Source organism: Helicobacter mastomyrinus, assembly GCF_039555295.1.
Lineage (GTDB): Bacteria > Campylobacterota > Campylobacteria > Campylobacterales > Helicobacteraceae > Helicobacter_C > Helicobacter_C mastomyrinus.
The window spans coordinates 517,449-575,119 of record NZ_CP145316.1 but is presented as its reverse complement, the minus strand read 5'-3'; the positions used below and the strand labels follow the sequence as shown (position 1 = coordinate 575,119).

The window sequence follows — 57,671 nt, the reverse complement described above, 5'->3', positions numbered from 1 at the left end:
ACCGCTCCCAGCGTTGGTGAGATTATTTAATGTCCCGCCTTGATTGTTATTGAGCGTAGTAATAGTCCCCTCATTTCTAAAGTCATTGGTTACTTCATCATTATTGTTAAATGTGCCAATAGTAGCACCCTGATTATTAGTGAGCTCTGTAATCGTAGCATTATTTTCTATCTCTGTAATCGTGCCAGAGTTGCGAATATTGCTTATATTTTGATTATTTTCAATTTTGCCAATATTCCCTTGGGATTCATTGGTAATCCCTCCAGTGATACTCCCATCATTTGTAATCGTAGTGATACTCCCGCCATCCTTATTGGTGATACCATTTTGGAAGTCTCCGGTGTTATTTATTGTGCTTACATTTCCTTGATTTTCAAAGGCATTAGTTATATTCCCGGCATTGGCTATCTCTGTGATAGTTGCACCATTTTCATTGTTAAGCGTTGTAATCGTATTGTTGGCGGTGTTATCGATTTTTGTAATTGTGCCGCCATTTTGGTTATTAATCGTAGTAATAGTGGCATTATTTTCAATAGTGCCTATATTACCGGTATTTTCAATTTGTGAGAGGTCATTATTACTGATGATAGTGGTAATTGTGCCGCCATTTTCGTTGGTGATACCCCCACCTATGATTTCCCCATCATTTTTAATCGTAGTAATCTCTCCGCCATTTTGATTAATGATATTGCCATTAATGCGCCCATCGGTATTGTTATTAAAAGCCTCTACCTTCCCGGCATTGCTAAAGGTATTATCAATCAATCCATCATTATTAAAGGTCGTAATAGTTGCCCCGGCGTTGTTATTAAGGTTAGTAATCGTAGCGTTATTGTTATTGGTAAATTGGTCGATAGTCCCGCCATTTTGGTTATCCAGCGTCGTAATCGTGCCGCGATTTTGTCCATTTTCGATAGTGCCCGTATTTCCTATTGTATCGATTTGCCCTTGGAGTTCATTATTGAGATTCCTTAGCGTCCCGGCGTTACTAAGATTATTTACACTACCTTGAGCAGCGTTAGTAAAGTCAGCTATCGTGCCTGCGGCTGCATTGGTAAGATTCTGCACTTCACCACCATTGTTATTAAAGCTATTGATTTGAGAGCTGTTTGTGAAGTTCTCCACAACGCCATTACTAGTATTACCAAATGTGGTAATAGTCCCTTGGTTATTCCCACCTTTAATCGTGCCATCATTGCTAATAGTCCCCATTGTAGCGTTTGCAGCAATGTTATTCAAATTTTCTATTGTCCCGCCTTGCTTATTCTCAATATCAGTGATATTTGCGCTATTATCTACCTTTGTAATGTCCCCGCTATTATCTATCTTATCTATATCTTGGTTATTATTAATCGTGCCAATAGTCCCGCCACTCTCATTTGTGATTCCCACATTTATAGTGCCATCATTAGTAAGCTCTGTGATAGTCGCACCATTTTGATTGGTAATGCCTTGATTAAATGTTCCGTTATTATTGTGGAGAGTATTCACTTGCCCTTGATTTTCAAAGGCATTGGTTACATCGCCTTCATTATCGATTTTATCAATCGTGGCGTTTTGGTTATTGGTAATGGTGGTTATCGTGCTTCCTGTGGTATTGGTAAGAGTGCCAATGTTACCATCGGTGTTGTTTGTAATGTCTGTAATCGTGGCATTATTATCATTGCTGATAGAGCCTATCTCGCCGCTATTCTCAATCCCTGCGAGATTATTTTTATTAATGATATTATCGATTGTCCCGCCATTTTGGGTATTAGGGTCTTTGGCTTCATTGGTAATCTTACCTGTGAGGTTTCCCTCGTTAGTGAGAGTCCCTATATGCCCAGTCCCAGAGTTGGTAAGATTATTTAAAGTCCCGCCATTTAGGTTATTAAGATTGGTTATCTCTCCATTATTTGTAAAGTCATTTTGCACGATTCCAGCATTATCAAATGTAGTAATGCTAGCATCTGCTTGATTTTCTACTTCTTGTATGCTCCCACCAGCTTGGTTATCTATCGTAGTAATGCTTGCATTGCTTTCGTTGGTGATTTTATTATTAATGCTCCCTCTGTTTGTAATCGTATCAAGTGTGGCTTTATTAATAATATCATCGATTTGTGCGTTAGTTTCGTTTGTAATCCCGCCATTAAGTGTGCCCTCATTGGTTAGAGTGCCAATACTTGCATTGGTAGCATTGGTAAGATTATTCATACTTCCTGTGGCATTGTTATTTAAGGTTATGATTTCTCCATTATTAGTAAAGTCATTGGTTACTTCCCCGCTATTTTCAAAGAGAGTAATACTCGCATTAGCTTTATTGTCAATATTGGTAATCACCCCGCCATTTTGGTTGGTAATAGTCGTAATATTCGCGCTATTATCGATATTGGTGATTGTGCCGGTATTATCTATACCATCTATATCGCTGTTATTGGTGATTGTCCCAATGTTCCCACCAGATTCATTTGTAAGTGTCCCTGCGAGATTCCCTTCATTAGTAATATTATCAATGCTTCCGGTGCTGGAGTTGGTTAAGCCATTCATCGTTCCACTAGTATTATTGTTAAGATTGGTTATCTCTCCTTTATTAGTAAAAGGATTGGTGATTGTCCCAGAGTTATCTAATGTGGCTATCTTTGCGCCATCTTCATTGGTTAAATCCGTAATTGTGGCATTTTGTTGATTCTCTATCTGCCCTATCTCTCCGGCATTATTATTAATATTAGTGATAGTGGAGGTATTAGTGATAGAATTGATATTACCCTCATTTGTGATACTTGAGAGGTTATTGTTATTGGCAATAGTAGTAATGCTCCCGCCAGATTCGTTAGTGATACCATTGGTAATAGTGCCATCATTAGTAAGTGTGCCTATATTCCCACCATTTTGGTTGGTAATCCCTGCATCAAAGCTCGCTCCAGTATTATTATTAAGCGTATCTACCCTCCCGGCATTTTCAAAGGCATTAGTGATACTCCCGCTATTTTCTAGCGTAGTAATTGTGCCTTGCGCGGTATTATTAATGCTCTCTATCGTGTTACCGGTAGTGTTATCAATAGTGCCTATTGTGCCAGAATTTGTAATATCAGTAATAGTATCATTATTATTTACACTTGTAATCTCCCCAGAGTTATTGATAGACGAGAGAGCGGAGTTATTCTCAATCGTAGTAATTTGTGCATTTTGTTCATTAGTAATGCCATTAGTAATCGTGCCATCATTATTTATCGTGGTGATTTCCCCACCGCTCTTATTATTTATCTCATTAAAGGTTCCGGTATTTTCAATAGTGGTTACTTGCCCTTGGTTATCAAAGGCATTGGTTACATTACCTTTATTATCGATAGTATTAATTGTGCCATTATTTGCGTTAGTGATAGTATCGATTGTCCCTTGGGCTTCATTATTAAGATTCGTTACATTCCCGTTTGCTTGGTTATTAAAAGTATTAATTTGGGAGTTATTAGTTACATTCTCCATCGTAGCGGAGTTATTGACATTGTCAATCGTGGCATTATTGGTGAGCGTTTCAAAGGTCGCGCCATTGCTATTATTGATAGCAGCGATATTTCCTCCGGCATTGTTATTAAAGGTCTCCACTCTTGCAGTATTTCCGGTGTTGGTTAAATTTGTTATTGTGCCTTCATTGCTCCCTGTGGTAATTGTGCCGGTATTAGTGATTGTCTCCATTGTAGCGGTGTTTTGATTATTAAGATTAGTAAGACTCCCAGCATTATTAAGATTCTCTACTCTCCCTTGTGTGGCATTGGTAAAGTCAGTTATCGTGCCACCTGTTGCGTTAGTGATAGTTTGCACTTCGCCGCCATTGTTGTTAAAGTTATTGATTTGATTGTTATTCGTGTAGTTTTCTACGACACCATCAATTTCATTATTAAAATCTGTGATTGTCCCCTCATTATTCCCGCCTCTAATCGTGCCTGTATTATCAACAGAATTTATTGTAGCTGCCGCAGTTGTGTTATTAAGATTTGCTATCTCTCCACCATTTTTATTCTCCACTCGCTGTATTTGAGCGGCATTATTCACATCGTTAATATTCCCGCTATTATCGATAAAGTCAATATTTTGGCGATTATTGATTGTTCCTATCGTGCCTTTATCTGCGCCATTTGCTTCATTGGTAATCCCTCCGGTGAGATTCCCATCATTATTAAGCGTAACAATGCTCCCTGTGGCATTATTATGGAGATTATTAATGGTGCCGTTATTTTCATTATTAAGCGTAACAATGCTCCCGGTATTTTGGAAGTCATTAGTGATATTGCCAGAGTTATCCAGTGTGGTGATAAGGGCATTTTGCCTATTGAATAGTTCCGTAATAGTGCTATTATTATCCAACGTTGTAATCTCTCCGCTATTATCGACTTTAGGAAGTTGCTGATTATTGGTTAATGTACCGATCTCCCCACCGCTCTCATTAGTGATTCCATTAGTAATCGTGCCATCATTGGTAAGATTAGTGATCTCCCCACCGCTCTTATTGGTGATACCATCTTGGAAAGAGCCGCCATTTTGGTTATTAAGGCTAGTTACATTTCCCTCATTTTCAAAGGCGTTTGTTACACTTCCGGAGTTATTGAGCGTTGTGATATTCGCTCCGGCATTATTGGTTAAAGTGCTAATCGTGCTATTAGCATTATTGCTGATAGTGTCTATTGTCGCGCCTTGATTGTTGGTAAGAGAAGTAATCGTTTGATTATTATCAATAGTCGTTACGTTCCCGCTATTGTTGATATTGCTAATGGTATTGTTATTCGTAATAGTATCAATAGTTGCATTTGCATTATTGGTAATAGTCGTAGTCGTCGTGGTGTTTTCTATCTCTGTTATCGTGCCACTATTGGTGATAGAATCAAGAGCTGTGGTGCTTTGTTGAATGATTTTAGTGATACTCCCGCCATTTTGATTAGTAATCCCGCCTGTGAGTGTGCCATCATTCGTCAAAGTCCCTATATTTCCCGTGCCAGAATTTGTGAGGTTAAGTAACGTCCCTGCGTTTTGGTTATTAAGAGTGGTAATCGTGCCATTGTTTGTAAAGTCATTGGTTACGCTTCCGCTATTATCAAGGGTCGTTATAGTCGCCCCATTTTGATTTTGCAAGTCATCTATCGTGTTTTGATTATCTATCCTCGTGATTGTCCCGGCTTGGTTATCAAGGGAGTCAATCTTATTAGTATTTGTAATTGTTCCCATTGTGCCGGTATTTGTGGCATTTTGCACTAAGGCATTATTGGTAAGCGTTTGGAAGTTACCCCCGCTGTTATTAAGATTTGCTATATCCCCGCCATTATTATTCGTAAAGTCAGCTATAGTCCCTCCCGTGTCGTTGGTAAGGTTAGTTATGCTACCGCTATTTTGTCCATTAGTCATCGTGCCAGTATTGGTGATACTATCGATTGTGCTATTAGTTTGATTATCGAAGTTGGTTAAAGTCCCAGCATTATCCAGCGTAGTGATATTACCCTGTGTATTGTTATCAAAGTTAGTTATACTCCCGCCATTGGCGTTGGTAAAGGTATCGACACTCCCGCCATTATTGTTAAAGTCCTGTATCTGCCCTCCATTTTGGTTAGTGAAGTCATTTATACTTCCGGTAGATTCGTTATTAAAGGTAGTGATCTGTCCGGAGTTAGAGCCTTGTGTGAGTGTGCCCAAATTATCTAGGTTTGTAATGACAGAGTTTGCCCCTGTATTTGTGAGGCTTGTTATCTCTGCATTATTTTGATTGGTAATGCTGCTAATGCTCCCAGCATTTTGATTGGTAAGATTTGTAATGAGATTGCTATTATCTATCGTGTTAATAGTTTGGCTATTTGTAAGCGTATCTATCGTGCCATCATTATCGAGGGTATCATTGATAGTCCCTTGATTCTCTAGGGTGGTAATGTTTCCTGTTGCTTGGTTATTCAGCCCATTCATCACACCGGTGTTAGTATTTTGCAGATTATCGATAGAGCCACTATTTTCTAAAGCATTTGTCATAGTCCCTGCATTTTGAAGGGTATCAATCTGCGCATTCACATTATTAGTAAGCGTGGTTATCGTGCTTCCTGTGGTATTATTCAAGTTAGTGATACTTGCATTGGCATTGTTGGTTAGGTTTGTTATCGTTGCCCCATTCTCATTGGTCGCGCTCCCTATAGTCCCACTATTAGTAAGGGAGCTTAGGGCGTTTCTATTGGTAAGAGTATTGATAGTCCCACCCATTTGATTGGTGATACCATTAGTCATATTGCCTTCATTAGTGAGCGTCGTAATCCTGCCTGTCCCAGAGTTTGTGAAGTTTGTAAAATTCCCGTTTGTTTGGTTATTTAATATGTTTATCACACCATTATTGGTAAAGCTATTAGTAACGCTGCCATTATTATTCAATGTCCCAATATTGGCATTGATACTATTGTTAAGAGTCGTTATGGTTTGGTTGTTGGTTAATGTAGTGATATTGGCATTAGAATTATTGCTTAAAGTAGTGATTGTCCCAGTATTCTCAAGGTTGGTGATGAGTGAGCGCTGCCCTTCATTTGTGATAGTGTTTATCGTGCCAGTATTAGTAAGTGTTCCTATAGTGTTTGTCCTATTTGCAATATTTTCATTTGTGATAGTGTTTATCGTCCCTGCATTAGTGATAGTCCCAGTATTCCCAGAGCTACCAGAGGAGCCGCCATTAGCATAACTCGTGATAGTCCCTCCCACTTGGTTATTCAAAGTAGTTATGGTATTAAAATTTCTAACTCCACCAGTTATCCTCCCACTATTGGTAAGAGTGCCAATAGTCCCTGTTCGACCATTTTGTATTTGCGGAGTAATAGTGCCTGTATTAGTAAGTTGAGTGATTGTGCCTCCACCAGTCCCATTAGCATTAGAATTATTAAACGCCGTGCTGATAGTCCCTGCATTTGTGAAATTATCTATCGTCCCAAGGGTATTCAACACATTTTGAATAGTCCCTCCAGTATTATTATTAATCGTGTCTATACGAGCATTAGCATTAGCTTGTGTGATGCGATCTATGTTGCCGCCATTTTGATTTGTAAGAGTGCCTATATTTGCAGCATTAGTAATACCTCGACTTATTGTGCCACTATTATTAATCGTATCTATCCTATTACCATTACCAGCATTCACATTAATACCCTGAATAGTCCCTCCAGTATTATTAGTCAAAGTTCCTATTTGTGCATTTGTGCTACGTGCTTCAAGGAGTATAGCCGCAGTATTTGCATTAGCCGTATTAATAATATTACCACTATTAATAAGATTATCAATCCTTGCATTACTATTAAGATCAATAGCTCCAAATCTCCCACTTGTAGCATTTGAATTAATGGTGGCATTAGCATTATTCGTAAGGGTAGTAATAGTAGCATTCTGCATCCATACACCACTCGAGCCAGTAATCGTTCCATTATTGGTAAAGTTTGTTATCGAAGATAAAGTATTCCCCCTTACATTAACAGCTTGCCCAACGTTGGTCGATGTGAGTGTTCCAGCATTAGTAAAGGTTGTTAAGGTAGAGTTATGAAGCCATACAAGATTTCTATTGGTTTTATTAATATTTCTATTGACATTAATTGTGCCTAGACTCGCCCCATTTAACCCTATACTTGCTCCTGAATCTGAATGAATATCAGTCCCACCCGGAGTAGTATTGATATTAATGGTTTTAGCAGCTTCATTACCAACAATTTGCACTCGTTGATTAGTGATGTTTGTGCAGATATTCCCATTACAATTTGCCCCATTAATTGCTCCCTGTGCTTCTACACTAAGAAGTAAGGGAGCTAGGGCTAAGGATACAAGAGCGAGCTTATTCCCCCTTTCCATCACCTCTTTCCTTTGCACCTATTATTAATCGTGTCTATACGAGCATTAGCATTAGCTTGTGTGATGCGATCTATGTTGCCGCCATTTTGATTTGTAAGAGTGCCTATATTTGCAGCATTAGTAATACCTCGACTTATTGTGCCACTATTATTAATCGTATCTATCCTATTACCATTACCAGCATTCACATTAATACCCTGAATAGTCCCTCCAGTATTATTAGTCAAAGTTCCTATTTGTGCATTTGTGCTACGTGCTTCAAGGAGTATAGCCGCAGTATTTGCATTAGCCGTATTAATAATATTACCACTATTAATAAGATTATCAATCCTTGCATTACTATTAAGATCAATAGCTCCAAATCTCCCACTTGTAGCATTTGAATTAATGGTGGCATTAGCATTATTCGTAAGAGTAGTAATAGTAGCATTCTGCATCCATACACCACTCGAGCCAGTAATCGTTCCATTATTGGTATTGGTAAGGGTAGTAGTCATAAAGTGGCATTGCCAGATAGCACTTTGATATAAGAAGCAAAGATTCCTAAAAATAGTATTCACGTATAACCTTTCAGCTTTTGCTAACCTCTTGGTGTGCATAGAGAGAAATGCAAATATTATTCCAAATATAGGGCAGGTGGGTAATACTGCTATTGTGGCAATATGCTGTTATTCTATAGGCTTTGCCAATGTGCTGCAGACTTCTATCATTCGTATTATTAGCAATTATCCTCATTGTTCCACCTTGGGCATTGATAAGACTTGTGATACTCCAAATTAGGGAGCATAGCTTTGAGATCTGGGGGTAATAGAGTAAATAAGAGATAATTACTCACTTCTTTAGCCCTTCTCACCCTTGCTTTAAGCTTATTGTAAGTATTGAACGCGGCGAGAGAGATATGTTTAAAGTTACTCACTAAAGCATTATGAGTATTGCAAATATGCTTACCTCGCTTGTGTAAGCGATGATAGGAGAAAGCATTTTGTGATTGTAGGTTTAGAGAGCGTCCTCTATTCATTTCAACCCCTTGTATATGAAATATGAGCTGTATTATTTGCAGCTAAAGACTAAAGATATGAAAAATTAATGCACTTTCTCTTAAGAAAATTTTTCTTAAGAGAATCAAAGAAAATAAATAGAGTAGAATACACAATAAGAGCTTACGTATTCTTTAAGTAAAAAGCTACTTAAAGTAATTTTAAAACAATCTTAAAAAATGCCTTAAGGTCTCTCTTTTTTATGCTTTTGGATTGAGAAGTAAAGCTTAGAATCTCTGTGTATGTTGTGTATTGTGGGGGAAGGGGGATATATGCGGCTATACTCCTTGAAGCACGTAGCACAAATGCACAAATAGGAACTTTGACTAATAATACTGGAGGGACTATTCAGGGTATTAATGTGAATGCTGGTAATGGTAATAGGATAGATACGATTAATAATAGTGGCACAATAAGTCGAGGTATTACTAATGCTGCAAATATAGGCACTCTTACAAATCAAAATGGCGGCAACATAGATCGCATCACACAAGCTAATGCTAATGCTCGTATAGACACGATTAATAATAGGTGCAAAGGAAAGAGGTGATGGAAAGGGGGAATAAGCTCGCTCTTGTATCCTTAGCCCTAGCTCCCTTACTTCTTAGTGTAGAAGCACAGGGAGCAATTAATGGGGCAAATTGTAATGGGAATATCTGCACAAACATCACTAATCGACAAGTGCAGGTTACTGGTAATGAAGCTGCTAAAACCATCAATATCACTAATCCTCCGGGTGGACTTGACATTCATTCGGTGTTAGGAGCAAGTATAGGGTTAAATGGGGCGAGTCTAGGCACAATTAATGTCAATAGAAATATTAATAAAACCAATAGAAATATATTGTGGCTACAATCCTCTACCTTAACAACCTTTACTAATGCTGGAACACTCACATCGACCAACGTTGGGCAAGCTGTTAATGTAAGGGGGAATACTTTATCTTCGATAACAAACTTTACCAATAATGGAACGATTACTGGCTCGAGTGGTGTATGGATGCAGAATGCTACTATTACTACCCTTACGAATAATGCTAATGCCACCATTAATTCAAATGCTACAAGTGGGACATTTGGAGCTATTGATCTTAATAGTAATGCAAGGATTGATAATCTTATTAATAGTGGTAATATTATTAATACGGCTAATGCAAATACTGCGGCTATACTCCTTGAAGCACGTAGCACAAATGCACAAATAGGAACTTTGACTAATAATACTGGAGGGACTATTCAGGGTATTAATGTGAATGCTGGTAATGGTAATAGGATAGATACGATTAATAATAGTGGCACAATAAGTCGAGGTATTACTAATGCTGCAAATATAGGCACTCTTACAAATCAAAATGGCGGCAACATAGATCGCATCACACAAGCTAATGCTAATGCTCGTATAGACACGATTAATAATAATACTGGAGGGACTATTCAAAATGTGTTGAATACCCTTGGGACGATAGATAATTTCACAAATGCAGGGACTATCAGCACGGCGTTTAATAATTCTAATGCTAATGGGACTGGTGGAGGCACAATCACTCAACTTACTAATACAGGCACTATTACTCCGCAAATACAAAATGGTCGAACAGGGACTATTGGCACTCTTACCAATAGTGGGAGGATAACTGGTGGAGTTAGAAATTTTAATACCATAACTACTTTGAATAACCAAGTGGGAGGGACTATCACGAGTTATGCTAATGGCGGCTCCTCTGGTAGCTCTGGGAATACTGGGACTATCACTAATGCAGGGACGATAAACACTATCACAAATGAAAATATTGCAAATAGGACAAACACTATAGGAACACTTACTAATACTGGCACGATAAACACTATCACAAATGAAGGGCAGCGCTCACTCATCACCAACCTTGAGAATACTGGGACAATCACTACTTTAAGCAATAATTCTAATGCCAATATCACTACATTAACCAACAACCAAACCATAACGACTCTTAACAATAGTATCAATGCCAATATTGGGACATTGAATAATAATGGCAGCGTTACTAATAGCTTTACCAATAATGGTGTGATAAACATATTAAATAACCAAACAAACGGGAATTTTACAAACTTCACAAACTCTGGGACAGGCAGGATTACGACGCTCACTAATGAAGGCAATATGACTAATGGTATCACCAATCAAATGGGTGGGACTATCAATACTCTTACCAATAGAAACGCCCTAAGCTCCCTTACTAATAGTGGGACTATAGGGAGCGCGACCAATGAGAATGGGGCAACGATAACAAACCTAACTTCTTAGTGTAGAAGCACAGGGAGCAATTAATGGGGCAAATTGTAATGGGAATATCTGCACAAACATCACTAATCAACGAGTGCAAATTGTTGGTAATGAAGCTGCTAAAACCATCAATATCACTAATCCTCCGGGTGGACTTGACATTCATTCGGTGTTAGGAGCAAGTATAGGGTTAAATGGGGCGAGTCTAGGCACAATTAATGTCAATAGAAATATTAATAAAACCAATAGAAATATATTGTGGCTACAATCCTCTACCCTAACAACCCTCACAAACGCTGGAACATTAACTTCCACTACTCAAGGACAAGCTATTAATGTAAATAGATAATTTAATAGAGATAGAGATAATTTATGAATATTTACCATAACATAAGAAATATTAAACGATAGGCTGCATTTATATTGATAGATTATGAAAAGAGGTATGAGTGCAAAAGCCTTAGAAGAAATAGAAGTGCTTTAGGTTGCCTCTGATTTAGTAAATTCTCTCACACAGCGCAGTAATGAAATCACAAGCGTGATTTCTCTTATTTATGAATCCCTCTTTGCTTTGATATATTTCTTTCTGCTCCTTACTCTATTTGACATTATTTCTCTACTGCTCCATTTCCCTTTCCACTCCTTACTTCTTCTCTATTGCTCTCCACTCCTTACTTTTTCAGTATTTCTCTCTTTCTCTTTGATTTATATTAATAGCTTGTCCTTTATTATTAAATGTTAGGAGTATGAAAAATCATTTAAAGATAAAATATATTTATTGATTAATGATTAATGATTAATGATTAATGATTAATGATTAATGATTAATGATTAATGATTAATGATTAATGATTAATGATTAATGATTAATGATTAATGATTAATGGTGCTAATATTTAAGTTATTTGTAAGTGTATCTATCGTGCTTTGGTTAGTTAGGTTGATTGTTGATTTATTGTTGATGTAGTATTGGTGGCATTTGTCATATACTTACTTTTTCATTCTCGCAATAAGTGAGGTGCTTTTATCTTTCTCTATACGCAAGGCTTCTACAATTTTTTTATTCCTACGGCAATACATATAAAATCCGTGGTAAGTTCCCTCCTTACCTATGAGCTTCCAAATGCTTCCTAAATCTAAATCTTTTTGAATATACTCGATAACTTCTTGCTCATATTTATCCCATTTACTTATGCTTGTTCTCCCTTTGGGTCGCCCTAAGATTTTACCTTGAGCTTTTGCTGCGGCTAAACCCTCCTTGGTGCGCATAGATAAAAATTCTTTTTCAGTTTCTGCAATGTGGGCGTATATTGTGAGTATAAGCTGTTCTGCATTGCTTTGAAATGTGCTTAACTCTCTTTGTTTAACAAAGATAAATTTAATCCCTATTTGTGATAGCTCTAAGAGGAGATTCATCACCTCTAGCATACCTCTCCCTAGCTTACTAAGGTCAGTGGTAATGAGCACATCACCTTTATTTAATCTTGATTTGAGGGCTGCGATTTTACGTTGTTCTTGGCTTTTTTTACTTGAAAGGGTGGCTTCAAGAAGCTCATCAATAATAAGCTGATGGGTTTGAGCGTATTCTAAGATAAGCTGTTTTTGTTTATCATTCTCTTGCTTTTCAACACCCACTCTAAGATATGCAATTATCATTATTCTTTTATCCATACTCAATATAAAAATGTAATTTTATATTTTTTTTATTAAATAATGTTTAAATATAATTAATGAACTTTTTATACAGAATAGATTCAAATAAAATATTTTAGTTTATCTAAAAATCGATATATCTTATTAATCTAAAGATTTCTTTTAAATATAGAAGTTTCCTGTAAAATGAAGTTTCTTTAGAAAAGAGATTGAATGATTAAGCCATTCAAGCCCCTCGAACATTAACAGCTTGCCCTAGAGTAGTGGAAGTGAGTGTGCCAGCGTTTGTGAAGGTTGTTAAGGAATAATGTAGATTTTATAATGTGGTATTTGTAGTGGGGCTGTCCTAAGGGGTGGCTGCCCCTTAGATGATAGCCTACTTTAAAAAAGGAGGCTAAAAATGGACAAGATTTCACATAAAATCTTAGCAGCTATTATACTACTATGTATAATAGTAGTCAAGTGCTACTAAGATAGTCCAAGCGCTCACTTTTAGCTTGAGGGTGAGCGTATCTTGTCCTACCTCTTATCAAGTCCTTGTTTTAGCCTCTTCATAAAAAGGAGATTGCCCTGAAAGCAAGATTTACACGAATCTTGTAGCTATTATACTATTATGTGTAATAGCTACCAAGGCTTACTATTTCTTACTATTGTGCTGTGTGCGCCGCTCTTGTATAAATGGAAACACATTCCATTTATACGTCTAAAGGATAGAGTTAAATTAAGGCTAAAGCTTTGTTTTACCCCTTGCGTGATTTCATCATACGCACAAAGTGCTTATCCACACTTGCCTGCAGCGTAGCATACAAGTGAAGCTCTTATCCTTTGGCAAATCCCACAAAGACAAACTCATTTTTGAAGGCAAATCACCTTTAGCTTGATGGCGGGCATAGCCTTGTTTTGCCTCTTAAGCCTGCAGATTTTGTGTGGCTTTTTAAGCTATAAATAATCTTAAATCGTATCGGGCAATGTTTTTTGTCTCAAAAAGCTAAAGGGTGGCAGAGGTAGAGGGAGCTTAAAGGCATTTGTATTGCCACTATGGATAGAATCTAGCTCTTTGCCATTTTGCAAACAGATTCTATCAAATCTCATCATTTTTACGCCATTTTCTTTATAGATTTCGCCTATCTCGCTCTTGCCACAAGCCACATCAGCGTCAAATGGCATAACAATCTCCTTTGACTCTCCTACTCTAATAGTGTGGCGGCACATCGCCCATTCCCCATTCTCATCGACTTCGGCATTGACTTGATAGCTGCCCTCACTTATAGCGGTTAGATGATTTTGCGTATTGAGCTTTTCATAAGGGCGATGGACAAGATAACCATCGGTGAATCCGCGATTTTTAAGCGTGTTAAGCTCATTGATATAAAATGCACTATTGTCCCTTTTTGCATAATAGTCATCAATCGCTGCACGATATGCTCTAGCGGTAATCCCCGCATAATAGTTTGACTTCGTGCGCCCCTCGATTTTCAGAGCATCAACCGCGCCAGATTCTAGAATCTCGCGGATATGTCCGCTTAGGTTTAAATCCTTAGAGTTAAAAATATGTGTCCCTAAGCCCTCTGTCTCTTCAAGTCTCATCATTACGCCATTATCAGGGTTTTTCACATAAAATTCCCTGCCATCAAATTTGACTAATTCATCATTTTCTACATTGCGGACAAAATATTCATAGTCAAATCGGCAGTCATTAGCGCAACTCCCACGATTAGGCACACGCCCACTTTGCAAAGCAGAAATCAAGCATCGCCCAGAAAAGGCAAAGCACATACTGCCGTGCACGAAAATTTCAATCTCTAAATCAGGCAAATGCTTTTTAATCTCTAGTGCGTCTTTAAGGCTCATCTCTCTTGCGGCGACTATGCGCTTAATACCCATTTTATAAAACACCTCCGCGTCAAGGACATTTAGCACATTTGCTTGTGTGGAGAGGTGGATAGGGATTTGCGGAGCAATCTTTTGGGCTAAAGCTACCACGCCAATAGCCGCTATGATAAACGCGTCAGGCTTGAGGCCTGCCATCTTTTCTATATGGGATTGCAGGAGTTTGAGCTGGGAATTAAAAGGAAAGCCATTAATGGTAACAAAAACTTTCTTGCCTAGAGTATGGGCATATTTCACACCCTCTGCAAAATCCTCAAAAGTAAATTCCTTCCCCGCACGTGTCCTTAAAGAGAAGTGGCTCACGCCTCCATATACAGCATCAGCCCCATAGGCAAGGGCGATTTTAAGCTTTTTGAGATTCCCCGCAGGGGAGAGAAGCTGAATGTTTTTAGATGTTGCGTTCATTTTAAATTTATTTGAGGTGGTTATTTTGCGCCAAATGAAGCGATTAGAGCTTCAATATCATTTTCATTAGCTACATCTTCTTTGTTATCTCCGGTGATAAACACAGCCGAGCTTACACGTTTGTTATCATCGATTTTCCCCTCAAATAGGGAATTCATATATTGAGCCAATGCACGCATAACATTAATCACGCGCTCAATCTTTTGACGATGAATGTCTTGATATTGCATTAAATCCATTGCTTGCATAGAAGCGTCGCTCACATTGTTAGCTGATTCTATAATCTCTTTATTGCTTTTCTGTGCATTTTTTGTCGCTTCTAGGGCATTTTGAAAGCTTTGAATATGAGGGAATGTCGCACAAAGCTTACCAAAAAGCTCTTCTTGGTTTGCTAAATACTGCTTAATGTTTTTTGTTTGTTGGATAATTTCTTCAGCTCCATTACTCATAATCTCAAGCTGGTCAAAAATCTGTGTGCCTTTGACTTCCGTGTCTTTGGTTACTTCATCGAGCTGATGGACGACTTTATGCTCTTGGGTTGGGGGAGGTGGAGGCCACTTCTTACCTGCTTCTATGCGAAAATCATTAGGATCGACCAACTCTTTTTTGAATTCGGAATCATCACTAGAGTTTGAAGTCTCATCAACCTCAGTAATATCAGGCTCCCCATTCATAAGAGAATCTAGCTCTTCTTGCGTCATTATATTTCCTCTTTTTAATAAAATGAATACCCATTATACTATATTATTCATTTAAGTAGTTTATGAATTTGATTTACTCTTTTGCATCACTGCTTGCACCGCATTTATAAAGCATAGGGCTAAAGGCTTTATCAGCGATGATGACTTTTTCTCCAACCTTAAAACCCGCCGCTTCAATAGGGTCATAAACAATTTTTAGAATCTCCCCTCCGCATAGTATGCTAACAATACACATATTTTCATAACGCTCAATATCGATAATCTCACCGCTTAGCTTCAGTTTTGCGCTTAATCGTTTTTGGATAAAGACACTTTCATTATTTCCATCGCGGATAATGCGTCCATTTTGTATCACAAGGGTGCGCGAGGCAAGAGTAAAAATCTCGCTTAAATTATGGCTTACGAGTATAGTGGTTAAATGCAAATGCTTGTGGATATGCCCAAGCTCATTTTGTAAAGTCTTGCTCATCGCATTATCAAGCGCAGAAAAAGGCTCATCAAGGAGTAAGATAGCAGGACGTGAAGCAAGGGCGCGAGCGAGTGCTACACGTTGGGATTGTCCGCCGGAGAGTTGATTAATCCTTGTTTTTTTAAGAGGCTGCAAATCCATAAGTGTGATAAGCTCATTAGCATAGCCCCTGTCTTTTTTATCCTGTATCCCAAAGCAAATATTATCATACACATTAAGATGAGGGAAAAGTGCGTAATTTTGAAACACAAATCCTATGCACCGCTTCTGTGGAGGGAGATTGATATTTTTTGATGTATCGAGCCATATTTCTTTGCCAACGCGAATATAACCATCTTGCACTCCATCAAGTCCGCTTAAAACGCGCAAAACACTTGTTTTACCCGCTCCACTTTTACCAAAAAGCGCGATAAACTCGCCAAAGTTGATATGTTTATCAATTTCTAATGTAAATGCCCCATCGCTTCCTAAGAGCGGCTTAGAAAAGCGTATATGAATATCATTCATATCATATCTCTTTGCTGAAAATGCTTGTTGAGATAAAAGATTGCTAAAAGGAGCACGAAACAGATTATAAAGAGTGTAAAGGCATATTGATGTGCGAGGCTGTAATTGAGCGATTCTACCTCATCATAAATAGCTATACTTGCCACGCGCGTTTTCCCCGGGATATTGCCCCCAATCATCATCACCACGCCAAATTCTCCTATAGTGTGGGCAAAGCTCGTTACACATCCTAGTAATATAGCAGGCTTAATATTAGGCAAAAGCACAAAAAAGAGCGTATAAATGCGACTTTTGCCCAATGTGAAACTTGCTTCTTTAAGTGATGATGGGAGGCTTAGAAATGCGCTTTTGATAGGATTACACATAAAGGGTAGGGAAAAAATAATACTTGCTAACACAAGCCCCTCAAAGCTAAAGACAAGTTTGATATTAAAATGCTCTAGCAAAAACGCTCCCAAAGAGTTTTTAGGGCTAAATGTAATCAAAAGATAAAATCCCAACACAGATGGAGGGAGCACAAGGGGCATCCACACAAGCACTTCACACACAGGGCGCAAAGGATTTGGTGAAAATGCAAGATAATTGCCTATGATAATGCCAATAGGCAAAAGAATGATAGTAGTAAGTGTCGCCACAAGAAAAGTAGTTTGCATTGTTTCTAAAAAATCCACTACAAAGTCCTTTCAAGCACGATATGAGTAGGTGATACATACCACGTATATGTTTCTTGCGAAAAGCTAAGCGGCAAGAGTGAGGGGATAAGCGCATTTATACTCAATGCTTGAGAAAGTGCAGATTCTAGATGAGTAATGGGCGTAATCGCTACACGCGCAAACATACAATCCTGCCCCAAAGGCTGAATCTTACCCTTAAAAGCGTTAGGAATCCCTAGTGGCATATTATCTTGCCCTTGCAAAATGATGACTTCATTTTCCTTAAAAGTAGCCATTACTTCGCTCTCTAGGGTAAATTCATTAGATTCAATAACAAGGCTATATAATGTGCCAAATGCGCATTGCATTTGTATCAGCTCACAACCGCTATGTGCGCTAATGTGAGTAATGCGAGATGGAATCTTATTCATTCCTTGTATCCCTAATGACTAATCAGCCTTATCGTATCCATACTCCTGAAAGATTCTAAGTGCTACTGGCGAAGTCAAAATATATTCTGCAAATTCTTTAGCAAGCACAGAATCTTTGCCGTGATTGGGGATTATAAGTGCTTGATTGATAGGCTTATAGGTAGATTCATCGATTATCACATAGGTTAAATTGGGCGTTTTATTATCTTTAATCACCATCGAAAGCGCACTAAAGCCAATTTGAGCAGAACCTTGCAACACATAAGTAGTTGCTTGTCCTATGGATTCACCCGTGCGAAGCTCAGATTTAAGCTTTTTGTCTAGTTTTTGGGATTTTAAAAACTCTTGTGCTGCCCTTCCATAAGGAGCTACTTTAGGATTAGGAATAGCAATATCTGTTAGCTTATCATCTTTTAAAATATCAATGCTACTTGCATTAAAGTTAGCATTTGCACTAATAAGTGCTAACTTGCCTTTGGCATAGTTTTTAGGCGCTTCAGGGGCTAATTTATCTTTATAAACTTGCTCGGGATAGCTAACATCTGCTGCGATAAAAAGATGAGCAGGAGAACCCTCTTTAATCTGTGCATACGCCTTGCCAGAGGCAATATAACTCACTTGAATCTTATCTTTTTTATGTGTTTTAAGAAATTCTTTCTTAATATCTTCAAGCACATATTTGAGACTAGCAGCCGCAAGGACATTAATCTCTTCAGCTACCACTCCCACACAAATAAATGCACTCAAAACACATACGCTAAGCACTCTTTTAAACTTCTTCATTCATAACTCCTTGTGTTAAAGTGAAAGTTGAATCATATAATATTTTATATAACCAAAATATTAAGCTTCTTAATGTGTTTTGAAATCCTTAAGTGCTGCTTCCAAATGTGAAAGTCGCTCTAAAAGCCCATCAAAATCCTCTACATTATCTAAATAATCAAAGAATATATTTTTGACACGTTCAGTTTCATTAAATACTTCAAGGAGTTTGAATCCTAGTGGTGTGAGCTGTGTGCCTCCGCCGCCCTTGCCTCCATTGCTAGATTCCACAAGGGGTGTGGGGGAGAGCTTATTCATAATATCTACGCTATCCCACGCAGCTTTATAGCTCATACGCATTTCCTTTGCGGCTTTAGAGATAGAGCCTGTTTTGGCAATGCGCGTGAGGAGTTCGGCGCGCCCTACGCCAATATAACTTTTATCATCTTTTTCAAACCAAAAACGTGCAAAAATATTCATCATTTACCCTAGATTCTAATATACAATCACATACGTTTTTAGTGAGCCGTGTACCCCAAAAACCGTTTGCAGCTCAATATCCGCTGTGCGCGAAGGACCAGCGATAAAAATCATATTGGTAGGGAGAGTGCCATTCTCACTTTGAGCTTTAAGCGCACACACGCCTTGATAAAAATCCTCAACAATATCAGCCTTTTTAAGCAACACAATACAAGTTCGTGTAACAAGCGAGGAGAGGCGCGGGGCGTATTTATGTGAGGCAATACCAATAATCCCCAAATTTGCCACTCCACAACAAGCGTGAATAATCGATGTATCGATACCAAATAGCTCATCTCGGCTTTCATCAATGCTCTTTTCATAGGGGATAAATACCATAGAAGCCCCTGCATTAGCTTCACGCAATGCTTGTATATCAAGTGCATTGGCGATATTAGGATTATAGAGAATCTTTTTTGTTTCTACTTCAGCAAGTGCCTTGTGAATATCGCTTATAAGTGTGGTAGGGCTAGATTCTATCACAATGGCTTTATTTGCCCTTTGTAAGGTGATGTATTCTTGCACTTTGTCATTTTCTGCGCTTTTAAGCGGATTTGTATAATGCGAAGATTCTACACGGAGGGGATTGCTATGGAGTGAATCTCTCACGTGTTCTAGGATAGATTGTTTACTCATAGATTACTCCTTTCATATTGGATACTTTTTTGTGGAGATTGCCGCTTAATGTGGGGAACTCCCTATATGCTACCCAATTTTTAAGCCCGGGTATCAAAGGCGCAAAGGGTTTTGCTAAAGGTGCAAATGTATTTGCCAAGCTCAACGTTCTACGCCATGTATTGCCATTGGTAGCCGCTTTTGTAAATTGATTCATTGCATACTCTTCTTGTTTGTTGCGCAATGAACCATCGTTGTTTTTGAGATTCTTGCGCCCCTGTCCTACTTTCTCACTACGTAAATCGCGTATAAGCTCCGCTAGTGGAATCTTCACCGGGCATACTTCACTACATCGTCCGCATAAGGAGCAGAGATTCACCATATGTCCGTAATTTCTCATACCAAAGAGCTGCGGGGAGATAACCTCGCCAATAGGTCCGGGATATGTGCTTAGGTAGGCGTGTCCGCCTATTTTATCATACACCGGGCAATGATTGAGGCAAGTGCCGCAGCGGATACAAGAGAGTGCGCGGTAAAAATGTGAATCTTTCAGCATAGTTGAGCGATTATTATCAAGCAGAATAATATGGACTTCTTTTGGTCCATCTAGCTCATCTGCTTTGCGCGGAGATGTGATGATGTTGTTATAGCAAGTGATAGGCGCACCTGTGGCGGAAGGCACAAGCAAAGCATCAAGTATAGAGGCATCTTCAAAGCTTTCTACAATCTTTTCAATCCCACAAATAGCTACGTGAATATCACTTGCAGTAGTGCTCATACGCCCATTGCCCTCATTTTCAATCAGCCATATCGCCCCTTCATTAGCAATAGCGAAATTTACCCCGCTAAGCCCCATTTTAAAGGTTTGAAACTCCTTGCGTAAATGCACACGGGCGATTTCATTTAGCTTTTCTGGCTCGGATTCTAGCTTTGCCCCGAGCTTTTGGGCGAAAATCTCTCCAATTTGATAGCGATTTTTATGAATAGCAGGGGCGACGATATGCACTGGTGGCTCATCAATAAGCTGAATGATAAGCTCTCCTAAATCTGTCTCCACAGGGTCTAAGCCCTTTTGCTTTAAAAAGGCGTTTAAATGCGTCTCCTCACTCGCCATTGACTTGCCTTTGAGAATCTTTGTGATGTGCTTTTCTTTCATAAGATTATAGATAATCTCGTTTGTTTCCTTGCTATCACTCGCCCAATGCACGATAAAGCCATTTTTGAGCGCATTTTGCTCAAAGCGTTCAAGCAAGGTATCAAGCTGGGATAGCGTCTTTTGCTTCACTGCCCTGCCTTGCTCACGTAGAGCCTCCCAATCCACATAGCGCGAAGCGATAAGATTTTTACGATTACCCTTAAGTGTATCCATCACACTTTTAAGATTTTTCCTTAATTGCTGGTCATTGAGCTTGTTATGGACGATTGTATTATGTTCTTGATGGCTCATCTTATGCTCCTAATCCAATTCTTTGGGCTAAAAAGTCATAGAGATGTATAGGCTTTACATTGACTTTTTGTTTTTTCATCGCGCCGCTGATATTAAGCAGACAGCCTGCATCCGCAGAGATAACATACTCGACATTGCGTGAGAGAATATCTTCAATCTTTTGACTTAGCATCGCATGAGACACTTCAGGCTCTTTAATGCTAAAAGTCCCGCCAAAGCCGCAGCACTCTGCCTCTCGTTCTAATTCTACAAGCTCCACATTTTGTAAAGAGGAGATGAGCGCTTTTGCACTATCTACTACCTTACTCGTGCGCAAAGCGTGGCAATTACTATGCCAAGTAACTTTTGTTGGATTGCCTTTGTCCTCATAGCGCACTTTGAGAATCTTATGCAAATACTCGCCTAAGTCAAACACTCGCTCACTAAATTGCTTAACACTTTCATACTCCTCTCTCCCTTCAAACAGCTCTAAATAATCGACTTTCATCATACCTGCGCAAGAACCTGAAGGCACTATAATGGGCTCTTCTCCTTTGAAAAGTTCTACATTATAAAGTGCCACCTTGCGACTTTGCTCATAATAGCCAGAATTGTAGCTTGGCTGGGCGCAGCAAGTTTGATCCTTTTTAAAGACCACCTCGCAACCCGCATTTTGCAAGAGTTTAATTGCATTTACACAGGTATCTGCACACGCGACACCACCAAGACAAGTTGAGAAAAAAAATACTCGCATCACTACTCCTTCCTTGAGTATAGCTTGATTCAAAGCGCTAATATCATATAGATAGAAAGCTTTAAATAATGTAAAAGGTTAAATATCGCTGTAACTTTCTTTTTTAAAAATGTTTCGTATATACCCATTGTGGGGATATAGATATAATTGTGGGGATATAATGGCTTTTAAATGTTATGATTTTACACATTAGTATAAAATATCGCTTATATCTAGCCATATATTAAGCTTCTTTTCTTTATAACTTAAGTTAAGCATCATTTTTTTGTTTGCTGCAAATTTTTAAAGTCAAGGAGAGATACGTTTATGGAAGTATGGCAACAAATCTACGATCCATTATCAAACTTAGGTTTAAGCGCGCTTATCGCTTTTTTACCCATAGCCTGTTTTTTGGCTTGTTTGTTGGTTTTTAAGCTTAAGGGCTATCAGGCAGGGTTTTTAACCCTTGTGCTTGCTTCGATTCTGGCAGTTTGTGTGTATGATATGCCCTTTTCACTTGTGGGGGCGAGTTTCGTGCAAGGTTTCGCACAGGGGCTTTGGCCTATTGCGTGGATTATCATCGCGGCAATTTTCCTCTATAAATTGTCTGTAAAATCAGGTTCGTTTGAAGTGATTAAGCAAAGTGTGATGAGTATCACGCCAGATCATAGAATCCAAGTGATTTTGATTGGCTTTTGCTTTGGTTCATTCTTAGAGGGGGCTATTGGGTTTGGTGGACCTGTGGCTATTACCGCTGCGTTGCTTGTGGGGCTAGGACTTCGTCCTTTATATGCAGCTGGATTATGCTTGATTGCTAATACCGCACCTGTGGCTTTTGGGGCTGTGGGGATTCCTATCATAGCAATGTCTAACCTCGTGGGTATAGAGCAGCACGCTGTCGCTGCTATGGTGGGTAGAATGCTTGTGCCTTTGAGCCTTACGATTCCTTTCTTTATCGTTTTTTTAATGGATGGATTTAAGGGCGTGAGGGAGACATTTCCAGCTATTTTGGTTGCAGCCGTAAGCTTTACAGGCACACAATTTTTAAGTTCAAATTATTTAGGGGCAGAATTGCCTGATATTGCTTCGGCTATCGTATCACTTGCTTGCACTACTTTGTTTTTGCGTATTTGGCAGCCTAAAAATATCTTTAGACTTGATGATGAGAAAAATTTCTCCACACAAAGCACATTGAGCTTAGGGCAAATCTTTAGGGCGTGGCTACCATTTATCTTGCTTGTAGCTTGTATTATTGTTTGGACGCAGCCTTGGTTTAAGGCGCTTTTTGCAAAAGGTGCGATTTTTGATTACACACAAGTAACTATTGTGTTTAATAACATCACGCAGAGCATTCAAACAGAGAAGGGCGGGGTTATTCCTTTAAGCCTTCCTATCAATTTTATTGCTTTGCAGGCAGGGACAGCTATACTCTTAGCAGCATTCTTAACTATTTTATTTTTAAGAATCAAAGCGAGTGATGCGGCGGATTGCTTTTGGGATACACTTAAAGAAATGGCAATTCCTTGTATCACTATTGGACTTGTTGTCGCCTTTGCGTTTGTGTCAAAAAATAGTGGTATGAGTAACACTCTAGGTATTGCCTTTGCAAGCACAGGCGATGCTTTTGCTTTCTTTAGCCCGGTTATTGGGTGGCTTGGTGTCTTTATCACCGGAAGCGATACAAGCTCAAACCTCCTCTTTGGGACATTACAGCAGGCTACAGCACATAATCTTGGTCTTAAAGAAACATTATTCCTCGCGGCAAACTCCGTAGGTGGCGTGGTTGGTAAAATGATTAGTCCGCAAAGTATCGCTATTGCGTGTGCGGCGGTGGGATTGGTCGGTAAAGAATCTGATTTGTTTAGATTCACTTTGAAATATTCTATCGCCTTTATCATTCTTATTGGTATTTGGACAGCAATTATTGCTATGTTCTTACCTACTATCATACCTGATGTGGTTACGCTTTCTAAATAATTGCGAAGCCATCTTAAGTATCTAGCCTTATGGGCTAGATACTTCTATATTGGTAAAATAATAATCTTAAATTACATTCCAATTTACATCTACTTTACAACTCCCTACTGCTATGTTCGCACATATACGGAGAAGAACAACGCTCAATGAAATCACCTAAGATATGTTAAGAGTGCAGCTCATACAATATGACCTAGACCAGAAGTAACGCTTGCTGTGCAATAGGCTCATTATTGATTAACGGAAAAAGCCCGATATGCCCACAATTAAAGATGCTAAAGGAAGAAATATTGTAAATCCACATATTGATGGTGAAGAATATAAGGGCAATATTCCCTTGTATCTTTCAAAGAATACTAAGAAGTCCATTCAGCTGATGATGTGGTATTGATGGCAGAAGGAGTGGGTAGCCAATATTTCTCTAGGGCTATGGATAATACTGAAGTCTCTTTTGGCATTATGCACGCTTTGGGTATTGGCGCAAAAAAGTAGTAGAGATAATTTTATTTGGTTTCTCAGGGAAAGATTCTTGTTTGCAGTCTTATACAAGCTGAAGCGTAGGATTATAGAGTAATTGAAGTTTGTAAATGCCTGTGCTTAGATAATATCTAGTGAAGCCTATGCTTTACTTATCGTTCAAACAAAAACTATTTACAGATATGAAAATTTTTTTTGTTATGATTAATGTATATCCTCAATAAAAGGAATAATATGCGTATTTTACAACCTATTTTTTTATATGTAATGTGTGTTTATGTGCTTATGGCAGCTGATACTAATACTCCGCCACACACAATGCAGCACCACGAGCAAATACTGCAAAGCACCTCTTCGCCCTCACTAACAGAGCAAATGATGAATCTTATGCATGAGTCGATGATGGAAGTGCCTTTTGTAGAGGAAGATAACCTTGATTTCAATTATCTCTCTAATATGATTCCCCATCATCAAGGAGCTATCGAGGCTGCAGAACTTTTTTTAAAACATTCTAAAAATCAAAAACTACGAGCTATCGCTCAAAATATTATCAAGACTCAGCAGGCAGAAATCGCCACCTATGAGCTACTTATCACTCAGCTTAAAGAGCAAAAAAAGTTATATAGCCCAAAAGAAGTAACCCTTTATAACGCTCAAGCTAAAGCCGATATGGAATCTATGCTTCAAGCGATGAATGAAGTTGCGCTAAACCAAAGCCTAAACCGCGTTTTTCTTGCTGGTATGATTCCCCATCATCAAGGAGCTATCACCGCTTCAAAGCAGATTCTCCAATATACGCAAAATGCAGAAATAAAGGCTATCGCACAGCAAATTATTAGCACACAAGAGGCAGAAATTGAGACCTTCCAAACCCTCCTTCAAACAATCCGCTAGAAATATGAGGCGCACTCAAGTGTCGCCTCACAACAAAATAGAATCTCCTGCTATCCCTATTGGCATAACCCAAACGCTCCGCCTTGCAAGATTCTCCCCAAATGGCGTATATCTCACGCCTATTGTGTCTAAAGATTCTACAAATTGCACTTCTCAAATACCCCAAATCCTACTGCCCAATAAATTTATTACCCCGCAACATCGTTTAAATGATAATATATCCGTATTTGTCTATACAGATTCTAATGACCGCCCCATTGCCACTACGCAAATCCCAAAGGCACAATGTGGAGACATAGCCACCTTGCAAGTTGTGGGGCATTCTCCCTTTGGTTGCTTTTTGGACTTAGGCTTAGATAAGGATATTTTTATGCCCTGTAAGAATCCTACACGTTTTGCCCTAAATACATCAGTATGTGTCTTTATTACATTAGATAAGCAATCTCGTCTTATCGCAAAGTGTGATATTAAACCCCATCTTAAAAACGCAATGCTAAAGCCCCATAGCAAGGTAAATGCCTTTCTTTTTGAATCTTCCCCGCTTGGCTTTGGTTGTGTCGTGGAGGGGCAGTATTATGGGCTACTTTATCATAATCAAATTCCGCAAGGAGAGTGTATTAAGCTGGGTGCTTCTATCCACGCCTATACACAAGGCTATCGTGCTGATGGGAAGCTTGACCTCACACTTTTTACCCCTCACAACACAGCGCAAAAACAAATGCTACTAGATTCTATGCCTTTATCTTTGCATTTTGATGCTTCGCCAGAGCAGATTTTTGAGCGATTTAAGATAAGTAAAAAGCTCTTCAAACGTCTCATCAATGAGCTTACACGAGAGGGTAAAATCGCATTTATGCAAAATGAGGGCGTATTTAAACAAACAAACTAAAGGAGGTAATATGACAGTACTTATCACAGGGGGTTCATCGGGCATTGGTGAGGCTATCGCTAGAATCTTTGTGGCACATTCTCATCGCGTGATTATCCTTGCGCGTAGGAAAGCAGCACTTACAAAGCTACAAAGCGCATTGGGGGATTTATGCCAAAGTATCGCTTGTGATGTAACAGATACAAAAAGCATAGAATCTGCTATTAAAGCCTTGCCCCCTAGCTTTCAAAATATTGATGTGCTAGTGAATAACGCCGGAAAGGCTTTAGGCTTAAGCAGTGCGGACAAAGCCGATATACGTGATTGGGAGGAGATGGTAGAGGTTAATGTCCTAGCTCTTATTAAACTCACGCATTTGCTTTTGCCACAAATGGTAGCACAGGGCTATGGGCATATTATCAATATCGGCTCGATTGCCGGGAGCTATTCTTATCCGGGTGGGAATGTTTATGGTGCGACAAAAGCCTTTGTTAGGCGATTTAGCCTTAATCTCCGCGCGGATTTATATGATAAAAATATCCGTGTAACTGATATTGAGCCGGGCTTGTGCGGGGGGAGTGAGTTTTCATTCGTGCGATTTAAAGGTGATGAGGCAATGGCAAAGAGTGTGTATGCGGATACTACGCCTCTAATGCCTGAAGATGTGGCTCAAAGTGTGCTATGGGTAGCGAGTTTGCCACAGCATATAAATATCAATACTCTTGAAATTATGCCTACTATTCAAGCCCCGGCAGCTCTTAATGTCCATAAACACACAAAATTATAAAAAAGTGGTAAAATCTGCTTTTATTTAATGTTTTAATACCAAAGGAGAATGTATGCAATGGAACGCACAGGGTTGGCGTAACAAACCTATCAAACAGCACCCCGTCTATGAAGACAAGGCACTTTTAGAATCTGTGGAGGCACAGCTAAAATCCTATCCGCCATTAGTCTTTGCGGGGGAAGCACGAGTCTTGCAAGAGCGATTAGCCCAAGTGTGTAGGGGCGAGGCATTTTTGTTGCAAGGTGGGGATTGCGCGGAGAGCTTTTCACAATTTAATGCTATTAATATTCGCGATTTGTTTAAAGTTATCATTCAAATGGGGGCGATTCTCACATTTGGCGCTTCCTGCCCGATTGTCAAAGTGGGGCGAATCGCCGGGCAATTTGCTAAACCCCGCTCAAGTGATATGGAAACTTGCGATGGGTTAAGTTTGCCAAGTTATCGCGGAGATATGATTAATGATATGGCGTTTAATGCTAAGGCGCGAGAGCATAATCCTAATCGGCTTTTACAAGCCTATCATCAAAGTGCGGCTACGCTTAATCTTCTACGTGCGTTTGCACAAGGTGGCTTTGCAGATTTAAATCAAGTGCATAAATGGAATCTAAGCTTTGTAAAAAATAATGCTTTTGGGCGTAAATATGAGGAATTAGCCTCACGCATTACACAAGCACTTGATTTTATGAAAGCCTGTGGGATTAATCCAGAGCACCCATCTTTGCGCGAGACAGAGTTTTATACCTCTCACGAGGCATTAGTGCTGCATTATGAGGAGCAGCTTTGTAGGCAGGATTCTCTAAGTGGGGATTGGTATGATTGCTCCGCGCATATGCTGTGGATTGGAGAGCGCACAAGGGGGCTTGATGAGGCGCATATAGAATTTCTGCGCGGGGTTAAGAATCCTGTGGGTGTGAAAATTGGACCTAATGCGAGCAAGGCGGATATTATGGGGATTTGCGATAAGCTCAATCCTCACAATATCAGCGGTAGACTGAATCTCATCGTGCGTATGGGGGCAGATACGATTAAAAAGAATTTCCCCCCACTTCTAGAATCTATTCATAAAGAGGGGCGGGAGATTGTATGGAGCTGCGACCCAATGCACGGCAATACGATTAAGGCAAATAGTGGCTATAAAACGCGTGTGTTTGATAGTGTGCTTGATGAAGTCAAAAGTTTCTTTGAGATTCATAAAGCCTGTGGTAGCTATGCGGGAGGAGTGCATTTAGAGATGACAGGAGCTGATGTAACAGAATGTGTTGGCGGCTCACAGGCAATTACAGAAGAGGGCTTAGCGTGTAACTATAGCACGCAATGCGACCCTCGCCTTAATGCCACTCAAGCCATTGAAATGGCTTTTCTTATCGCAGATATGATTAAAATCGCTAAGGCTTAAAGCCCTAGTTGCATTGCCTTTTAAGACCTCTTTAGATTCTCTAGTTTATCTATGCTCTTGCTACTGCAGCTAAAGCTGCCGCAAGGGTCTTGCACACTTAAGGCAAAGCCTCTCGTGTGCGCCTAAAGGATACACTTATAACCGCACTTCGTTTGGTTATCAAATGAGTTTTAAGGTAGAGATTCTCTGGTCTATGTTTCTCCCCACAAGTGAGGTATATCCTCACTTGTATAAAAATAAAATAGGCACGATAGTGCATACCTTGAAAGCGGTGTAGGGGGTGAGCGATATATTTGCGAACGCCACTTGTGGCAGGGGGGATATATAAGGGGGAGCGAGAGGGTAATCCAACGAGCTGACTTCTTTAAGCCCCTCCCCCTTATAGAAAAAGAAAAAAAGAGAATAGACTAGTGATTTTAAACCTTAGAAAATGAGTTGATGAAGTCCCACAAGGGTAAAACAAGGCGAAACTGCAGTTTTTAACTCTATTCTTTAGGTGAAAATAGAGGGCTTAGCTCTCTATTTTAAGACCTTTGTTACCGCGATATAATCGCTGCACTTGCTTTGCTTAAGGATTGAGCCATCACAAAATGTGGGACTTACAGAAAAGTAATATGCTTTATTTTATTGCTATTGATCCGCGGATTTAATAACTCTCTCATTTAAAGGCTGCACTTCCCTTGCATTATAATGTAAAATATTTTGCAGAGATTCTAACTGCTTTTGGGATAGCATAAGAGGATTTTTCATCACCACCCATTGCACATTTTCAGTGCAAGGCGGGGTAGTCAAGCTCCCTATAAATTCATAATATGATGTATTCTTTGGAAGTAGGGTGCTGATGTCAAAAGCTTTGAATTCCATAGATTTATCCACGGCGTGTGGTGCACTTTTTATAATTTCCTCTAATGCCGCATTATCAGTCCCTTCCTCAAAAAGCACACTCACAACAAGCAGCTTCCCATCTGCATTTTTATGCACTAAATGCACTTCAAGCGGATAGGCTATGCCATTAATCCTATTTTCACTGGGGGTATGAAAGTGAAACTGCACAAGTTGATATAAAGAGCCATTAAACGTAAGCGTAGAATCTGTGCCATCGATATTTACTTGGATAGAATGCCCGTTATTGATGAGGTTTTTTGTATTCCTAGCATAGGCAAAAGCTAGGTTATATTGCGTTTTTTGTGTTTGGGTATCGATAATATCAATAGGTGTTTGCATCTTTCCTACTTGGCATTTGGTAAAGTTTTTATCTAGCTCTCCCCAATACTTTGGACCTCTATCTTTACTATAATCCCATTGGATATAAGCCTCATCAGCCATTAGCCCACTTAGTAAAAATACACTTATACACATATATAGCTTTGGTTTAAACATATTCACTCCTTAAAAATGCTTGAAATCAAGGAGCGATTGTAATGTCTAAATATTAATGCGCATTTAATCCTAAAATTTCTTTTTATTGACATCTTCTAAAATCTGCTGCGCGATAGAATCCACGGCTTTGGAAATATCTTGTGTATGATGAGCAATATCAGCATTTTGCTGGGTAACGCCCTCTAGCTGCGCTACTGCTTCATTGATTTGTGCTACCTCTCCTGCTTGTTTATTAATAGATTCTGCCATATCATTGATAGATTGCACAAGTAAATTTGTATTTGCCTCTATCTCGCCTAAACTTCTTTGTGTGCGCTCAGCTAGCTTTCTTATCTCATCAGCTACCACTGCAAAGCCTCGTCCGTATTCTCCTGCACGTGCTGATTCTATACTTGCATTAAGCGCTAAGAGATTGACTTGATCGGCTATGTCTCGAATGATAGCAATAATATTTTTAATATCATCACCTTGTGCGACTACTTCAGTAGTGCGCTCACGCATATTTTGCATAGAAGAGCTAATCTCTTCTATGGCGGAGGCTGTCTGCTCTAATGAGGTAGCTTGCGTGGTTGAGCCATGAGTAAGATGAGAAACAGCTTTATCAAGATCCTTTGCTCTTTGGGCTAATGTTTGTGCAAAATCACTTGAGATACGCAACATTTGGGAAATCTCTTGTCCTAAAATATTTGCTGTAACTTCCACATTGCCTGTTGCATTGGGAATAGAGCTTGTAAAATCAAGGTTTTTGTATTGTTCAAAAGTATTATGAATGAGGTTTATATCGCTTCCTATGCGCTTTTGCAGCACATCAAGCAGTCTATTAAGAATATCTTGGAGTTTGATAAGCTGCGGATTATTTGCCTTAGCTTGTAAGCGAATGTTCAAATCCCCTTGCTCAACTTTATGCACAGATTCTATCGCTTGAGCAATGGCGATATTATCTACCTTGGTATGTTCTTTAATATTGGCAACGGCTTCATTGATACGTGCTGCCATTCTGCCTAGTTCATCACCTTTGTATAAGGCAATAGTTTCTACATCATTGCTCTCGTGTTTCAAGAATGCGAAAAATCGTTTTAAGCCTTCATAAATAGTATGAATATCTCTTTGCACATAGAGTTTGACATAGCCTACTACGATGAGATTCACAAGCACCATAACTATAAGCAAGATAACAATTGTGCTCTTCTCTGTGGATCTTAGATCTGCATAAAGCTCATCATAGGAGATGAAATTAAACATTGTCCAATATATGCCCTCCCAAATTTCAAAGTTATATAAGGCGCATAATCCCTTGTTGCCGGTTATTGAAGTCATCTCTACGATATCACTTCCTGCTTTTTGAGACTTTTGCAGTTCAATAGCTTTTCTTGCGCCATCAGTATTTCTCACATTTAGAAGAGACTCTCCTATTTTGTCTTTATCATAATACATCGTGAGTAAGCCGCCTTCTCCAATCAGCAATTGCACAAAATGCTCAGCCAAATTGCTGTCTTTGGGGAAAATCTTTTCGCTTAGTTCATTCATATTGATAAGTGCGCCCACAACACCTATGCGTTGATTTTTGTGATATATAGGGAAGGCAATACTAATGGCTTTTAACTCTTGGTTGTGATATAAAATAGAAGTAGGGGCAGAGATAATAGCTTTTTTTGTATGCTCTTGTACAGGTAGCGTAGGAGCAAAGGCTTCAATGATATTTTTGCCATCTTTGGTTCGTATTTCATCATTAGAAGCCTCATAAATCCCTGAATTAACGCTATTTAGCTCATTGTCAATAAATACTATACCTTCTTTTACTTTTTGACTATATGCGGTATGTTCTACTTTGATGTAAGTAGCAATGATACTTGGATCATAATCAGCTATATAGCTTAACAAATTGCGTAAAGTTACATTTAGCACAGCGGTATTATGTTCTAAATTTGCGCTAATGGACTTTGCCACTGCTTCTAGCCCGCCTCCAGCGATACGAAAATACTCTTTGACAGATTGCGAATCATTGGACGCAACAGTGAGTAGGAATTTTTGAGCTTCTTTTTCCATACTCTTTTCAATATTATGTGAAACAAGGAAAATCGCCCATATATTTCCTATGAGCAAAACCAGTGTCAAAAGTAAGCTGATCTTATTGCCAATACTTACATTTTTTAGCATATATTCTCCTTTGTAACGATCCTAATCCTTTTTAATGATATTTTTTATTATATTAAAATCAAATCAAAATATCAGAAACAAACTATGGGTTGCTAAAACAAAAAAACAGCAAACAAGATTCCAAATTTGCTTACTCACAAGTGGGTTACATAAGAATAAAATTGCACGATAGATTCGCAAATATACCGCTCATTAAGAACAATAGTATGCGCTTTATGGATTTATGAAGTTTTTTATTGAGAGGAGGAAACTTAGATATGGTGATTACTTTTTGTTTATTCTTACATCATTTTCAAGAGATTTTGTAAAAGTTTGTGTGTATGTATTTTATAAACAAGGACTATATCACTGCTTTTTAAGCAAAGTATAAGGCTTTTATTTGTCAAAATCTAGATATTAGATACTTATTTTATATCGCCAAAGGGTGAGAATCTCACTTAAACGTTTAGGCTTAAATCCCAATTGTTCGCAACTGACATTAAAGCAAAAAGAATTATTCGTATCGCGTGAGTGGATATGCCCGTGGATATTAAGAGAGCAATCAGCTAGGATAAAAAGCCTATCAAGCACATCACGGCTCTTGGCAAAGCGGTCATTTACCTTGCGATTAAACACTGGAAAATGTGAAAACATAATCCGCTCTTTCCCAATATTCTGCACGATAGCATTAAGATAAATATCCTCTTTGATGAATATTTTGCCAAATTCATCATAAAGCTTTTGGAGAATCTCCCCTCCCTGCGGGATACACAGATTTAATCCCTGCTGCACATTCCATTTTTTTAATTCTTTAAGCTTTTCAAAACGTTTGACATCATTATTCCCTACCACAAGGATTTTTCTACCTTTGAGTTCTTTAAGATAAGAGAAACCGCCGGGATAATACAAATCCCCTAAATGCAAGATTCTATCCTTTTTCCCCACGGCTGCATTCCATAAGTCCTTGTGAAAGGTATAAAAATCATCATATCCACACGCCTTAGCACTTTTAAGTCGTGAGGGTTCTTTTTCTAGCACGGCTTTATGCCCAAAATGACTATCAGAAATCAAAAATATATTTTCGTCAATGGGGCATTTCATAAAAACCTTTCATAATGGCTTAAGAAGTCGCTTTGCTACATAGCCATTAATCTCGCGACTCCCAAAAATATAGCGAATTTTCGCCCATTCATCATTCTCTCCTTCAAATGAGAGTATTTGCATTTCCCGCCCCAAAGGAGCTTTAGCAATCACAGGTGCATTACGTGAGGGATTAGTGCGGATAAGAGCTATATTCACTATGATTTTAGCATTGTTTGGGCTGCCAGATTCTGCTTTTTTTAAGGAGCTTTTGTCTATTGTTAAATCGAGTGGCTTCTTGTCTATTGGGCTTGGTGACTTAGGCAATGGCACCGCATCTGTTATTTTTGTCTCTATTTTGTCTGTAAGGGCGCTAGAGATGATATAGCCCTCTTTGATATGTGCATTATTGGTAATCTTGCTCCATTTACCTTGAGATTCTAAAACTTGCAATGTTGTGCCTTGCGGGAGTTTAGCAATAATAGGACTTTGGGTAGTGGGCTTAGTGCGGACATTTACACCACGAGGTGAGGCAACCCATATTTTTTGAAGCTCTGTAGGCTGCGGAGAGGGCTTTGGCTCATCTGTATTTTTTGGTCGTGGCTTTTTATTATCTTTTATGTGTTTTTGTGTGGGTTTGGTAGGTGGCAAGGAGGCTGCTTGCGCTGTGTCTATGTTTTTAGATTCTCTAAGAGGTGCGGGTGTATAGGCTATGGCTTGATAGGTCGAGGATTGAGGTTTGGGAGGATTCTTAAAGGAGATAATTACTATACCACTCAATATATCTTTTTTGTGATATATTTCTGCGCGATAGCTAAGGGCTTGTGTATCAATGCTGTATCGCGGAATAAAGTCTTTTTTGTAGATTCTAATGCCTACTTCATCGGGCATAGGGGAGTTGTCATTAGGCTTGACATAGCCTATCACATTTATGCGGTAATCCTCAAGCGGCTCAAACTCGATAGAATCTTTGGCATAGACAATTGAACCTATCGGCACAGATTGCCATTGCTCATCGATTTTTATGCGGATATGCTGAAGTGATGCATCAAATGTGTGATATTGCGGAATCAATGTGCTTATAGTGCGTGAGCCATATTTAAGCTCAATATTGCCCTGTGTATTGCGCACTAAGCCTAGTAGGTGGCTATCACTTTGTGTTTTAATGTGCTTGGGTGCGGTGTTTTTGGGCAATGGAAAATGTGTAAGAAATGGACGTAGAGAATCTAAAGGTAGAGTTATATGCTCTTCAATTTTTATCTGCAAGAGTGCGGGGGAAAGAAGCTCTTTAACTGAAGCGACATTAAGCTCAAAATCCCTCTCAAAGCCTATACCAAGCTGTCCTAGCAAAGATTCAATAGCTAGGAGATGATAATACACACGTGTGGGAATATCTAGCTCTTTGCTGGCTTCATTTGTTAGTGCTGGTTTGCCAAGTGAAAGAGAGAAAAATGTTAAAGCTTTGAGTTGTTCTGTATTATTTTTAGCTTTCGTGTGAGTATTATGCACGTGGTAGCGATGGAGGGGGTTAAGTATATGGAGATTAATATCTGCTACCATTTGAGCGACAAAGGATTCTAAATCGCCATATTTTGCCCCATTAAGCTCGGGCTGGTCAATCACAGAGCAATTTCCCCAACGCGCAGGATTCAAAAGATTACTTATATATTGAGGGCGCCAGTATCCGCTCCCATCGTGCAAATGTAAGGATATATCAATATCTTTTTCTGCTAAAAGCTGTTTAATCTTTTGGATACTTTGATAATCTGGGTCATTAGTTGCAAGTGCGGTAAACTTGCGATTCATATCGCCATATACGCCACGCATATTGGCAAACATACCGTGAGGATTCACCACAGGCACGACCCAAACGCTGCCTTTGGTAATCTTATAATGGCGCATAAAAATATCAGTGGAATAATACGCGCCGGGCTCATCCCCGTGAATCCCGCCCATTAAAAGCAAGGTTGGTGCGCGTTTATCGTTTTCATTGAGTTTATAAAGTGCAAAATCACGCACGAGATTTTCAGCATTGAGTGTGCAAAATGTAACAATAAGTGATATAAATATAAGAAAAAACCGCATTACAAGCCTTTGCTTTTCTCTATCCGTGCATTTCTTTCTCCCTCCATTTCTTTATACAGCACCGCACACGCTTTAGCGAGTTCACGAATTTGCAAGATATAATCCTGCCTTTGGGCGACAGAAATAGCCTTACGCGCATCAAGGATATTAAAACAATGGCTTGTAAGCATTGTATAATCATACGCAACAAGAGGGATTCTCGCTTGGAGACAGTTTTTCACTTCTTTAGCATATTGTTCAAAAAGCGCAAAAAGCATTTTGGTATCTGCTACATCAAAATGATAGGTAGAAAATTCATATTCACCTTGTAAATGTACGTCCGCATACGACATAGGGTGTGTGTTTGTGGGGTCATTCCACGCAATTTCAAAGATATTTTCTACTCCTTGTATATACATTGCTAATCTTTCCACGCCATAGGTAATTTCCACCGCGACGGGTTGGCAAGGAATCCCGCCTACTTGCTGAAAATATGTAAATTGCGTTACCTCCATACCATCAAGCCACACTTCCCAGCCAAGTCCCCAAGCACCAAGTGTGGGGGATTCCCAATTATCCTCTACAAAACGCACATCGTGAGCGCGTAAGTCTAAGCCCAATGCCTCAAAGCTACGCAAATATATCTCTTGTATATTATCTGGGCTTGGCTTGATAAGCACTTGAAATTGATAATAACTTCCTAGGCGATTAGGATTCTCTCCATAGCGCCCATCTGTTGGGCGACGTGATGGGGCGACATAAGCTACACTCCAAGACTTAGAATCTAAGCTTCTAAGCAGAGTAGCCGGGTGGAATGTCCCAGCTCCTGCGGGAATATCATAGGGCTGCACGATAAGGCAGCCTTGATTTTTCCAAAATTCTTGTAGGGTTAGTAAAATATTCGAAAAACTTAGCATATCACTCCTTTTGCACTTTTGTATTGTGGATAAACATCATTGCTCCCTTTTGCACCCCACAATATGCTGCCACCACATCGCACTTGACCTTAAAAAGCAAAAATAATCGTTCATCTTTGTGCATATTTAAACATTCAAAATTCCCCATACCCTTAGCAAGTATCACATCAGCCCTATCATAGATAGCTTGGGCTTGAGGTAAGGCGTCCGTATATACAAATCCCGGGCTTCTCACGCCAGAATCAAGTAAAGTGCAATACTCCTGCATATCCTTAGCCAAAGGGTGAGACATATCCTCTAATGTAAGATCATTGATGATAGGCTTACCACGTAGGGCATAATAAATCTCTATATGCGGATATATCTCCTTTAATGTGGCGATAAGCACCTTATCAAAGATATTTTCTCCAGCATTATCAGCAATATAAAGTAATGTTTTAGCAGAGAGTTTGTCAATAAATGCAGGGAGGCAAAAGGTAGCAAAATGTATGGATTCAAAGCCAAAATTGGCATTATCAAAATCAAAGCTATGCTGTGAGCCATAATCAATGACATTACCTAAAATTGCCATTTTGACTGCCCATTCTAGCCGTTTATATACAGAATCCTCTTTTATTTGTTTAGAATCTGGGCCATTAGTAGCGAATAAAAGTGGTGGTGGAGGGTATTTGTGAAGTAAATTTTGCACAATATGGTGAGCTTTTGTCATACTCTCTTGCTTGATATGATAAAAGGGATCGCTAAGCCCTGTATCACGTGCAAGAGTTTTATATACATCAATGGCGATTTGAGGTGGGAGCAATCCTTTATTTTTGGCAGATTCTAAAATATGCTGTATATTTTGTGTGATGTGCTTATCGGGGATATGTAGCAGTTGGCAGAGATGTTTAACTTGCCTTTGAAGACAGGTAAAACACGCATTTTGAGCTATCATTTTGGTTCTGTCATATTAGCGACTTTACCCCACATAAGGCGATATTTGCGCTTCATAAATTCAATTTCCTCACGTGAGCGTTCTAGTTCTGTACGCAAGGTTTCCATCGTCTTCTTATCATCATCATAGACTTCCTGCATAGAGATAAGGGCGTCTTTAAGAAAGGTATTTTCGTTTTTAAACGCACTGATGGTTTCATCTTTTGCCGCAATGACTTTATCGTGTAAGCCTAGAATGGTAGAGATGGTTTTTTCCACAAATACAGGGTCTAGCTCTTTGCCATTCATATCTGCGGATACAAGATTAGATTCTACTTTTTTGACTAATGCACCCACACCTGAAGTTGCGTCTATAAAGGTTTTTTCTTCCTCTGTTTTGCTTTTGAGACTGCCTTCATTAATGAGCTCAGTGATTTTTTCTTCACTTAAACCTGAAAGTTTTACAAATTCTTCGAGCTCAAGCCAAGTATTTGAAGCTTCCATTAGCCCCTCCTCACCTCTATCTCTGCAGAATCTAGCTCTACTTTTTTAGCCTTCATCACGCGATCTTCTATGAGCTTTCCTGCGAGTTCATCATTTTTAAGGCTTAAAATTTGCATTGCTAAATACGCTGCATTAATCGCCCCAGCCTTGCCAATGCTCACTGTGGCTACGGGCATAGAGCTAGGCATTTGCACGGTAGAAAGGAGGGCATCTAACCCATCAAGTGCACCACCACTTAAAGGCACACCGATAACGGGTTTGCACGTTTGAGAGGCAATCGCCCCGGCAAGATGTGCTGCCATACCCGCTGCGCCGATGAATACTTGCGCACCACGAGATTGTGCGTCTTTGATATAGGATTTTGTGCGCTCTGGTGAGCGATGAGCCGAGCTAATAATCACCTCATAGGCGACATCAAACTTTTTCAATACCTCTATGCACTCACTCATCACGTTCCAATCGCTTTTGCTCCCCATAATCACGCTTATAAAATCCATTTTCTACTCCTTGGTTTTTAGGCTTGAAATTCTATCATATTTGTTTTAAACTAACTTTGCTCAATCCATTGCATAATGCAAGAGCGAATGGCTGAAATCGCTACTACATCTTTTTGTGTGATAGGTTTATTAAAAAGTGTGCTAATGGCTTGAGGAAGCACGGCTGATGTATGCTCACAAATATCTTTAATCGCATTTTTTTCATCACTATAAACATCTTGCAGGCTATAGGCTTCTTGCAGGGCTTCCCAAACGCTCGGGGCGAATTTGCTCCATTCTGCTGTGGCAAGGAAAACGCTTTTATCTATAATATTTTCTTTTTGCAGTTTTTTTGCTCCATAGTAGGCAATCGCACTATGTGGGTCAAGCACAAACCCCTTTTTTATGACTTCTGTCATACTTTGTAGGCATTGAGTATCATCGCAATATAATGCGCTAAAATCATCTTGTAGGAGGGCTAATTCATCTTGGTTAAGGCTATATGCGCCTTTTGTTTGCAAAGATTCCATTAATTGCCGTGTGCGCTTAGCTCCAAAAAGCGCATAAAGCACCCTTTCAACATTTGAGCTTTTAAGAATATCCATCGCGGGGGATTTTGACCTCAATAAAACGCGTGAAGAGACATCATATACACCGCTATGGATAAAATCGCTTAAGATATTATTTACATTTGAAGCTACAACGAGCTTTTGCAAGGGTAAGCCCATTTTTTTAGCAAAAAACGCTCCTAAAATATTGCCAAAATTCCCGCTTGGCACGACAATTGAAATTTTTTCCCCAAAGGTGATTTGAGCATTTTTAAGGAGACTAAAATACGCCCAAAAATGATAAATGATTTGAAAAACAATGCGGCCTATATTGACAGAATTTGCTGCAGAGAGGTAAATGCCTTGTGCGTGGAGATTTGTGATAAAATCTTTATCGTTAAGGAGGTTTTTAAGTGCGCTTTGTGCGTCATCAAAGTTGCCCTTAATGCCTATTACCTTGCAGTTTGAGGCATTTTGAGTAGTCATTTGCAATCTTTGTATATCACTTGTGCCGCCATCAGGATAGAGACAAATAACCTTAATATAAGGCTTATTCGCAAAGCTTTCTAGCGTGGCAGGTCCGGTATCACCGCTTGTAGCAGCAAGAATCAAATAAGTTTGTTTTTTTTGTGCGGCAAAATGTGAAAGTAATGCTCCAAAAGGTTGCAATGCCATATCTTTAAATGCGCGAGTAGGACCAGAGTAGAGATTAAGCATAAAGAGATTATCGCTAAACTTGTGTAATGGGGCGGGATTATTTGGATTATCAAAGCTTTTGTAGCATCGCAATACATCTTTTAAAAGTGCTTCATCAAGTCCTAAGTTAAGAATCTTAAAAAGTTTGATACAAAGCCCTTCATAGCTTAAATTACTCAAGGAGATAATATCTTGTGTGCTAAGTTTGGGCAGAGTATCAAAAGTGTAGAGCCCTCCCTGTGGTGCGGAGGGATTGAGAATAGCGTCTTTGAAGCTTTTTGCAAGAGCGGGGTTAGAATCTCTTGTAGAGATGAAAGTGCGGATATTCATAGTATTCCTTGCGAGTAGATTGTTACACAAATTTGTAAGTATTCTACCATACCCAATTAATAACACGATTAAAAGAAATTAAGAAGTGGGTTAGAGAATACAAGATTCTCTAGCAGAAGATTCTTTTAAAGAGAGAGAGCTTAATAGAATCTTAGAAAGTAAGGTTGTATCCAATTTGCACGATATAGGTGCGAAGTGTAGCTGTTCCTTTAGTTTGGGTTTGAGGATTGTTAGTTTCATAATCATAAGCTACTAATGGAATCTTTGCTCCAAGCAGAATCTGGTTTTTATCATTGAAATTATATGTAAGCCCTACGTTTACAGGCACAGCAAGTCCACCCTTAGCTCCTTCAGTAGGAATAGTGGCTCCACCCATTTTCCATGTAGGATTATATTGTTGATAGCCTACACCAATACCGAGATATGCACCAAAAGCAGGAGTGAAATTAAAGTAGTAATCCACATTTGCTGTAATTAAGTGCTGATTAATATCAGCTTCACTTTTACCTATTGCCTCACTATCTTTAGAACCTTTACTTTGATTATAGTTATAGCTAAGATACCATTTAAGCCCATAATTTTGGCTCAAAGCTTGTTTGTAGCCGACATCAACCCCTACTGCCCAGCCTATACCAGTTGTAGGAAAAAAATCCTTTGTTGCTGCTAAAGAACCTTTATAATCCGGTGTAGTAATAGGCACTCCTGCATTTACACCAACAAATAAACCACTACTTTGTGCATTTGCTACACACAAAAGACTTGCACTCAATACACTTGAGATTAAAATTTTTTTCATAAATACTCCTTTTTGTCCTTGAATATGTGTTTATGAGAGGGACATATCATTATAGAGTGAGATTCAAAAAAAAAAAAAACGAATCCTTTATTTTTACGCAAAATGTTTTAGTATTGATACAAAAGGTTGCATATACACCAATGAGAGTAAGAATCCTCAAAGTGTATATTTATAAGTTATGATAATTAAGAGAGGGTATAGTTCTGTTGTTTGAGCCATTCTTGGCTATTTATGCGCACTTGTCTATCAAGAGCAGTGATTGAATTTAAATCGTTGAGTGAGTTAAAGTTAAAATCTGCAAATTGCTCCATTATTGCTGCTATAAGTGTGCTTATAGCTCCAAAAGGTATGCTATTAGCTAAAAAATATTGCACTGCTACTTCATTGCTTGCATTAAGCACTATGCCTTTTTGAGGGGTTTGTAGTATTTCATCTTTGAGATTCCACAAGGGATAGCGATGAGGGTCAATAGGCTTAAGGCATAGATTTAAAGAGGTAAGAGAAAGTGGCTTGATATATCTGTGCTGTGAGGCTAGAATGGGATTAAGTGCATAGGCAATAGGGAGCTTCATATCTGGGTTGCTAATATGGGCAATAATACTGCCATCGGGGTGTTCGACAAGGGCGTGGATACTAGAGCTAGATTCTATAAAGGCGTCTATATGCTGTGTATTAAAGAGCCAACGTGCTTCGAGAATCTCAAAAAGTTTATTTGCCATAGTGGCTGAATCTATGGTGATTTTCTGTCCCATTTGCCAATTAGGGTGTTTGAGGGCTTCTTGTGGTGAGGCGCAAGCAATTTTATCTAATGGATAGTCTCGAAAAGCCCCACCACTTGCGGTAATATAGAGTTCATTTATAGGGCGATTTTGTGTGAGATACCATAATCCAAAATGTTCGCTATCAATGGGCGTAATCTGCTCTTTTTGCAAAAGCCAACCAGCATTTACGAGTGATTCCTTATTGGCTAGAGCGAGTTTTTTACCACATTGTAAGGCTTTGAAGCTAGGGGCAAGCCCTGCAAATCCCACAAGGGCATTGAGGACAAGAGTAGATTGGGAGGATTCTATCATTTCTAAAATCCCCTCTGCTCCATAAAATAAGCGATAATCTCCTTTGATAAGACGAATAGAATCTGCTTTATGGGCGATACATACATTTTTAGGATTATATTGTGCAATTTGTTGATTTAAGAGAGAGATATTCCTACCCGCACATAAAGATTCTATGCGGATAGAAAAAGCTGCAGCGATCTCAAGGGCATTTGTGCCAATACTACCGGTGCTGCCAAGAAGAATCATAAAGAGACTTTAAAGCATAATAGTGATGTTATTATAGCCGGGTAGGAAAAAAAGCAAAAAGTGCATTACCACCGCACCAAAGAGTATGGCATCAAGTCTATCTAGCACACCACCGTGCCCGGGTAATAATGAGCCGCTATCTTTTACTCCTGCTTCACGTTTTAAGTAGCTTTCAAATAAATCTCCAAAAACAGCACTAAGAGCTACAACAAAGGTAATACCAAGCGAATATAAAAAGTTCCCACAAGTACCAATGCCTACAATTGAGCCAAAAGCCACACCAAAGATAACCCCGCAAATCACGCCTTCAAGGGTTTTTTTAGGGGAAGTAGGGCAAAAGGGCGTTTTACCGAAGGCTTTGCCGCCAAAATACGCTCCTGTATCGGTAAATGCTACAATTACAATTAACCATACAATAACCCATACACCAGCTCCCCCAGCGTCTTTATAGAGTGCGTAAATACTTAGAAATGGCAGAAGTGGGTAGATGAAAGGAAGTAAGGTTTTAAGCGTGATTTTTTTGCTATAAGCAAGATAAGACGCATAGAGAATGAGTACAAAAAGAGCAGATTCTATAACGCGGTCATTAAAATACGCACATAGCCAAGCCAAAATAGTGGCGATATAATAATGTAAAGCAGATTCTAGTTTGTAGAGAGAAAGAACCTCTTGCATAGCAATGACACAAAGAAATGCAAGCACAATGCAAGTAAGCAGGGGTGAATCAATGCTTAAGACAAGCACAAGTAAAATAATTAAGGCAATAGCAGTAAGAAATCGTGCCTTATCAGAAAGAAACCTTATTTTTGCTTTCTCTTTAAGGCGAGCGTATAGTGATACGTTGTCTTTAGGGGTATTGGGGGATTGCTGTGTATTGTCATTCATACATTATCCTTTGTGCTAGGTAATATGAGAGTATTGTAGCATAAAGATTTTTAGATTCAAAAATACTTACGATAGGGCGGTAATCTCTGTTAAGGTTGCGTTACCAAAAAGATTTTTGTATGTGGCTTGAATGCAACTATCCTCTTCATATAAGATAGCATTTTCTTTAGCTTTTTGATAAGCCTCTTTGCTTTGCAGCCCAAGCTGCACCCATACACATAAGCGGCTTTTGTCAAAGGAGCTATAAGGAGTGAGGGCGCATATTTCATTCATCACATCTCCTAGTGCTTCACTTTTTCTAAAGATGTTGATAATATCGCATACTTCCCCATTTTGCGCCATTACTGCAAAGGCATCATTGAGTGAGCAAAATACTTCTCTTCCTAGAATCTCCCCACCACGCGGATAAATAGGGATAATATCATAACCCCTAGATAATAGAAATGCCCCTACCTGATAGCTTATCTTATCTTGCTGAGGGCTTAAGCCTACAATAACAATTTTTCTTGCGTTTTTTAGGATAGTTGCTTTTTGTGTGTTATGCAATAGTGCCATAGCGTTTTCCTTTCGTATGAATATTTACTATAACATAGAAATATTAAACGATAGGCTGCATTTATATTGTATGTATTTTGTGCAAGCGCAGTTATTGCAATCTTGTGAGAAAGCTACTTCCACAAAGCGCTAATGAGTAGAGGATAAAATCTTATGCTTTTGTAAGGCTAGGTTATTTAAGCCAAATATCTATCTGCTAGATTGGTTTTTTAAGGCTTGGATTTTATAGTTTTATTCCTCAATGTAGTTTTTTAGTTTTCTACCTACTTTTGGATGTTTGAGCTTTTTGATAGCACTAGATTCTATTTGCCGCACTCTCTCGCGCGTTACATTGAGTTCCTTACCGATTTCTTCTAATGTCCTATCGCTTTCATCATCTAAAAGTCCAAAACGCATACGTATTACAGCTTTTTCTCTGTCATTAAGCTGTTCAAGTACTTCATCAATTTGCACTTTTAAATCTTCCTTGAGGATATAATCCATAGGTCCTACAGAATTTTTGTCTTCTACAAAATCCCCAAATTTACCATCATCATCATTTCCAATAGGGGCATCAAGGCTCACTGGTTCTTTGGTAATTTTAATAACATTCTTTACTTTATCAATGGAAAGTCCTACCTCTTTAGCAATAAAATCAATATCTGGTTCTTTGCCTGTCTCTTGGACGTGCTTGCGTATAATTTTGTGGATTCTATTAATTGTTTCTATCATATGAATGGGAATGCGAATAGTGCGCGCTTGGTCAGCAATGGCTCGTGAGATAGCTTGCCTAATCCACCACGTAGCATAAGTAGAAAATTTAAAGCCTTTTTTGTATTCAAACTTATCCACAGCCTTCATTAGCCCGATATTGCCCTCTTGTATCAAATCAAGGAATGGCAAACCGCGATTAGTATATCGCTTGGCAATGCTCACCACAAGGCGGAGGTTGGATTTTGCCATTTTTGCTTTTGCTTTATCGGAGATAGATTTCCCACGCTTAATTTGTTCTAGGATTTCTTTGAGCTTTTCGGGTTCAAGGTTAAAACCTCCTTCACTTGCTTCCTTAGTTTGAAAAAGTTTTTTGAGTTCCATATACACATTTACCATTGTGGTTTCTGGCACCATAGAGGCGATTTCATCGCGTGTCATATTGGTAATATTGGCAAGAATTTTTTTGTGATTTTGTATTAATATATCATTAAATAATGGTAGTTTATATTCAAGTCTTTTTAGCTCACGCTCAAAGCCATCACCGCTTTTTAAGGTATTTTCCATTGCTCTTACAAGCTCACTAATGAGCTTACTTGTAGGTCCTAAGTCTAAAAGTTTTGTTTTGAGGATATGCTTTTTGTGTGAAAGTAGCAAAATATGGCTAAGCTCATCCTCGCCCTCTGCTAATGGGCCTTCAAGTAGTTTAAGCCATTCTTTTTTTGCCTTATCAAGTGCTTTGAAACTTTCCATTACCTTTTCTACACGTTTTTGGTCTCTCTTTGAGTTCTTACGTGCATTTTCCTCTTCTTCTATATCAAAATCTTCCTCTTCATTTAATTCCTCTTCCTCTTCGTCATCATCAAAACTTTTGAAGAGTTCTTTAACCCTTCGCTCACGATTAATCAAGGCATCTTTATAATCATAAATAAAGTCAATCAAATAAGGCACGGAGCAAATTGCATCTAAGATAGTATTCTCCCCTAGCTCAATTTGCTTACTTAGGCTAATTTCTTCCTCTTTTGTCAAAAGTGGAATCTGCCCCATTTCACGTAGATACATACGTACAGGGCTATCGCTCCTACTCCACTCAAGAAGCTCTTTATCTTTCATAAAGTCAAATTCATCTTCAAGCTCTTCATCAAGCATTTTTTTTCTATCTGCTTGACGTTTGATTTGTTCTTGAGTATTAAGCACTTTTGCCGCTTCAGAGGAGCTTAAAAGTTTCTTTTTGTATTTTTTGCTCAAGTCTTTAATTTTTTTGACCTGTCCGCTTGTGGGAGCTTTGAGCATAATTTGAGCAATTTTTTCATACGTAATATAATCGCTATCTTCTTCTTTAAACAAATTTTCCAATTCAGCATTCACTTCTTTTGACTTTTTGTTTATTTTGTCAGCTTTTTCTTGCATACTATACCCTTGCAGTGATTTTGTTTAAAAGGCTGCTTTATAGAATCGGCGATTCTACCCAAAATTACATAAAATACAATTAATATCCCTCTATTTCTTAGCTAAGAGGAATATTAAGAAGTGTTATTTGGGGTTAATTTCTTCTCTACGTTGGAGGTATTCCCAACGTGCCTCTACATCTTTTTGAAATTGTGCGATGATATGTTCATTTTCAGGCTTGAAAAGATGTTTGAAACGTCCTTGTGCACCTAAATAATCACGAACTGGCACAATATTGCGTGGGCGATAAGTGATATGCACTTCTACACCATTAATAATTTCAAATAATGGAAACACAAGGGAATCTACTGCTAAATCGCTGATTTCAACGGTTTTATGAGATTCAAATCGCCATTCAGTCGTGCAAGCACTCATTGCATTAATAAAGGTTGGTCCCTCTGTATCAATAGCACGTTTAATTTTCTTATTCATATCTTTCCACTTGTTGGGAGCTACTTGGGCGACATAGGGCGCATGATGTGCTGCCATAATAAAAAGCAAGTCTTTTTTGCGTTCTTTTTTACCATAGCTTACGCTTCCAGCGGGTGTAGTTGATGTGCTTGAGCCAAGAGGCGTAGAGCCGCTTCTCTGTCCACCTGTATTTGCATACACTTCATTGTCAAGACAGATATAAGTCATATCGTGCCCTCTTTCAAAGCAGCCACTAATCCATTGAAATCCAATATCATAAGTCGCTCCATCGCCACCAAATGCTACAAATTTAGGACGTTCACCGGTATATCTTCCCTTGCGTGCCAGAGCTTTATACATAGCTTCTGCTCCAGCAACTGCCGTAGAGCCATTTTCAAACCCAATGTGAATCCAAGGCACATCCCAGCTTGTATGTGGATATACTGCACTTGAAACCTCAAGACAGCCCGTGGAGTTCCCAATAATAATGGGTCCATCTACTGCACTAAGTACTTCTCGCACAATCATACCGTGAGCACAGCCCGGACAAAGTAAGTGCGCACCTTCAAATTTTTTTGATGATTTTTGAAATTCTTTAAGATTCTTTACTTCCTTTACCATTGTATTCTCCTTAAAAAAAGCTCATTTTAGGTCCGCGAAGTCCTAACATTTGTTGAAGTGGGTGAGTCAATTTACCTGCTTTTGCATTTTCATTAAGCTCGGTAAAAATGCTCTCTAAATGCGCTTGTGTCAAATCACGTCCGCCTAGTCCATAAATATAATTTGACATTATAAGATGTGCTCCTGCCCCAAGAGCTGCTGCTGAAAATTCATTAAAAAGCATACCCATTGTTCCTGCTGGAAGACTTCTGTCGATACAAGCTACTGCTTTTAAACCTTTTAGCACCTCGCCTATTTGCTTGAAAGGAAAGGGTCGTAAGGAGCGGATAGAGATAACCCCTGCTTTAATGCCTTTTTCATTGCGTGCTTTTTTAGCCGCTACACGAGCAGATTCTACGCTTGTGCCAAGTGCCACAATTGCTACTTCTGCATCTTCTATATCATAAGTTTCTACAAGTTTGTATGTGCGGCCAGATTTTTTTGCAAAAGCTTCAAATACCTCTTCTATAACCTGTGCTGAATCCATAATGCCTTTGTGTAGCTGTGCCTTATGCTCAAAATGCCAATCCTCTTCTGTTTGCGCCCCGTAAGTTACAGGGTTAGAGAAGTTTAACATAGGATTATGCGAGATATAATCCCCGATAAATTTATATGCTTCCTCATCAGTAAATGGGCGAACAGACTGCGCGGTATGAGAGCAAATGAATCCGTCTTGATTCACAATTATAGGCACTCTTACACGTTTATCTTCTGCAATCTTAAAAGCCATAAGATTAAAATCATAAGCTTCTTGTGGATTATAGGTGCAGAGATTTATCCAGCCTGTATCACGGCTAAGATACATATCTGAATGATCTCCATTTACATTGAGTGGTGCAGCAAGTGCACGATTGACAAGATTTAGCACAATAGGTAAACGCATACCAGAAGCCTGATAAAGCACTTCTATCATTAATGCAAAACCTTGAGAGCTTGTCGCCGTGGCTACTCTTCCACCAGCTGCTGCAGCACCTACACACGCACTCATTGCTGCGTGTTCGGATTCTACCATCACAAATTCACCATCGACATAACCATTACTTACAAAACTTCCATAGTTTTGCACAATGGGTGTCGAAGGTGTGATAGGATAAGCAGCTACCACATCAATTTGTGCTTGACGAAGTGCTTGAGAAGCAGCCATATTGCCATCCCATACTTCAATATCCCTTAATTCCATTATTTTGGCCATCTTTTCCTCCTAGACTATGCGTTATTTTGCGATTTTTTAGGCTCTTTAGCAGGCCATTCTTTGAGGGCTTCTTCATTGTCTTTGTGATCATTAAACATAAGCAATGATTTTGGGTTGGTGGGACACACATCCACACATACGCCACAACCTTTACAATGCACATAATCCACACCTGCTAATTTATCATTATTAGTAAGAATCGCCGCATCAGGGCAAAATACCCAACAAGTAAAGCAATTAATACAAATATCACTATTATGCACAGGCTTTTCTACACGCCAATGCGCTACACTATCGCTAAATGAGCTATCGCCACTATAAGTTCGTTCCTGTTTATAAAGTTCCATAGCCCCATCTACGCCCTTTTTAAAAGGAAACAGCACAGAGCCAATTGCAAATTCGTCCCAATCTTTTAATTTATCCATTTCTTTTCTCCTTAAAATAAGCCCTTATTTAAACTTCCTCATAAGCTCGTCTAATAGCCACTTTGTTTGCCTCAATCACTTGTTGGGGGAGTTTTTTACCAAGCACCTTGGAGAAAGATTCTAAAAAGAAGTCAATCTCAAGCATACCTGAAACTTTCATTAACGCCCCAAGCATAGGTGCATTAGGGATAGATTTGCCAAGTGCATCAATAGAGATTTGAATACAATCAAGCGTATATACCTCTTTTTGTGCCAACTCGGGCTTTTTAGCAATGAGCTCTTCCTTGCTTAAGCGCGTGGTGATAATGTATTTTGTCGATGGTTTATCATAAAGACAAATATTTGTGATGAATACCAAGCCCGGGTCAATCACCAAAATATAATCGGGATTCATAAACTTTTCGTGATTGAGAATAGGCTCTGAATCTATCCTATTATAGGCAGTCATAGAAGCACCGCGTTTAGCTGAACCATAGAATGCAAAGGCTTGCACCTCTTTGCCTGTTCCTGCAATTACATCGGCTAGACCTTTTGCGCCTGTTACAGCACCTTGCCCAGCACGAGAATGCCATCGTATCTCAAGCATACTTTCTCCTTCCTTCGTGGATTTAAGACCATTTTAACGCAGTTTTATTTAATTTCGTATCGTTTTGAAACAATTTTGATAAACGCACTTTGACAAAGGGGGAGATTCTACACAATTTTGTAAAAAATTTTTTTACCAAGTGAGTGTAAAATCACCTTTTCTTGGGTAAAACTTTTAGCACAATTTTTAATGGGGTATTCCTCTAAACTTAAGCCAAAAATCATATAATACCGCTTTTGTTAATGATTTTGAGATTAGGGGATAAATTATGGACGCACAATTGCAAAAAAAACGCGTTTTTTCAGGCATTCAGCCCACGGGCAATATCCACTTAGGCAATTATCTAGGTGCGGTGCGACATTGGGTAGATTCACAAGAGGAATATGAAAATATTTTTTGCGTGGTTAATTCCCACGCGATTACGACTAAACAGAATCCTACGCAATTAAAAGAAAAGACTTATGAGCTTGCAGGTATTCTTTTAGCCTGTGGCATTGATACAAATAAATCTCATCTTTTTATCCAAAGTCAAATCGATGAACACGCCGCATTAGCGTGGATTTTAGATTGCCATATTCCTATGGGTGATATGAGTCGTATGACACAATTTAAAGATAAAAGTGCAAAAAATCCAAAAAATATTAATGTGGGCTTGTTTAATTACCCTGCGCTTATGGCGGCGGATATTTTGCTCTATCAGGCAGATTTTGTGCCTGTGGGTGAAGACCAAAAGCAGCATTTAGAGCTAACACGTGACGTGGCAATGCGCTTTAATAATGAATATGGATTATGCTTTAATATTCCTGAGCCGATGATTGCTAAAGTAGGAGCGCGCATAATGGCTTTAGATGACCCAAATGCCAAAATGAGTAAATCCGCACAGAGCGAGAATAACGCGATTTTTTTACTTGATAGCCCTGAACTCATCACACGCAAAATCAAAAAGGCAGTTACAGATTCTCAAAGTGGCATTATCTTTGATGAATCTCGCGCAGGATTATATAATCTGCTTTGTATGTATGAGATTTTCACAAGACAGAGCCGCGAAGAAATAGAATCTGCATTTGAAGGCAAGGGCTATGGACATCTTAAAAGCGCTTTGAGCGAAGTGATTATAGAAACTTTACGTCCTATACAAGAGGAGTATGCAAGACTAAGCAGTGATAGGGCATATATAGAATCTATACTAGATAAAAGTGCTAATGCAGTCCGCCCCATTGCCAAAGCCACTTATGCCCGCGCAAAGGAACACTTAGGTTTAGTATAGGTCTATTTGTAAAAGCTTATCTCCCTTATGCTATAATTCGCATTTTATTTACACAATCTACACAATGATTAAGGAGCAAGGGTATGAGCAGAGTAGCAATCGACAAACAAGCAGTCAAGGCATTTTTTCAATTTTGCGATGAAAATGAAGTGGAATTTATCGATTTCCGCTTCACTGATATTAAAGGCATATGGCATCATTTGAGCTTTTCAAGAAGTGCGATTGGCGAAGAGAGTTTTGAGGGGATACCCTTTGATGGCAGCTCTATCCCTGCGTGGCAGCCTGTGGATAAATCTGATATGATACTTATCCCCGAGCCTGTGCGATATTTTATTGACCCTTTTAGTGCGGATACTACGGTGGTAGTCTTTTGCGATATTTGGGATGTTTATAAAAATGAGCCTTATGAGAAATGCCCTCGTTCTATTGTCAAACGTGCGATGAAGCACCTTAAAGAAAGCGGGATTGGTGACGTGGCGTATTATGGACCAGAAAATGAGTTTTTTGTGTTTGATTCTATTAAAATTAAAGATTCTGTAAATTGTCAATATTATGAGATAGATTCCGAAGAGGGCGAATGGAATCGCGATAGAGCCTTTGAGGGTGGCGTAAATATGGGACATCGCCCCGGTACAAAGGGTGGATACTTCCCTGTGCCACCGGTGGATTCTTCAGTGGATTTACGCACCGAAATGGTAAAGGTGCTGAACCAAGTGGGGCTAGAAACCTTTGTATTGCATCACGAAGTAGCGCAAGGGCAGAATGAAATCGGTGTGAAGTTTGGCGATATGCTCGAAGCTGCCGATAATGTGCAAAAATTTAAATATGTGGTAAAAATGGTAGCTCATCTCAATGGCAAGACGGCTACATTTATGCCTAAGCCCCTTTATGGCGATAATGGCAGCGGTATGCACGTACATATTAGCATTTGGAAAGATAATAAGAATCTCTTTGCGGGAAATGCCTATCAGGGGTTAAGTGAAATGGCGTTGCACTTCTTAGGTGGAGTGCTAAAACATGCTAGAGCCTTAGCAGCCTTCACAAATCCTAGTACAAACTCATACAAACGGCTCATTCCGGGCTTTGAAGCGCCAAGTATTTTAACATATAGTGCGCAAAATAGAAGCGCAAGTATTAGAATCCCATACAATAGCGGAGAAAAGGCAAAACGTATGGAATTTAGATTCCCCGATAGCTCGGCAAATCCTTATCTTGCCTTTGCAAGCTTACTACTTGCGGGACTTGATGGTATTAGGAATAAAATTGACCCGGGTAAGCCTATGGAAATTAATCTCTTTGAACTCACACTTGATGAAATCCGTGAGAAAGGCATTAAGCAGTTGCCTCATACATTGCGCCACGCGATTGAGGAAATGCTGGTGGATAAAGCATACCTCAAAGAAGGCAATGTGTTTAGCGAGGAATTTATACAAACCTATAAGGCTTATAAGTTTGAGACAGAAATTTGGCCTTGGGAAGCACGCCCCCACCCATTTGAGTTTCTTACTACATATAGTTGTTAGTTTTTATACTGCATTCACAATATCTCAAATAAAGATTGGATAGGTTCTTTAAAGATGGGGAAGCATTTTATTGATAAAATAAAATCTTAACCCATAGGGAAGCTATAAGAATAGCTTGCATACAAGAGATATGTTTATGTAATTCTTTTAAAGATATTATACAAAGTGTTTGTCGCCCTTTCTCTATGCCTATAAAATCTTAGCTTGGTAAAGAAACTTGTTTTTTAGGTGAGTTTTTATAGACTTAGAATTTCCTCATAAAGCGAGCTAGATTATCTATTTGTATCAAAATGAAATCACATAAAATACCAATTTTCTATCGTGAAGTCTAGCGCATATTTGCATATTTAACTCTCCTCATCACTAGAAAAAGACGAGGGGACGTAGAACTTTAGATCTGAAAATAAGCAAAAAGAAAGTAATTTTATAGGTTCATATTAAGATTTATTTAGTTTGCTATAAAAATATTATTTATTTTATTTTTTTATGTTATTAATATGATATAGTTTTAAAAATTCTTAATTTATAGACACTAAAGAATAGAGGAGTAATAATGCGTTTAGTGGCGGTGATATGCGTGTGTATGGGATTGGCGTTTGGTAAAAATACGCTTACTATGGCAGTATCTCAAAATATCGGCACGATGAATCCTCAAGGTTATCACGGCAATGCGATGTTTGCACAAAATAGCATTTATGAGGGCTTAGTCAAAGTGGACAAGAATGGCAAAATTGTGCCATCTTTGGCATTATCGTGGCAGGTGAGTAAAGATGGTTTGCGCTATGAATTTACATTGCGCGAGGGGGTGAAATTCTCAAATGGTGAGGTATTTAATGCTGATGCGGTGGTGCTAAACTTTCAATCCATTCTCAAAAATCGTTCTAGGCATTCTTGGAGCGGGTTAGCTATGGTAATACAATCGATGCAAAAAATCAATGCTTATAAAGTCGTTCTCACGCTTAAAGAGCCTTATAGCCCCACGCTAAGCGAGCTTGCCGTAGTTCGTCCTTTTAGATTCTTAGCTCCTAGTGCCTTTCCTAAGGATTTAGACTTAATCAAGCATAATCCTAAGCCTATCGGCACGGGTGCGTATATGTTTGCGGATTCTAAGCTTGGTGTGAGCGATACATTACATAAGAATCCGCACTATTGGGATAAAGAGCGCTATAAGGGGATTTATTATGATGAGATTATTTTGAAGGTGATTTTTGACCCAAGCGCGAAAATAGCAGCCCTAAGAAGCGGACAAATAGATATGATTTATGGATATGATCAAATTCCCTTAGAGATTTTTAAAAATATGCAAAAGAGTAAGCACTTTGCCACGTATCTTAGCCCACCGCTGCATAGTGTGAATCTTGTCATTAATTCTGCTTCCCCTGCTTTTACACTCACAAACGCCCAATCTAGCACATTGCTGCGACAATCTCTAGGATATGCTATTGATAAGCAAAGGCTTGTTAGAGCGGTCTATGGGGGGATTCAAGAAAGTGCTAATCACATCTTTTATCAAAGCACTCCCTCTACACAAAAAAACAAAGAGGAGAGAGCTATACAGGAATCTTTAGCATTTTTACGCACTTTGGCAGATTCTGTAGATTCTCATTTGCATCAAAAAGGCATAGAGATACTCTTTAGCGGGGATAATCCTGCTCATAAAATGATGGCTGAAATTATCCAAAGTGATTTAAAGGCTCTAGGCATTAAGGTGCGTCTAAGCGCGAGTGAGCCTAGCATATATCGTAATCGTTTACTTAAAGGGGCTTTTGATATGGCTTTTAGCGAGACTTGGGGTGCACCCTATGAACCTTTGAGTATGCTATATTCTATGTTGATTCCAAGTCATATTGACTTTGCCGCACAATCGGGCTTAAGCACTAAAACTGCCATCGATGAAGGCATTAGAAAGCTTATTGTGCTTAATCCATCAAGCCCAACTTTTGACGCATTGTTAGACAATGTCATCAATATGCTTGAAACAAGTGGTGTGTATGTGCCACTTACCTATCAAAAAAATAAAGCCATCACACACCCTAAAATCAAAGGTATTAAAATGGGAGTGGTAGGCTATGAAGTGCCATTTTGGGAATTTTATGAAGAGGCAAAATAAGGGGAGGGCAGATGAAAAAGTTTATTTTTTATAGAATCTGCTCTATTATCCCCATTGTACTACTTGTATCTTTTGGCACGTTTTGTTTGTTGCGACTTGGCGGGAGTGATCCGGTGATGGCATATATTTTACACTCACACATTCCTGCCACACCAGAGCTTATAGCGGAACTTAGAGTGGAATTTGGACTTGATAAACCGCTTTTGCAACAGTATTTTTTGTGGCTTAAAGACGCCATAAGGCTTGATTTTGGAATCTCTTATATGAGTGGTAGGAGTGTGAGCGCGGACTTTTTGCATTTTTTGCCCAATACACTTTTACTTGTGCTATGCGGATTTATTTTGACTATTCTATGTGCCTTACCGCTTGGGATTGCAAGTGTGCATTATCATAATAGATTCCCTGATTTCCTCATTCGCTTTATATGCTTCATCGGCGTGAGTATGCCTAATTTTTGGGTTGCCTTTTTGCTCGTTTTGTTTTTTAGCATATATTTGGAGTGGCTTCCTGCGGTGGGGCTAGAGGGCGCAAAAAGTCTTATTTTGCCAAGTGTGAGTATCGCACTGATGTCTATATGTATCCTAGCGCGGCTCATTCGTGCTAATATGCTAGAAGTGCAGAAAGAGAGGCATATCATATATGCTAAAATGCGTGGAGTAAGGGGCTTAAGGCTACATATCATACATATTTTTTATAGTGCCTTTTTGCCTATCCTTACAGCGATGGGTATGCACATAGGGGAGCTTGTGGGCGGTGCATTGGTAATTGAAAGTGTCTTTGGACTGCCCGGCATTGGGTTATATAGTATTAGCGGGATTGCTAATCACGATTACCCTGTCATTGAATGCTTTATTGTCATTTTAAGTGCGTCTTTTGTGCTGTGTAACGCATTGGTAGATATTCTCTATGCGGTATTTGACCCACGTATGCGTAAGCAAATGGCGCACACGTATGAAAATCCTAGCAAGGAATATGTATGAAAATATGGGGTAAATGCGCCCTTGCTGGGCTAGGTATCATCGTGCTACTTGCTATTTTTGCCCCATCTATTGCACCATTTGAGCCCGATATGCAGGATTTGGAGCATATTTTAGCCCCTATGAGTGCTACACATTGGCTTGGGACGGATTATTTAGGGCGGGATATATTTTCGCGGATTCTCTATGGGGCGAGACTTTCACTTGGCTGTGCTTTTGTGATTTTAGCGTGGATTATGCTTTTAGGTATAGGTATTGGGGGATTGTGTGGCTTTGTGGGTGGGCGATTAGATGCGATATGTATGCGGCTATGCGATGTGTTTATGAGTGTGCCTACTATCGCGCTTTCTTTGTTTTTTGTGGGCGTGCTGGGTGCGGGGCTAGAAAATGTGATGATTGCTATTATCCTCACACATTGGGCTTGGTATGCTCGTATCGTGCGTAGCATTGTTTTTAGTGTGAAAAATAAAGAATACGTGCTGCTTTCTTTTACCTTTGGAGCGAGTGCTTTGCAGAGATTCAAACGCCATCTTTTAGTACCTATTTTAAGTCAATGTGTGATTTTAGCGAGTATGGATATAGGGCATATTATGCTGCATATCGCGGGACTTTCATTCCTTGGGCTTGGGGTGCAGCCGCCCACACCTGAATGGGGTGTGATGCTAAGTGAGGCAAAGGAGTATATGTGGGATAATCCTGCTTTGATTATTTATCCGGGGTTAGCGCTTTTTGTAAGCGTGGCATTATGTAATATGATAGGTGAAGGTTTAAGAGATAGTCTTAGGGCAGTGCAGGGGCTAGATGATAATGTCAAAGATGTGGCTTTAGGTAAAGCAAAGAGCTTAGATTCTATACATAGCGCACAAAGCCTAGAAATAGAACATTTGTGCATTGATATGGATACTCATAAGCTTGTAGAGATTCCATCTCTTTGTGTGAGGAGAGGAGAATGCACTGCATTGCTTGGGGCAAGCGGCAGTGGTAAATCTCTAAGCGCGCTTGCCTTGCAGGGATTTGTGGCTTCAAACCTTGCATTGACAAGTGGTGTTATTAAGCTAGATTCGCAAGTGATTAATCCTGTGGCATATCGTGGTGTAGCCTTTGCGTGTATTATGCAGTCTCCTCGCACGTGCTTTAATCCGCTCCTTAGTATTGCCTATCATTTCAAGGAAACTTGTATCGCCCTGCATAAGCCTTATGACAAAGGATTTGTGCTTGAGTGTTTGCAAAAAGCGGGGCTAGAAGCGCAAGTGCTAGATAAATATCCATTTGAATTAAGCGGCGGAATGTTACAAAGAGCGATGATAGCCCTTGCTTTGCTTGCACAAGCGCCTTTTGTGATTGCCGATGAGCCAAGTAGTGATTTAGACAAGCTAAAGGCAGAGGAGATTCTCAAAACTTTGCGTGATTTGAGAGAGAATCATAGATTAGGAATCTTGCTTATCACACACGATTTAGCCGCAGTGGCAGCAAATGCGCAATATGTCTATATAATGCAAAAGGGCAAGATTATAGAATCTGCGCGATTATCTCAAGGTGTGCTTTTAGAGGATAGTGGCAAACCTTTAATGCCACAAACGCCTACAATGCAGCGTTTGCAATCCCTCTATCAAGGGAAGAAATTATGTTAGAGCTATGCAATGTATCTTATTACTACACATCATATCGGGGATTTGCCGCATATAAGCATTATGTGTTAAGACATATTGATTTGAAACTAGAGGCGGGGCAAAACATTGCGATTATGGGGAAAAGTGGCTGTGGGAAAAGCACGTTGGCAAAGATTGCCTGTGGGCTTTTGCGACCACAAAGAGATGAGGCGGGAGCCGTGGGAGAAGTGAGACTTCACTCTGTGCCTATTAATATTTGTAACCTTAGCTTTCGCAGGGCATTTTGCGCGCAAGTGCAAATACTTTTCCAAGATAGTATAGGCTCTTTGAATCCGCATTTTACTTGCCTTGAGAACTGCCTTGAGCCGCTTTTGTATCTTAAGGCTTGTGAGAAAAAGGAGGCGATAGAGCGCATTTATATGTTAATGGAGGATTTGGCATTGCCTAAGGATATACTTTTTAAGCAGGTGGGTATGATTTCTGGCGGTGAGGCACAGAGAATCTGCCTTGTGAGGGCTTTAAGCATTAAACCTCGAGTGCTAATCCTTGATGAAAGTACTTCTGGGCTTGATTATGAACTTTCTTTACATATAATGGATTACCTCAAGCGATGGCAGCGAGGTAATAAAAGTGCAATTATGCTTATTAGCCACGATGAGCACATAGCGAGAGGACTTTGCGGGCGTGTGTATATGATGAATACAAAAGGTGAGTTAGAGACATAATGCTTCACATATCGTTTTTGCAACTTAATCCGTATGGAAACTCTAGTCTATCATTCCTTTGCTGCTACACTTCGTGCTGCATTTGCACAGAGGGCTAATCTATAAATTGCATATATAAGTCTAGATTATCCATTCACTTCTTGGTAGAAAAGTAAAATGTAAAAATAACTTCTACGGCAGATTCCTACATATTTAAGATATTGGCTCGTAGTAAATAATCTTAATATTTGATTAACTTAAGTATTCTTTAAGTATAAAATTCCTATAATCCTCGCCTTAATTTTACAGAATCTAAGGAAACCTAAATGGAATTGACAAAAATAGCAACACAAACTGACATTAATCGTCAATGGATTGTGCTTGATGCGAAAGATAAAGTGTTTGGTCGCCTTATCACAGAGGTTGCCACGCTTTTACGTGGTAAGCATAAGCCTTGTTTCACACCTCACATTGATTGCGGTGATTTTGTAGTGATTATTAACGCCACAGAGGTGAAATTCACAGGAATGAAGCTTGAAGATAAGGAATATTTCACACATTCAGGGTATTTTGGTAGCACTAAAAGCAAGACATTGCAAGAAATGCTAGAGAAAAATCCGCAAAAGCTTTATCACTTAGCCGTTCGAGGTATGCTTCCTAAAAACAAGCTTGGACGCGCTATGCTTAAAAAGCTCAAAGTTTATCGCGATGGTAATCACCCACATAGCGCACAAGTTTCTAAAAGCTCAAAATAAGGGAATAGTATGGCAAAAGTTTATGCAACAGGAAAGAGAAAAACAGCAATCGCAAAGGTTTGGCTTACTCCGGGCAGCGGTAAGCTCACTATTAATGGAGAGAATCTCAATGATTGGCTTGGTGGACACGAGGCAATTAAGATGAAGGTAATGCAGCCGCTTCTCCTCACAAAGCAAGAAAAATCCGTAGATATAAAGGCTGTTGCCTTTGGTGGTGGATATTCAGCTCAAGCTGAAGCCTTGAGACACGGCATTTCAAAAGCTCTTAATAGTTATGATATAGCCTTTAGAGCGATTTTGAAACCGAAGGGGCTTTTGACCCGCGATTCTCGTGTGGTAGAGCGTAAGAAATATGGTAAAAGGAAAGCAAGACGTAGCCCACAATTCTCAAAAAGGTAATAATTTTATGGAGCTTCTCTCTCAAAGTTTTGGTGAGTATC

Annotated in this window: 50 protein-coding genes (2 of these 50 cut by a window edge); 18 read left to right on the top strand and 32 right to left on the bottom strand. The window is 39.2% G+C overall.

Features of this window, described 5'->3' with window-relative positions; all coding sequences use genetic code 11:
* The 3 genes in view from V3I05_RS02910 to V3I05_RS02900 are tightly spaced (at most 10 nt apart) and all read right to left on the bottom strand, a layout consistent with a single transcriptional unit that may run on beyond the window.
* Nucleotides 1-7,827, bottom strand: partial view of a hypothetical protein gene (locus tag V3I05_RS02910; protein ID WP_343353957.1) — the beginning only. It extends 13,992 nt beyond the left edge of the window; 7,827 of the gene's 21,819 nt are visible here — the first part of the coding sequence; the start codon lies at nt 7,825-7,827; its stop codon lies off the left edge, out of view.
* Complete coding sequence (locus V3I05_RS02905; protein ID WP_343353066.1) at nt 7,827-8,387, bottom strand: hypothetical protein; 561 nt, start codon at nt 8,385-8,387, stop codon at nt 7,827-7,829. Before V3I05_RS02905 ends, V3I05_RS02910 begins: the two co-directional genes overlap by 1 nt.
* A 10-nt stretch (nt 8,388-8,397) precedes the next feature.
* Complete coding sequence (locus V3I05_RS02900) at nt 8,398-8,562, bottom strand: hypothetical protein (RefSeq protein ID WP_343353955.1); 165 nt, start codon at nt 8,560-8,562, stop codon at nt 8,398-8,400.
* A gap of 540 nt (nt 8,563-9,102) precedes the next feature.
* On the opposite strand from V3I05_RS02900, the gene V3I05_RS02895 reads away from it, so the two are divergent.
* From V3I05_RS02895 to V3I05_RS02885, 3 genes are all read left to right on the top strand, one after another.
* Complete coding sequence (locus V3I05_RS02895; protein WP_343353953.1) at nt 9,103-9,414, top strand: hypothetical protein; 312 nt, start codon at nt 9,103-9,105, stop codon at nt 9,412-9,414.
* Nucleotides 9,414-11,150: a hypothetical protein gene (locus tag V3I05_RS02890; RefSeq protein ID WP_343353951.1), complete on the top strand. Its 1,737-nt coding sequence runs from the start codon at nt 9,414-9,416 to the stop codon at nt 11,148-11,150. Before V3I05_RS02895 ends, V3I05_RS02890 begins: the two co-directional genes overlap by 1 nt.
* A 73-nt stretch (nt 11,151-11,223) precedes the next feature.
* Nucleotides 11,224-11,478 carry a hypothetical protein gene (locus V3I05_RS02885; protein WP_343353949.1) on the top strand — a complete coding sequence of 85 codons (255 nt, stop codon included), beginning with the start codon at nt 11,224-11,226 and terminating at the stop codon, nt 11,476-11,478.
* Nucleotides 11,479-12,119: 641 nt separating this feature from the next.
* Here V3I05_RS02885 and V3I05_RS02880 read toward each other — a convergent pair.
* The 11 genes from V3I05_RS02880 to V3I05_RS02830 form a co-directional block, all read right to left on the bottom strand.
* Complete coding sequence (locus V3I05_RS02880) at nt 12,120-12,785, bottom strand: recombinase family protein (RefSeq protein ID WP_343353069.1); 666 nt, start codon at nt 12,783-12,785, stop codon at nt 12,120-12,122.
* 948 nt (nt 12,786-13,733) lie between these two features.
* A complete protein-coding gene (locus V3I05_RS02875) occupies nt 13,734-15,077 on the bottom strand; it encodes a peptidase U32 family protein (RefSeq protein WP_343353948.1) in 1,344 nt (447 codons plus the stop codon).
* A 20-nt stretch (nt 15,078-15,097) separates the two neighbouring features.
* Nucleotides 15,098-15,778, bottom strand: coding sequence for a chemotaxis protein (locus tag V3I05_RS02870; protein WP_343353947.1), 681 nt, complete (start codon nt 15,776-15,778; stop codon nt 15,098-15,100).
* Nucleotides 15,779-15,851: 73 nt separating this feature from the next.
* Nucleotides 15,852-16,754: an ATP-binding cassette domain-containing protein gene (locus V3I05_RS02865; RefSeq protein WP_343353946.1), complete on the bottom strand. Its 903-nt coding sequence runs from the start codon at nt 16,752-16,754 to the stop codon at nt 15,852-15,854.
* A complete protein-coding gene (gene modB, locus V3I05_RS02860) occupies nt 16,751-17,407 on the bottom strand; it encodes a molybdate ABC transporter permease subunit (RefSeq protein WP_343354240.1) in 657 nt (218 codons plus the stop codon). Before modB ends, V3I05_RS02865 begins: the two co-directional genes overlap by 4 nt.
* 17 nt (nt 17,408-17,424) lie before the next feature.
* Entirely contained in the window at nt 17,425-17,838 is a 414-nt protein-coding gene (locus V3I05_RS02855) for a hypothetical protein (protein WP_343353944.1), read from the bottom strand.
* Between the two features lie 18 nt (nt 17,839-17,856).
* Nucleotides 17,857-18,621 (bottom strand): molybdate ABC transporter substrate-binding protein, encoded by a 765-nt coding sequence (gene modA, locus V3I05_RS02850; RefSeq protein ID WP_343353942.1) that lies wholly within the window; start codon nt 18,619-18,621, stop codon nt 17,857-17,859.
* 69 nt (nt 18,622-18,690) lie between these two features.
* Nucleotides 18,691-19,080, bottom strand: coding sequence for a winged helix-turn-helix domain-containing protein (locus V3I05_RS02845; RefSeq protein WP_343353941.1), 390 nt, complete (start codon nt 19,078-19,080; stop codon nt 18,691-18,693).
* Nucleotides 19,081-19,095: 15 nt separating this feature from the next.
* Nucleotides 19,096-19,755, bottom strand: coding sequence for a lactate utilization protein C (locus V3I05_RS02840; RefSeq protein ID WP_343353940.1), 660 nt, complete (start codon nt 19,753-19,755; stop codon nt 19,096-19,098).
* Nucleotides 19,748-21,181 carry a LutB/LldF family L-lactate oxidation iron-sulfur protein gene (locus V3I05_RS02835; RefSeq protein ID WP_343353938.1) on the bottom strand — a complete coding sequence of 478 codons (1,434 nt, stop codon included), beginning with the start codon at nt 21,179-21,181 and terminating at the stop codon, nt 19,748-19,750. The genes V3I05_RS02840 and V3I05_RS02835 overlap by 8 nt, the downstream gene beginning before the upstream one ends.
* A gap of 1 nt (nt 21,182) precedes the next feature.
* Nucleotides 21,183-21,914, bottom strand: a complete 732-nt coding sequence (locus V3I05_RS02830) for a (Fe-S)-binding protein (RefSeq protein WP_343353936.1) — start codon at nt 21,912-21,914, stop codon at nt 21,183-21,185.
* Nucleotides 21,915-22,220: 306 nt separating this feature from the next.
* On the opposite strand from V3I05_RS02830, the gene V3I05_RS02825 reads away from it, so the two are divergent.
* The 6 genes from V3I05_RS02825 (at nt 22,221) to V3I05_RS02800 (ending at nt 28,292) form a co-directional block, all read left to right on the top strand.
* Nucleotides 22,221-23,870, top strand: coding sequence for an L-lactate permease (locus V3I05_RS02825; protein ID WP_295699643.1), 1,650 nt, complete (start codon nt 22,221-22,223; stop codon nt 23,868-23,870).
* Nucleotides 23,871-24,126: 256 nt separating this feature from the next.
* Nucleotides 24,127-24,261, top strand: a complete 135-nt coding sequence (locus tag V3I05_RS02820) for a hypothetical protein (protein WP_343353935.1) — start codon at nt 24,127-24,129, stop codon at nt 24,259-24,261.
* Nucleotides 24,262-24,581: 320 nt separating this feature from the next.
* Nucleotides 24,582-25,241, top strand: coding sequence for a DUF305 domain-containing protein (locus V3I05_RS02815; RefSeq protein ID WP_343353934.1), 660 nt, complete (start codon nt 24,582-24,584; stop codon nt 25,239-25,241).
* A 19-nt stretch (nt 25,242-25,260) separates the two neighbouring features.
* Complete coding sequence (locus tag V3I05_RS02810) at nt 25,261-26,130, top strand: S1-like domain-containing RNA-binding protein (protein WP_343353932.1); 870 nt, start codon at nt 25,261-25,263, stop codon at nt 26,128-26,130.
* 10 nt (nt 26,131-26,140) lie between these two features.
* Complete coding sequence (locus tag V3I05_RS02805; protein ID WP_343353930.1) at nt 26,141-26,896, top strand: SDR family NAD(P)-dependent oxidoreductase; 756 nt, start codon at nt 26,141-26,143, stop codon at nt 26,894-26,896.
* 52 nt (nt 26,897-26,948) lie between these two features.
* A complete protein-coding gene (locus tag V3I05_RS02800) occupies nt 26,949-28,292 on the top strand; it encodes a class II 3-deoxy-7-phosphoheptulonate synthase (protein ID WP_343353928.1) in 1,344 nt (447 codons plus the stop codon).
* A gap of 630 nt (nt 28,293-28,922) precedes the next feature.
* Here the strand turns inward: V3I05_RS02800 and V3I05_RS02795 are convergent.
* From V3I05_RS02795 to V3I05_RS02710, 18 genes are all read right to left on the bottom strand, one after another.
* Nucleotides 28,923-29,672: a carbonic anhydrase family protein gene (locus tag V3I05_RS02795; RefSeq protein WP_343353927.1), complete on the bottom strand. Its 750-nt coding sequence runs from the start codon at nt 29,670-29,672 to the stop codon at nt 28,923-28,925.
* A gap of 69 nt (nt 29,673-29,741) precedes the next feature.
* Nucleotides 29,742-31,829, bottom strand: a complete 2,088-nt coding sequence (locus V3I05_RS02790) for a methyl-accepting chemotaxis protein (RefSeq protein WP_343353925.1) — start codon at nt 31,827-31,829, stop codon at nt 29,742-29,744.
* A 396-nt stretch (nt 31,830-32,225) separates the two neighbouring features.
* On the bottom strand, nt 32,226-32,909 hold the full coding sequence (locus tag V3I05_RS02785) for a metallophosphoesterase (RefSeq protein ID WP_343353924.1): 684 nt from the start codon (nt 32,907-32,909) through the stop codon (nt 32,226-32,228).
* A gap of 9 nt (nt 32,910-32,918) precedes the next feature.
* Nucleotides 32,919-34,973, bottom strand: coding sequence for a M99 family carboxypeptidase catalytic domain-containing protein (locus V3I05_RS02780; RefSeq protein ID WP_300450841.1), 2,055 nt, complete (start codon nt 34,971-34,973; stop codon nt 32,919-32,921).
* Complete coding sequence (gene glyQ / locus V3I05_RS02775; protein WP_343353922.1) at nt 34,973-35,869, bottom strand: glycine--tRNA ligase subunit alpha; 897 nt, start codon at nt 35,867-35,869, stop codon at nt 34,973-34,975. Before glyQ ends, V3I05_RS02780 begins: the two co-directional genes overlap by 1 nt.
* A gap of 1 nt (nt 35,870) precedes the next feature.
* Nucleotides 35,871-36,803 (bottom strand): damage-control phosphatase ARMT1 family protein, encoded by a 933-nt coding sequence (locus V3I05_RS02770; RefSeq protein WP_300450834.1) that lies wholly within the window; start codon nt 36,801-36,803, stop codon nt 35,871-35,873.
* Complete coding sequence (locus V3I05_RS02765; protein ID WP_300450832.1) at nt 36,800-37,285, bottom strand: DUF3972 domain-containing protein; 486 nt, start codon at nt 37,283-37,285, stop codon at nt 36,800-36,802. Before V3I05_RS02765 ends, V3I05_RS02770 begins: the two co-directional genes overlap by 4 nt.
* On the bottom strand, nt 37,285-37,782 hold the full coding sequence (gene purE, locus V3I05_RS02760) for a 5-(carboxyamino)imidazole ribonucleotide mutase (protein ID WP_295699672.1): 498 nt from the start codon (nt 37,780-37,782) through the stop codon (nt 37,285-37,287). Before purE ends, V3I05_RS02765 begins: the two co-directional genes overlap by 1 nt.
* A gap of 50 nt (nt 37,783-37,832) precedes the next feature.
* Complete coding sequence (gene thrC / locus V3I05_RS02755) at nt 37,833-39,335, bottom strand: threonine synthase (protein WP_300450830.1); 1,503 nt, start codon at nt 39,333-39,335, stop codon at nt 37,833-37,835.
* Nucleotides 39,336-39,486: 151 nt separating this feature from the next.
* On the bottom strand, nt 39,487-40,131 hold the full coding sequence (locus V3I05_RS02750; protein WP_295699677.1) for an outer membrane beta-barrel protein: 645 nt from the start codon (nt 40,129-40,131) through the stop codon (nt 39,487-39,489).
* A 185-nt stretch (nt 40,132-40,316) separates the two neighbouring features.
* Nucleotides 40,317-41,432 (bottom strand): 1-deoxy-D-xylulose-5-phosphate reductoisomerase, encoded by a 1,116-nt coding sequence (dxr, locus tag V3I05_RS02745; protein WP_300447811.1) that lies wholly within the window; start codon nt 41,430-41,432, stop codon nt 40,317-40,319.
* Nucleotides 41,433-41,441: 9 nt separating this feature from the next.
* Entirely contained in the window at nt 41,442-42,317 is an 876-nt protein-coding gene (locus tag V3I05_RS02740) for a phosphatidate cytidylyltransferase (protein ID WP_343353917.1), read from the bottom strand.
* A gap of 66 nt (nt 42,318-42,383) precedes the next feature.
* Nucleotides 42,384-42,872, bottom strand: a complete 489-nt coding sequence (locus V3I05_RS02735; protein ID WP_295699682.1) for a CoA-binding protein — start codon at nt 42,870-42,872, stop codon at nt 42,384-42,386.
* 231 nt (nt 42,873-43,103) lie between these two features.
* Nucleotides 43,104-44,972 (bottom strand): RNA polymerase sigma factor RpoD, encoded by a 1,869-nt coding sequence (gene rpoD / locus V3I05_RS02730; RefSeq protein ID WP_300447817.1) that lies wholly within the window; start codon nt 44,970-44,972, stop codon nt 43,104-43,106.
* Between the two features lie 123 nt (nt 44,973-45,095).
* Complete coding sequence (locus V3I05_RS02725) at nt 45,096-46,043, bottom strand: thiamine pyrophosphate-dependent enzyme (RefSeq protein ID WP_295699686.1); 948 nt, start codon at nt 46,041-46,043, stop codon at nt 45,096-45,098.
* Between the two features lie 10 nt (nt 46,044-46,053).
* Complete coding sequence (locus V3I05_RS02720) at nt 46,054-47,274, bottom strand: 2-oxoacid:ferredoxin oxidoreductase subunit alpha (protein WP_295699689.1); 1,221 nt, start codon at nt 47,272-47,274, stop codon at nt 46,054-46,056.
* A 14-nt stretch (nt 47,275-47,288) separates the two neighbouring features.
* Nucleotides 47,289-47,699: a 4Fe-4S dicluster domain-containing protein gene (locus tag V3I05_RS02715; protein ID WP_300450825.1), complete on the bottom strand. Its 411-nt coding sequence runs from the start codon at nt 47,697-47,699 to the stop codon at nt 47,289-47,291.
* A gap of 28 nt (nt 47,700-47,727) precedes the next feature.
* On the bottom strand, nt 47,728-48,285 hold the full coding sequence (locus V3I05_RS02710; protein WP_343353914.1) for a pyruvate flavodoxin oxidoreductase subunit gamma: 558 nt from the start codon (nt 48,283-48,285) through the stop codon (nt 47,728-47,730).
* A gap of 280 nt (nt 48,286-48,565) precedes the next feature.
* Between V3I05_RS02710 and trpS the strand changes: the two genes are divergently transcribed.
* From trpS to V3I05_RS02665, 9 genes are all read left to right on the top strand, one after another.
* The gene (trpS, locus tag V3I05_RS02705) at nt 48,566-49,552 is read left to right on the top strand and encodes a tryptophan--tRNA ligase (RefSeq protein WP_300447872.1); all 987 of its coding nucleotides are present in this window, start codon (nt 48,566-48,568) and stop codon (nt 49,550-49,552) included.
* 83 nt (nt 49,553-49,635) lie between these two features.
* A complete protein-coding gene (gene glnA / locus V3I05_RS02700; RefSeq protein WP_300450822.1) occupies nt 49,636-51,075 on the top strand; it encodes a type I glutamate--ammonia ligase in 1,440 nt (479 codons plus the stop codon).
* A gap of 553 nt (nt 51,076-51,628) precedes the next feature.
* A complete protein-coding gene (nikA, locus tag V3I05_RS02695; RefSeq protein ID WP_300450819.1) occupies nt 51,629-53,185 on the top strand; it encodes a nickel ABC transporter substrate-binding protein in 1,557 nt (518 codons plus the stop codon).
* Between the two features lie 11 nt (nt 53,186-53,196).
* Nucleotides 53,197-54,165 carry an ABC transporter permease subunit gene (locus V3I05_RS02690; protein WP_343353912.1) on the top strand — a complete coding sequence of 323 codons (969 nt, stop codon included), beginning with the start codon at nt 53,197-53,199 and terminating at the stop codon, nt 54,163-54,165.
* Complete coding sequence (gene nikC, locus V3I05_RS02685; protein WP_295699702.1) at nt 54,162-55,793, top strand: nickel ABC transporter permease subunit NikC; 1,632 nt, start codon at nt 54,162-54,164, stop codon at nt 55,791-55,793. Before V3I05_RS02690 ends, nikC begins: the two co-directional genes overlap by 4 nt.
* Nucleotides 55,787-56,497 (top strand): ABC transporter ATP-binding protein, encoded by a 711-nt coding sequence (locus tag V3I05_RS02680; RefSeq protein ID WP_300447834.1) that lies wholly within the window; start codon nt 55,787-55,789, stop codon nt 56,495-56,497. The genes nikC and V3I05_RS02680 overlap by 7 nt, the downstream gene beginning before the upstream one ends.
* A 305-nt stretch (nt 56,498-56,802) precedes the next feature.
* Nucleotides 56,803-57,231, top strand: a complete 429-nt coding sequence (gene rplM / locus V3I05_RS02675) for a 50S ribosomal protein L13 (RefSeq protein WP_295699707.1) — start codon at nt 56,803-56,805, stop codon at nt 57,229-57,231.
* Between the two features lie 9 nt (nt 57,232-57,240).
* Nucleotides 57,241-57,630, top strand: coding sequence for a 30S ribosomal protein S9 (gene rpsI / locus V3I05_RS02670; RefSeq protein ID WP_295699710.1), 390 nt, complete (start codon nt 57,241-57,243; stop codon nt 57,628-57,630).
* Between the two features lie 7 nt (nt 57,631-57,637).
* Nucleotides 57,638-57,671, top strand: partial view of an MBL fold metallo-hydrolase gene (locus V3I05_RS02665; RefSeq protein ID WP_295699712.1) — the start only. The gene runs 587 nt beyond the window's last position; 34 of the gene's 621 nt are visible here — the first part of the coding sequence; it begins with the start codon at nt 57,638-57,640; its stop codon lies beyond the right edge, outside the window.

Coding starts and splice junctions, on each gene's coding strand:
- V3I05_RS02710 (WP_343353914.1), bottom strand. CDS start 48,285: ATGCTTGAGATACGATGGCATTCTCGTGCTGGGCAAGGTGCTGTAACA.
- nikA (WP_300450819.1), top strand. CDS start 51,629: ATGCGTTTAGTGGCGGTGATATGCGTGTGTATGGGATTGGCGTTTGGT.
- V3I05_RS02750 (WP_295699677.1), bottom strand. CDS start 40,131: ATGAAAAAAATTTTAATCTCAAGTGTATTGAGTGCAAGTCTTTTGTGT.
- V3I05_RS02900 (WP_343353955.1), bottom strand. CDS start 8,562: ATGAGGATAATTGCTAATAATACGAATGATAGAAGTCTGCAGCACATT.
- V3I05_RS02800 (WP_343353928.1), top strand. CDS start 26,949: ATGCAATGGAACGCACAGGGTTGGCGTAACAAACCTATCAAACAGCAC.
- rpsI (WP_295699710.1), top strand. CDS start 57,241: ATGGCAAAAGTTTATGCAACAGGAAAGAGAAAAACAGCAATCGCAAAG.
- V3I05_RS02815 (WP_343353934.1), top strand. CDS start 24,582: ATGCGTATTTTACAACCTATTTTTTTATATGTAATGTGTGTTTATGTG.
- V3I05_RS02725 (WP_295699686.1), bottom strand. CDS start 46,043: ATGGTAAAGGAAGTAAAGAATCTTAAAGAATTTCAAAAATCATCAAAA.
- V3I05_RS02795 (WP_343353927.1), bottom strand. CDS start 29,672: ATGTTTAAACCAAAGCTATATATGTGTATAAGTGTATTTTTACTAAGT.
- V3I05_RS02690 (WP_343353912.1), top strand. CDS start 53,197: ATGAAAAAGTTTATTTTTTATAGAATCTGCTCTATTATCCCCATTGTA.
- V3I05_RS02870 (WP_343353947.1), bottom strand. CDS start 15,778: ATGACGCAAGAAGAGCTAGATTCTCTTATGAATGGGGAGCCTGATATT.
- modB (WP_343354240.1), bottom strand. CDS start 17,407: ATGCAAACTACTTTTCTTGTGGCGACACTTACTACTATCATTCTTTTG.
- glnA (WP_300450822.1), top strand. CDS start 49,636: ATGAGCAGAGTAGCAATCGACAAACAAGCAGTCAAGGCATTTTTTCAA.
- nikC (WP_295699702.1), top strand. CDS start 54,162: ATGAAAATATGGGGTAAATGCGCCCTTGCTGGGCTAGGTATCATCGTG.
- thrC (WP_300450830.1), bottom strand. CDS start 39,335: ATGAATATCCGCACTTTCATCTCTACAAGAGATTCTAACCCCGCTCTT.
- V3I05_RS02790 (WP_343353925.1), bottom strand. CDS start 31,829: ATGCTAAAAAATGTAAGTATTGGCAATAAGATCAGCTTACTTTTGACA.
- V3I05_RS02805 (WP_343353930.1), top strand. CDS start 26,141: ATGACAGTACTTATCACAGGGGGTTCATCGGGCATTGGTGAGGCTATC.
- glyQ (WP_343353922.1), bottom strand. CDS start 35,869: ATGCTAAGTTTTTCGAATATTTTACTAACCCTACAAGAATTTTGGAAA.
- V3I05_RS02765 (WP_300450832.1), bottom strand. CDS start 37,285: ATGGAAGCTTCAAATACTTGGCTTGAGCTCGAAGAATTTGTAAAACTT.
- V3I05_RS02825 (WP_295699643.1), top strand. CDS start 22,221: ATGGAAGTATGGCAACAAATCTACGATCCATTATCAAACTTAGGTTTA.
- V3I05_RS02715 (WP_300450825.1), bottom strand. CDS start 47,699: ATGGATAAATTAAAAGATTGGGACGAATTTGCAATTGGCTCTGTGCTG.
- rplM (WP_295699707.1), top strand. CDS start 56,803: ATGGAATTGACAAAAATAGCAACACAAACTGACATTAATCGTCAATGG.
- rpoD (WP_300447817.1), bottom strand. CDS start 44,972: ATGCAAGAAAAAGCTGACAAAATAAACAAAAAGTCAAAAGAAGTGAAT.
- V3I05_RS02720 (WP_295699689.1), bottom strand. CDS start 47,274: ATGGCCAAAATAATGGAATTAAGGGATATTGAAGTATGGGATGGCAAT.
- V3I05_RS02740 (WP_343353917.1), bottom strand. CDS start 42,317: ATGAATGACAATACACAGCAATCCCCCAATACCCCTAAAGACAACGTA.
- modA (WP_343353942.1), bottom strand. CDS start 18,621: ATGAAGAAGTTTAAAAGAGTGCTTAGCGTATGTGTTTTGAGTGCATTT.
- V3I05_RS02845 (WP_343353941.1), bottom strand. CDS start 19,080: ATGAATATTTTTGCACGTTTTTGGTTTGAAAAAGATGATAAAAGTTAT.
- purE (WP_295699672.1), bottom strand. CDS start 37,782: ATGGATTTTATAAGCGTGATTATGGGGAGCAAAAGCGATTGGAACGTG.
- V3I05_RS02770 (WP_300450834.1), bottom strand. CDS start 36,803: ATGATAGCTCAAAATGCGTGTTTTACCTGTCTTCAAAGGCAAGTTAAA.
- V3I05_RS02780 (WP_300450841.1), bottom strand. CDS start 34,973: ATGCGGTTTTTTCTTATATTTATATCACTTATTGTTACATTTTGCACA.
- V3I05_RS02830 (WP_343353936.1), bottom strand. CDS start 21,914: ATGCGAGTATTTTTTTTCTCAACTTGTCTTGGTGGTGTCGCGTGTGCA.
- V3I05_RS02855 (WP_343353944.1), bottom strand. CDS start 17,838: ATGAATAAGATTCCATCTCGCATTACTCACATTAGCGCACATAGCGGT.
- V3I05_RS02875 (WP_343353948.1), bottom strand. CDS start 15,077: ATGAACGCAACATCTAAAAACATTCAGCTTCTCTCCCCTGCGGGGAAT.
- V3I05_RS02880 (WP_343353069.1), bottom strand. CDS start 12,785: ATGATAATTGCATATCTTAGAGTGGGTGTTGAAAAGCAAGAGAATGAT.
- V3I05_RS02865 (WP_343353946.1), bottom strand. CDS start 16,754: ATGAATGATATTCATATACGCTTTTCTAAGCCGCTCTTAGGAAGCGAT.
- V3I05_RS02680 (WP_300447834.1), top strand. CDS start 55,787: ATGTTAGAGCTATGCAATGTATCTTATTACTACACATCATATCGGGGA.
- V3I05_RS02735 (WP_295699682.1), bottom strand. CDS start 42,872: ATGGCACTATTGCATAACACACAAAAAGCAACTATCCTAAAAAACGCA.
- V3I05_RS02820 (WP_343353935.1), top strand. CDS start 24,127: ATGCCCACAATTAAAGATGCTAAAGGAAGAAATATTGTAAATCCACAT.
- V3I05_RS02840 (WP_343353940.1), bottom strand. CDS start 19,755: ATGAGTAAACAATCTATCCTAGAACACGTGAGAGATTCACTCCATAGC.
- V3I05_RS02890 (WP_343353951.1), top strand. CDS start 9,414: ATGGAAAGGGGGAATAAGCTCGCTCTTGTATCCTTAGCCCTAGCTCCC.
- dxr (WP_300447811.1), bottom strand. CDS start 41,432: ATGATTCTTCTTGGCAGCACCGGTAGTATTGGCACAAATGCCCTTGAG.
- V3I05_RS02785 (WP_343353924.1), bottom strand. CDS start 32,909: ATGAAATGCCCCATTGACGAAAATATATTTTTGATTTCTGATAGTCAT.
- V3I05_RS02835 (WP_343353938.1), bottom strand. CDS start 21,181: ATGAGCCATCAAGAACATAATACAATCGTCCATAACAAGCTCAATGAC.